This is a genomic window from Pedobacter sp., assembly GCF_039594775.1.
Lineage (GTDB): Bacteria > Bacteroidota > Bacteroidia > Sphingobacteriales > Sphingobacteriaceae > Pedobacter.
In genome coordinates this window covers 288,357-346,027 of record NZ_JBCNMT010000005.1, presented here as the reverse complement: position 1 = coordinate 346,027, position 57,671 = coordinate 288,357, and the positions used below count along the sequence as shown (strand labels likewise).

General features: G+C 39.2%; 56 protein-coding genes, 2 tRNA genes and 1 rRNA gene (1 of these 59 only partly in view). 22 read left to right on the top strand and 37 right to left on the bottom strand.

Features of this window, described 5'->3' with window-relative positions:
• Positions 1-204: 204 nt before the first annotated feature.
• The 6 genes from ABDV71_RS14500 to ABDV71_RS14475 all read right to left on the bottom strand — a co-directional run bounded on the left by ABDV71_RS14500 (position 205) and on the right by ABDV71_RS14475 (position 5,821).
• Positions 205-281: transfer RNA gene (locus ABDV71_RS14500), tRNA-Ala, on the bottom strand.
• Between the two features lie 15 nt (positions 282-296).
• Positions 297-371: transfer RNA gene (locus tag ABDV71_RS14495), tRNA-Ile, on the bottom strand.
• A 138-nt stretch (positions 372-509) separates the two neighbouring features.
• A 16S ribosomal RNA gene (locus ABDV71_RS14490) occupies positions 510-2,029 on the bottom strand.
• An 886-nt stretch (positions 2,030-2,915) separates the two neighbouring features.
• Positions 2,916-3,851 carry an exostosin family protein gene (locus ABDV71_RS14485; RefSeq protein ID WP_343533766.1) on the bottom strand — a complete coding sequence of 312 codons (936 nt, stop codon included), beginning with the start codon at positions 3,849-3,851 and terminating at the stop codon, positions 2,916-2,918.
• A gap of 6 nt (positions 3,852-3,857) precedes the next feature.
• Entirely contained in the window at positions 3,858-4,217 is a 360-nt protein-coding gene (locus ABDV71_RS14480) for a CoA-binding protein (protein ID WP_343533764.1), read from the bottom strand.
• Positions 4,218-4,273: 56 nt separating this feature from the next.
• Complete coding sequence (locus ABDV71_RS14475; RefSeq protein WP_343533762.1) at positions 4,274-5,821, bottom strand: FAD-dependent protein; 1,548 nt, start codon at positions 5,819-5,821, stop codon at positions 4,274-4,276.
• Between the two features lie 182 nt (positions 5,822-6,003).
• Between ABDV71_RS14475 and ABDV71_RS14470 the strand changes: the two genes are divergently transcribed.
• The 5 genes from ABDV71_RS14470 to ABDV71_RS14450 all read left to right on the top strand — a co-directional run bounded on the left by ABDV71_RS14470 (position 6,004) and on the right by ABDV71_RS14450 (position 9,084).
• On the top strand, positions 6,004-6,585 hold the full coding sequence (locus ABDV71_RS14470; protein ID WP_343533760.1) for a LemA family protein: 582 nt from the start codon (positions 6,004-6,006) through the stop codon (positions 6,583-6,585).
• Between the two features lie 80 nt (positions 6,586-6,665).
• Positions 6,666-7,103, top strand: coding sequence for a TPM domain-containing protein (locus ABDV71_RS14465; RefSeq protein ID WP_199131949.1), 438 nt, complete (start codon positions 6,666-6,668; stop codon positions 7,101-7,103).
• A gap of 42 nt (positions 7,104-7,145) precedes the next feature.
• Entirely contained in the window at positions 7,146-7,925 is a 780-nt protein-coding gene (locus ABDV71_RS14460) for a TPM domain-containing protein (RefSeq protein ID WP_343533756.1), read from the top strand.
• Between the two features lie 97 nt (positions 7,926-8,022).
• Complete coding sequence (locus ABDV71_RS14455; protein ID WP_343533754.1) at positions 8,023-8,409, top strand: hypothetical protein; 387 nt, start codon at positions 8,023-8,025, stop codon at positions 8,407-8,409.
• Between the two features lie 120 nt (positions 8,410-8,529).
• Positions 8,530-9,084 (top strand): NUDIX hydrolase, encoded by a 555-nt coding sequence (locus ABDV71_RS14450; protein WP_343533752.1) that lies wholly within the window; start codon positions 8,530-8,532, stop codon positions 9,082-9,084.
• A 22-nt stretch (positions 9,085-9,106) separates the two neighbouring features.
• Here the strand turns inward: ABDV71_RS14450 and ABDV71_RS14445 are convergent, their stop codons facing one another.
• Together ABDV71_RS14445 and ABDV71_RS14440 are read right to left on the bottom strand one after the other, a co-directional pair.
• Positions 9,107-10,174, bottom strand: coding sequence for a S41 family peptidase (locus ABDV71_RS14445; protein ID WP_343533751.1), 1,068 nt, complete (start codon positions 10,172-10,174; stop codon positions 9,107-9,109).
• Positions 10,155-11,924: a S41 family peptidase gene (locus tag ABDV71_RS14440; protein WP_343533749.1), complete on the bottom strand. Its 1,770-nt coding sequence runs from the start codon at positions 11,922-11,924 to the stop codon at positions 10,155-10,157. Before ABDV71_RS14440 ends, ABDV71_RS14445 begins: the two co-directional genes overlap by 20 nt.
• 214 nt (positions 11,925-12,138) lie before the next feature.
• Between ABDV71_RS14440 and ABDV71_RS14435 the strand changes: the two genes are divergently transcribed.
• Both ABDV71_RS14435 and ABDV71_RS14430 read left to right on the top strand, forming a co-directional pair.
• A complete protein-coding gene (locus tag ABDV71_RS14435) occupies positions 12,139-13,182 on the top strand; it encodes a histidine kinase (protein WP_343533747.1) in 1,044 nt (347 codons plus the stop codon).
• A complete protein-coding gene (locus ABDV71_RS14430) occupies positions 13,179-13,898 on the top strand; it encodes a LytTR family DNA-binding domain-containing protein (RefSeq protein ID WP_343533745.1) in 720 nt (239 codons plus the stop codon). The genes ABDV71_RS14435 and ABDV71_RS14430 overlap by 4 nt, the downstream gene beginning before the upstream one ends.
• Positions 13,899-13,957: 59 nt before the next feature.
• On the opposite strand, the gene dnaA is transcribed toward ABDV71_RS14430, so the two are convergent.
• From dnaA to ABDV71_RS14415, 3 genes are all read right to left on the bottom strand, one after another.
• Positions 13,958-15,388 (bottom strand): chromosomal replication initiator protein DnaA, encoded by a 1,431-nt coding sequence (gene dnaA / locus ABDV71_RS14425; protein ID WP_113648507.1) that lies wholly within the window; start codon positions 15,386-15,388, stop codon positions 13,958-13,960.
• Between the two features lie 194 nt (positions 15,389-15,582).
• Positions 15,583-17,127, bottom strand: coding sequence for a methylmalonyl-CoA mutase family protein (locus tag ABDV71_RS14420; RefSeq protein ID WP_343533742.1), 1,545 nt, complete (start codon positions 17,125-17,127; stop codon positions 15,583-15,585).
• Between the two features lie 112 nt (positions 17,128-17,239).
• Positions 17,240-17,773, bottom strand: coding sequence for a hypothetical protein (locus tag ABDV71_RS14415; RefSeq protein WP_343533740.1), 534 nt, complete (start codon positions 17,771-17,773; stop codon positions 17,240-17,242).
• A gap of 93 nt (positions 17,774-17,866) precedes the next feature.
• Between ABDV71_RS14415 and ABDV71_RS14410 the strand changes: the two genes are divergently transcribed.
• Both ABDV71_RS14410 and ABDV71_RS14405 read left to right on the top strand, forming a co-directional pair.
• Entirely contained in the window at positions 17,867-18,220 is a 354-nt protein-coding gene (locus tag ABDV71_RS14410; protein ID WP_343533738.1) for an iron-sulfur cluster assembly accessory protein, read from the top strand.
• A 155-nt stretch (positions 18,221-18,375) separates the two neighbouring features.
• Complete coding sequence (locus tag ABDV71_RS14405) at positions 18,376-19,608, top strand: ABC transporter permease (protein WP_343533736.1); 1,233 nt, start codon at positions 18,376-18,378, stop codon at positions 19,606-19,608.
• Between the two features lie 146 nt (positions 19,609-19,754).
• Here ABDV71_RS14405 and ABDV71_RS14400 read toward each other — a convergent pair whose 3' ends face one another.
• The 5 genes from ABDV71_RS14400 to ABDV71_RS14380 are packed head-to-tail and all read right to left on the bottom strand — an operon-like array spanning position 19,755 to position 24,425.
• Positions 19,755-20,492, bottom strand: coding sequence for a CpsB/CapC family capsule biosynthesis tyrosine phosphatase (locus ABDV71_RS14400; RefSeq protein WP_343533734.1), 738 nt, complete (start codon positions 20,490-20,492; stop codon positions 19,755-19,757).
• A 33-nt stretch (positions 20,493-20,525) separates the two neighbouring features.
• Entirely contained in the window at positions 20,526-21,095 is a 570-nt protein-coding gene (locus ABDV71_RS14395; protein ID WP_343533731.1) for a hypothetical protein, read from the bottom strand.
• A 5-nt stretch (positions 21,096-21,100) separates the two neighbouring features.
• Positions 21,101-22,117 (bottom strand): UDP-glucose 4-epimerase GalE, encoded by a 1,017-nt coding sequence (gene galE / locus ABDV71_RS14390; RefSeq protein WP_343533729.1) that lies wholly within the window; start codon positions 22,115-22,117, stop codon positions 21,101-21,103.
• Between the two features lie 8 nt (positions 22,118-22,125).
• On the bottom strand, positions 22,126-23,115 hold the full coding sequence (locus ABDV71_RS14385; protein WP_343533727.1) for a UDP-glucuronic acid decarboxylase family protein: 990 nt from the start codon (positions 23,113-23,115) through the stop codon (positions 22,126-22,128).
• Positions 23,115-24,425 carry a UDP-glucose/GDP-mannose dehydrogenase family protein gene (locus ABDV71_RS14380; RefSeq protein ID WP_343533725.1) on the bottom strand — a complete coding sequence of 437 codons (1,311 nt, stop codon included), beginning with the start codon at positions 24,423-24,425 and terminating at the stop codon, positions 23,115-23,117. Before ABDV71_RS14380 ends, ABDV71_RS14385 begins: the two co-directional genes overlap by 1 nt.
• Before the next feature lie 65 nt (positions 24,426-24,490).
• Between ABDV71_RS14380 and ABDV71_RS14375 the strand changes: the two genes are divergently transcribed.
• The gene (locus tag ABDV71_RS14375; protein ID WP_343533724.1) at positions 24,491-25,708 is read left to right on the top strand and encodes a glycosyltransferase N-terminal domain-containing protein; all 1,218 of its coding nucleotides are present in this window, start codon (positions 24,491-24,493) and stop codon (positions 25,706-25,708) included.
• Here ABDV71_RS14375 and ABDV71_RS14370 read toward each other — a convergent pair.
• The 3 genes from ABDV71_RS14370 to ABDV71_RS14360 all read right to left on the bottom strand — a co-directional run bounded on the left by ABDV71_RS14370 (position 25,705) and on the right by ABDV71_RS14360 (position 28,332).
• The gene (locus ABDV71_RS14370; RefSeq protein ID WP_343533723.1) at positions 25,705-26,316 is read right to left on the bottom strand and encodes an HAD-IA family hydrolase; all 612 of its coding nucleotides are present in this window, start codon (positions 26,314-26,316) and stop codon (positions 25,705-25,707) included. The genes ABDV71_RS14375 and ABDV71_RS14370 overlap by 4 nt on opposite strands.
• The gene (gene hemH / locus ABDV71_RS14365) at positions 26,316-27,326 is read right to left on the bottom strand and encodes a ferrochelatase (protein WP_343533721.1); all 1,011 of its coding nucleotides are present in this window, start codon (positions 27,324-27,326) and stop codon (positions 26,316-26,318) included. Before hemH ends, ABDV71_RS14370 begins: the two co-directional genes overlap by 1 nt.
• A 157-nt stretch (positions 27,327-27,483) precedes the next feature.
• A complete protein-coding gene (locus tag ABDV71_RS14360) occupies positions 27,484-28,332 on the bottom strand; it encodes a 4-hydroxy-3-methylbut-2-enyl diphosphate reductase (RefSeq protein ID WP_343533772.1) in 849 nt (282 codons plus the stop codon).
• A 93-nt stretch (positions 28,333-28,425) separates the two neighbouring features.
• Here ABDV71_RS14360 and ABDV71_RS14355 point away from each other — a divergent pair, with 93 nt between their 5' ends.
• Entirely contained in the window at positions 28,426-29,382 is a 957-nt protein-coding gene (locus ABDV71_RS14355) for a Fic family protein (RefSeq protein ID WP_343533719.1), read from the top strand.
• Positions 29,383-29,426: 44 nt separating this feature from the next.
• On the opposite strand, the gene ABDV71_RS14350 is transcribed toward ABDV71_RS14355, so the two are convergent.
• Entirely contained in the window at positions 29,427-29,936 is a 510-nt protein-coding gene (locus ABDV71_RS14350) for a phosphoribosyltransferase family protein (RefSeq protein ID WP_343533716.1), read from the bottom strand.
• Between the two features lie 126 nt (positions 29,937-30,062).
• Here ABDV71_RS14350 and ABDV71_RS14345 point away from each other — a divergent pair, with 126 nt between their 5' ends.
• Positions 30,063-30,785: a head GIN domain-containing protein gene (locus ABDV71_RS14345; RefSeq protein ID WP_343533714.1), complete on the top strand. Its 723-nt coding sequence runs from the start codon at positions 30,063-30,065 to the stop codon at positions 30,783-30,785.
• Between the two features lie 119 nt (positions 30,786-30,904).
• Here ABDV71_RS14345 and ABDV71_RS14340 read toward each other — a convergent pair whose 3' ends face one another.
• From ABDV71_RS14340 to ABDV71_RS14325, 4 genes are all read right to left on the bottom strand, one after another.
• On the bottom strand, positions 30,905-31,315 hold the full coding sequence (locus ABDV71_RS14340) for a hypothetical protein (RefSeq protein ID WP_343533712.1): 411 nt from the start codon (positions 31,313-31,315) through the stop codon (positions 30,905-30,907).
• Between the two features lie 3 nt (positions 31,316-31,318).
• Positions 31,319-31,867 carry a hypothetical protein gene (locus ABDV71_RS14335; protein ID WP_343533710.1) on the bottom strand — a complete coding sequence of 183 codons (549 nt, stop codon included), beginning with the start codon at positions 31,865-31,867 and terminating at the stop codon, positions 31,319-31,321.
• A gap of 1 nt (position 31,868) precedes the next feature.
• The gene (gene rlmD / locus ABDV71_RS14330; RefSeq protein ID WP_343533708.1) at positions 31,869-33,299 is read right to left on the bottom strand and encodes a 23S rRNA (uracil(1939)-C(5))-methyltransferase RlmD; all 1,431 of its coding nucleotides are present in this window, start codon (positions 33,297-33,299) and stop codon (positions 31,869-31,871) included.
• A gap of 124 nt (positions 33,300-33,423) precedes the next feature.
• Positions 33,424-33,534, bottom strand: a complete 111-nt coding sequence (locus ABDV71_RS14325) for a phenylalanyl-tRNA synthetase subunit alpha (protein WP_343533706.1) — start codon at positions 33,532-33,534, stop codon at positions 33,424-33,426.
• Positions 33,535-33,709: 175 nt separating this feature from the next.
• On the opposite strand from ABDV71_RS14325, the gene ABDV71_RS14320 reads away from it, so the two are divergent.
• Together ABDV71_RS14320 and ABDV71_RS14315 are read left to right on the top strand one after the other, a co-directional pair.
• Complete coding sequence (locus ABDV71_RS14320; protein ID WP_343533704.1) at positions 33,710-36,133, top strand: heavy metal translocating P-type ATPase; 2,424 nt, start codon at positions 33,710-33,712, stop codon at positions 36,131-36,133.
• Positions 36,134-36,180: 47 nt separating this feature from the next.
• A complete protein-coding gene (locus ABDV71_RS14315) occupies positions 36,181-36,390 on the top strand; it encodes a heavy-metal-associated domain-containing protein (RefSeq protein WP_343533702.1) in 210 nt (69 codons plus the stop codon).
• A gap of 108 nt (positions 36,391-36,498) precedes the next feature.
• Here the strand turns inward: ABDV71_RS14315 and ABDV71_RS14310 are convergent, their stop codons facing one another.
• From ABDV71_RS14310 to mutL, 8 genes are all read right to left on the bottom strand, one after another.
• The gene (locus tag ABDV71_RS14310; RefSeq protein ID WP_343533700.1) at positions 36,499-37,386 is read right to left on the bottom strand and encodes a glycerophosphodiester phosphodiesterase family protein; all 888 of its coding nucleotides are present in this window, start codon (positions 37,384-37,386) and stop codon (positions 36,499-36,501) included.
• Between the two features lie 151 nt (positions 37,387-37,537).
• Entirely contained in the window at positions 37,538-38,398 is an 861-nt protein-coding gene (locus ABDV71_RS14305; RefSeq protein ID WP_343533698.1) for a nuclear transport factor 2 family protein, read from the bottom strand.
• Positions 38,399-38,520: 122 nt separating this feature from the next.
• Positions 38,521-39,510, bottom strand: a complete 990-nt coding sequence (locus tag ABDV71_RS14300; RefSeq protein ID WP_343533697.1) for a M28 family peptidase — start codon at positions 39,508-39,510, stop codon at positions 38,521-38,523.
• Between the two features lie 42 nt (positions 39,511-39,552).
• Entirely contained in the window at positions 39,553-41,013 is a 1,461-nt protein-coding gene (gene cysS, locus ABDV71_RS14295) for a cysteine--tRNA ligase (protein ID WP_343533695.1), read from the bottom strand.
• Between the two features lie 25 nt (positions 41,014-41,038).
• A complete protein-coding gene (locus tag ABDV71_RS14290) occupies positions 41,039-42,172 on the bottom strand; it encodes an endonuclease/exonuclease/phosphatase family protein (protein ID WP_343533694.1) in 1,134 nt (377 codons plus the stop codon).
• Entirely contained in the window at positions 42,172-43,002 is an 831-nt protein-coding gene (locus ABDV71_RS14285) for a rhomboid family intramembrane serine protease (RefSeq protein WP_343533692.1), read from the bottom strand. The genes ABDV71_RS14290 and ABDV71_RS14285 overlap by 1 nt, the downstream gene beginning before the upstream one ends.
• Positions 42,995-43,672: a rhomboid family intramembrane serine protease gene (locus ABDV71_RS14280; RefSeq protein WP_343533690.1), complete on the bottom strand. Its 678-nt coding sequence runs from the start codon at positions 43,670-43,672 to the stop codon at positions 42,995-42,997. Before ABDV71_RS14280 ends, ABDV71_RS14285 begins: the two co-directional genes overlap by 8 nt.
• Before the next feature lie 3 nt (positions 43,673-43,675).
• A complete protein-coding gene (gene mutL, locus ABDV71_RS14275) occupies positions 43,676-45,523 on the bottom strand; it encodes a DNA mismatch repair endonuclease MutL (protein ID WP_343533688.1) in 1,848 nt (615 codons plus the stop codon).
• 593 nt (positions 45,524-46,116) lie between these two features.
• Between mutL and ABDV71_RS14270 the strand changes: the two genes are divergently transcribed.
• A complete protein-coding gene (locus tag ABDV71_RS14270) occupies positions 46,117-46,713 on the top strand; it encodes a YceI family protein (protein ID WP_343533686.1) in 597 nt (198 codons plus the stop codon).
• 139 nt (positions 46,714-46,852) lie between these two features.
• Positions 46,853-47,260, top strand: coding sequence for a response regulator (locus tag ABDV71_RS14265; protein ID WP_343533684.1), 408 nt, complete (start codon positions 46,853-46,855; stop codon positions 47,258-47,260).
• On the opposite strand, the gene ABDV71_RS14260 is transcribed toward ABDV71_RS14265, so the two are convergent.
• Positions 47,257-48,027, bottom strand: a complete 771-nt coding sequence (locus ABDV71_RS14260; RefSeq protein WP_343533682.1) for an MBL fold metallo-hydrolase — start codon at positions 48,025-48,027, stop codon at positions 47,257-47,259. The two genes, ABDV71_RS14265 and ABDV71_RS14260, sit on opposite strands and share 4 nt — an antisense overlap.
• A gap of 110 nt (positions 48,028-48,137) precedes the next feature.
• On the opposite strand from ABDV71_RS14260, the gene recJ reads away from it, so the two are divergent.
• The 6 genes from recJ to ABDV71_RS14230 all read left to right on the top strand — a co-directional run bounded on the left by recJ (position 48,138) and on the right by ABDV71_RS14230 (position 54,291).
• Positions 48,138-49,841 (top strand): single-stranded-DNA-specific exonuclease RecJ, encoded by a 1,704-nt coding sequence (gene recJ, locus ABDV71_RS14255; RefSeq protein WP_343533770.1) that lies wholly within the window; start codon positions 48,138-48,140, stop codon positions 49,839-49,841.
• Positions 49,842-49,916: 75 nt separating this feature from the next.
• Positions 49,917-50,651 carry an LPS export ABC transporter ATP-binding protein gene (gene lptB, locus ABDV71_RS14250; RefSeq protein WP_343533680.1) on the top strand — a complete coding sequence of 245 codons (735 nt, stop codon included), beginning with the start codon at positions 49,917-49,919 and terminating at the stop codon, positions 50,649-50,651.
• Between the two features lie 9 nt (positions 50,652-50,660).
• Entirely contained in the window at positions 50,661-52,169 is a 1,509-nt protein-coding gene (locus ABDV71_RS14245) for a GH3 auxin-responsive promoter family protein (protein WP_343533678.1), read from the top strand.
• Positions 52,170-52,236: 67 nt separating this feature from the next.
• Entirely contained in the window at positions 52,237-52,665 is a 429-nt protein-coding gene (locus ABDV71_RS14240; protein ID WP_343533676.1) for a CBS domain-containing protein, read from the top strand.
• A 103-nt stretch (positions 52,666-52,768) separates the two neighbouring features.
• Positions 52,769-53,413, top strand: coding sequence for a DUF2306 domain-containing protein (locus ABDV71_RS14235; protein ID WP_343533674.1), 645 nt, complete (start codon positions 52,769-52,771; stop codon positions 53,411-53,413).
• Positions 53,414-53,418: 5 nt separating this feature from the next.
• The gene (locus ABDV71_RS14230; protein WP_343533672.1) at positions 53,419-54,291 is read left to right on the top strand and encodes a YARHG domain-containing protein; all 873 of its coding nucleotides are present in this window, start codon (positions 53,419-53,421) and stop codon (positions 54,289-54,291) included.
• An 11-nt stretch (positions 54,292-54,302) separates the two neighbouring features.
• On the opposite strand, the gene ABDV71_RS14225 is transcribed toward ABDV71_RS14230, so the two are convergent.
• From ABDV71_RS14225 to ABDV71_RS14210, 4 genes are all read right to left on the bottom strand, one after another.
• Positions 54,303-55,754: a M28 family peptidase gene (locus ABDV71_RS14225; RefSeq protein ID WP_343533670.1), complete on the bottom strand. Its 1,452-nt coding sequence runs from the start codon at positions 55,752-55,754 to the stop codon at positions 54,303-54,305.
• Positions 55,755-55,966: 212 nt separating this feature from the next.
• Complete coding sequence (locus ABDV71_RS14220) at positions 55,967-56,839, bottom strand: DUF4349 domain-containing protein (protein WP_343533668.1); 873 nt, start codon at positions 56,837-56,839, stop codon at positions 55,967-55,969.
• Between the two features lie 243 nt (positions 56,840-57,082).
• A complete protein-coding gene (locus ABDV71_RS14215) occupies positions 57,083-57,295 on the bottom strand; it encodes a hypothetical protein (protein ID WP_343533666.1) in 213 nt (70 codons plus the stop codon).
• Positions 57,296-57,358: 63 nt separating this feature from the next.
• Positions 57,359-57,671, bottom strand: partial view of a 5'-nucleotidase, lipoprotein e(P4) family gene (locus ABDV71_RS14210; RefSeq protein ID WP_343533664.1) — the end only. The gene runs 464 nt beyond the window's last position; only the last 313 of its 777 coding nucleotides appear in the window; its start codon lies beyond the right edge, outside the window; it ends in the stop codon at positions 57,359-57,361.

Here is a 57,671-nt window from a genome sequence, read left to right as displayed (position 1 = left end):
GCTCTTGTCATGATGTCTCATACCACGCTTCCCATTGCTGGTGGCGCGGTGAGCACAAACACAACAGTCGCCTATTGTTGTTTGCTCTTCTTTTTAACTTCTTCCAATATGTCAAAGAACTTTCTCTCGGTGGAGCAAGGATAAAGGAGCAAGGGATAAAGACTTGGTCTTTGATCTTTGTTCTTTCATCTTTGTTCACCAAAGTGGTGGAGAATAACGGAGTCGAACCGTTGACCTCCTGCGTGCAAGGCAGGCGCTCTAGCCAGCTGAGCTAATCCCCCAAAAAAACTTATCCGTAGTCCCGTCCAGATTTGAACTGGAGACCCCTACATTATCAGTGTAGTGCTCTAACCAGGCTGAGCTACGGGACTATATCGATGTGCCATCCATATCCCCTGCCCTGTGGCCGGTTTAGACCTGCGGCTTCATCTTCTTGGTGTTTTTTCTTTTTATTGCGAGATATCCATCATTTATCATTTGGGCGCAGCGAGTGGTTGGTCCCACTCCAGAAAGGAGGTATTCCAGCCGCACCTTCCGGTACGGCTACCTTGTTACGACTTAGCCCCAGTTATCGGTTTTACCCTAGGACGCTCCTTGCGGTTACGTACTTTAGGTACCCCCAACTTCCATGGCTTGACGGGCGGTGTGTACAAGGCCCGGGAACGTATTCACCGCGTCATTGCTGATACGCGATTACTAGCGAATCCAACTTCACGGGGTCGAGTTGCAGACCCCGATCCGAACTGTGAACGGCTTTTTGAGATTGGCATGATATTGCTATCTAGCTGCCCTCTGTACCGTCCATTGTAGCACGTGTGTAGCCCCGGACGTAAGGGCCATGATGACTTGACGTCGTCCCCTCCTTCCTCTCTGTTTGCACAGGCAGTCTGTCTAGAGTCCCCACCATTACATGCTGGCAACTAGACATAGGGGTTGCGCTCGTTGCGGGACTTAACCCAACACCTCACGGCACGAGCTGACGACAGCCATGCAGCACCTAGTTTCGTGTCCCGAAGGACGCATCCATCTCTGGATGCTTCACTAACTTTCAAGCCCGGGTAAGGTTCCTCGCGTATCATCGAATTAAACCACATGCTCCTCCGCTTGTGCGGGCCCCCGTCAATTCCTTTGAGTTTCACCCTTGCGGGCGTACTCCCCAGGTGGAACACTTAACGCTTTCGCTTAGCCGCTGACCGTGTATCGCCAACAGCGAGTGTTCATCGTTTAGGGCGTGGACTACCAGGGTATCTAATCCTGTTCGATCCCCACGCTTTCGTGCCTCAGCGTCAATCAGACCATAGTAAGCTGCCTTCGCAATCGGTGTTCTGTGACATATCTATGCATTTCACCGCTACTTGTCACATTCCGCCTACCTCTAGTCCATTCAAGCCCATCAGTATCAAGGGCACTGCGATGGTTGAGCCACCGTCTTTCACCCCTGACTTAACAGGCCGCCTACGCACCCTTTAAACCCAATAAATCCGGATAACGCTTGGATCCTCCGTATTACCGCGGCTGCTGGCACGGAGTTAGCCGATCCTTATTCTTACGGTACATTCAGCTTTCTTCACGAAGAAAGGTTTATTCCCGTACAAAAGCAGTTTACAACCCGGAGGGCCGTCTTCCTGCACGCGGCATGGCTGGTTCAGGCTTGCGCCCATTGACCAATATTCCTTACTGCTGCCTCCCGTAGGAGTCTGGTCCGTGTCTCAGTACCAGTGTGGGGGGCCATCCTCTCAGATCCCCTAGCCATCGTAGCCTTGGTGGGCCGTTACCCCGCCAACTAGCTAATGGCACGCATGCCCATCCTTCTCCCATAAATGTTTGACCCCTCGACGATGCCGCCGTGTGGTCTTATGCGGTATTAATCCGGATTTCTCCGGGCTATCCCCCAGAAAAGGGTAGGTTGCATACGCGTTACGCACCCGTGCGCCGGTCTCAAGCAAGCAAGCCTGCTCTACCCCTCGACTTGCATGTATTAGGCCTGCCGCTAGCGTTCATCCTGAGCCAGGATCAAACTCTCCATTGTAAAATGTTGTAGTTCGAACACTGACTATCTATTAACTAAAATTGATTGTCTGTTCTTAATTGTATTGTCTGTAAGAACCGACCCAAAGAAAACAGTTTGACTATATGTACTTTACAGTAAACATTTTCGCCTCGCTGCGCTTGTATAAATGATATCTCTTTAATGAACTTTCCGACCTGGCCTCGCGGCGGTCTTCTATATCTTCGACTCGTTCGTCGGCCAGTCTTAATGTTCTGGCATCCGTCCCATCGTTTCAATCTTTTTTCTATTCGCCATCAAGCTCCGCTCGATAGCTCCCATTCCGTTTGGGACTGCAAAGGTAGGAAACTTTTTCTTTTCCGCAAATAAAAAATGAAATATTTTTTATTTGCCTTCTCTTCACCTTCTCTCCCCCGTCATTCCCCCTTTTCAACCTTCCCCTCTTCCTCCGAAGCGGAGTGCAAAGGTAGGAAAACTTTTCCCTTCCGCAAGAAAAAAATAAAACTTTTTTTCTTTCCGTTTGTCCTAGCTTTTCATCGTCCCATCTTCCTCCGAAGCGGAGTGCAAAGGTAGCAAAATATATCCCCCGCGCAATACATAAGCCGTTTTTTATTGAAGGAACCTACATAAGACACTGGGGAACAGAAAGAAAAAATAACAACCTATCTGAAAACTGATTTAAAACTCTTAGGAATGGTATCTATATTGCATCTCCTATTGTAAGTTTTATATTTAATCAACCTAAAAACAAGGAATGAATACTCGCCATATTAGCACTATATATATATAATAAAGGCAAGCGCTCTTCTCATCAGCATCTGGGTTTAGAACATCCCCAATAGATACTATATATAAATGTATAAAGAAGAAATTTTGAAATGATGAAGCCGCTAAGAAATAAAACCAGTTAGGCTTTAAATAGCTTCTTGTATAAATGATTGGCCAGGCCACTAAAAGAGGTCTTGTTTTTTTGCCCTTGATGTATCTGCAGCAGTGATTTCTGCTTGATTTCTGCAATCAATTGTGAAAAATATACGGTTGGCGACAGAAAGTCGTCATAAACTTGCCTACACTTTAATTGTAGTTCTTGCGTTAGGCCTTGTTCATGTATTTGTACTGTGCGCCGCAAACATGTTTCCGTATCATCTTCAAAAACCAGAATTTCATTCCAAGCAATCTTATCTGAAAAAGGCAATAACATATTTGTATTTACCAGCACGGGTATCCTTCCACAGGAAAGTACTTGATAAAATCGCATCGAAAAATTACCTGCACCTCTATTAGATAAAGTAAATTGGGTATTTTCTATATTATTGAAAAACTCGTTGATCAAAGATTTATCATGCGGCTTTCCTCCCCAAAACTTCTCCCTAACTAAAAAATCACTAGTAACCTGTTTGCTTTTCAGGAATGCATTGACCAGTTTTTTACGATGTTTTGAAAGCAATCCACAAAAACCAATGATAGGCAACTCACTTTTTGGAGATAAGGGATAGGGTGCTTCCCTCCCTTCCCATAGATAAGGCAGAATGATTTCGTGATTCCTCAATTTGCTTGCTCTTGCACTTACCCGCAGCAAAATCAAATTATCGAAATGTCCGTAATCACTCTCATCATCGAGCATGATAAAGATGAGTACCTTTTTTCCTAGCGGCTTGTATTTTTCTGAGATCTGTTTAAGAAACTTCCCAATCTGCTTGGCATCTTTATAGAGGTCATGATATAACACCAATTCACAATCTTCTAAGGATGCGGGCTGATAGGCGCTACTTTGAGCAACAAAAAAGAGTGTACCGTCTAATGGTTCGGCGTGGTATATTTTAAGAGGTGCGATGATTTCCACTTTGCGTTAGTATTGCCCCGTACTTAACAGTACCAAGGTACAAGCTTCTGTATATGCTATTTGATGCTTATCGAGCAATTCTTCCAACGCCTCATTTTCAGTGCCTGGATTAAAAATTACTCTTTTCGGTTTTGTGGCAACAATATAATCAACATATAGTGGTTGGGTTGCTGGCCCTATATATAAGGTAATGGTATCTATATCATGATAGATGGTATCTGGTTTTTCTATCGCTACCCCAGCTACTTCGCCCTTCTTTATTCCAATATTAACAATTTGATGGCCTCTGCTGGTTAACATATGAGCTGCTTTGTAGGCATATCTATCTGGGTCAGTGCTTGCTCCTATAATTAATGTCTTTTTCATTTCTTTAATTGCTTACGCAGATTTTAATATTGCAAAGATAAAACGGTTTTGTGGAGTTAATGTTTATGCTGATTTAAAATGGCGTTGGCACAATTTACCCCATCAATGGCTGCAGAAACAATCCCTCCAGCATAGCCAGCACCTTCAGCACAAGGATAAAGTCCTTTGATTTGTGGATGCTGAAATGTCTCCTTATCTCGTGGTATACGAACTGGAGAGGATGTTCGACTTTCGACACCCACCAAAATTGCTTCGTTGGTATAATAACCTTTCATCTTTCTGCCGAATAATGGCAGCGCTGAACGCAAGCTCGATGAAACAAATTCAGGCAAGATATTATCAAGCATTACGCTCTTTGTTCCTGGCAGGTACGAGTTTTTCGGCAGATCGATAGACAATTTATTTTCCACGAAATCTATCATCCGTTGTGCAGGTGCTACCAAGTTTCCTCCACCGGCTTCAAATGCCAGTTGCTCAATCTCCGACTGAAAGTTAAGCATCCTCAAAGGGTCATAACCTTGAACGTCTTCTAAGGTAACCTGAACCACTGTTCCTGAATTGGCATATGGATTATTTCGCTTTGAGGGCGACCAACCATTGACCACAATTTCATCCAAACCAGTAGCGCAAGGTGCTATAATACCTCCGGGGCACATACAAAATGAAAATACACCACGGTTTTTCACTTGCTCTACCAAACTATAATAGGCTGGGGGCAAGTACTCACTCCTCACGTCGCAGTGATATTGCGCTTGATCGATCACATTCTGTGGATGCTCTATCCTAACTCCCAAAGCAAAGGGTTTGGCTTCGATCAAGATATTCTTGCTATTTAACAGTTCATAAATATCTCTTGCCGAGTGTCCAGTGGCCAAGATAACGGAATTAGCAGCTATTTCTTGTTCGTGGTTAACGATGATTCCCTGCACTGTGCCATCTTTAATGATCAGGTCGGTAAGTTTCGAATCGAAGAGCACTTCTCCGCCTGCCTCCAAAATGGTTTCCCTAATGGCAGTAATAATATGGGGTAATTTATTCGTGCCAATATGCGGTCGTGCATCAATCATAATGTCTTCATCGGCACCATGCTGTACAAAAATTTGCAGTACCTTATTAATATCACCACGTTTATTAGATCTGGTATATAACTTCCCATCTGAGTAGGTTCCCGCTCCACCTTCGCCATAGCAATAATTAGATTCGGTATTTACAACACCCTGCTTATTGATTGCTGCCAAATCCCTACGGCGTTGCTTTACATCCTTCCCCCTTTCTACCACAATTGGCTTCAAGCCATTCTCTATGCATTGCAAAGCAGCAAACAAACCGGCTGGCCCCGCCCCAACAATGATGACCTTTTTATCATCGGCTATTTTAGGGTATTTAAAAGAAATTTCTTCTGGGATGTAATCTTCATTGATGAAGACTCTTACCTGCATGCGATAAACCACTTTTCTAGAACGGGCATCAATAGATCTTTTAAGGATTTTAAAGTCTTTGATTTGATCGCGACCCACTTTCAAGTTTTTTGAAAGCGTTTCTAAAATTGCTTTTTCATCGGCAACTTCATGGGGAGGAAGGGTTATTTCAATATCTTTTTGCATAATGGTGAGTCGAGTTTTTATCTCGAACCCTGCAAAATTAGCAAATTAGCTTGATGGTAAGATTGTTTTTATGCTTATCTTGTTGTTAAATATGGCAAGTTGTCAGTTTTTTGTTTGTTTTGGTAACAAGGAATGAATATTGATATCTAAGCTTTAAATAAAAACCTAAAAAGAAAAATAACATGAAAAAAGTTATCATTGGAATTGTTGCGATTGTGGCAATAGTGGCTTTGTTTAGCGGTTGTGGATATAACAGCCTAGTAAAACTAGATGAGGATGTTAAAACAAAATGGGGGGCTGTGGAAGCTCAATATCAACGCAGGGCAGACTTGATTCCTAATTTGGTAAATACCGTTAAAGGCGCTGCAAAATTTGAGGAGTCTACATTAACTGCGGTAATTGAAGCGCGTAGCAAAGCCAGCCAAATTACAGTAGATCCTGATAAACTTACAGAAGAGAATATGCAGAAATACCAACAGGCTCAAGGTCAGATTACACAGGCTTTAGGCCGTTTGATGGTATTGACAGAAAACTATCCTCAATTGAAAGCAACTGATCAATTTAGAGATTTGTCTGCTCAACTGGAAGGAACTGAAAACAGAATTACCGTAGCTCGTACTGATTATAATAACTCTGTACAAACTTATAACACTAAAGTAAGATCTTTCCCAAACAATCTTACTGCTGGATTATTTGGCTTCTCACAAAAAGCAGCTTTCAAAGCTGATGCTGGTGCACAGAATGCTCCAAAAGTAGAATTTTAGTTATAAAATAACCTTTTTATGGGGTAATGTATATCTTACACTGTTTAAGCATGCATTACCCTTAATTTTTATTTAATCAGATGTCTATTTTCACTACCAAAGAACAAGAGCTAATTGCCAATGCCATTACCGAAGCTGAAAAAGCTACTTCTGGCGAGATCAGAATTGCCGTTGAGAAACATTGCAAGGGTGATGCTTATGAAAGAGCCACTGTTTATTTCCACGAATTGGGGATGGATCAAACTTCGCAGCATAACGGTGTGCTGATTTACCTTGCAACCGAAGATCATAAATTTGCCATTATTGGCGATAAGGGAATTAATAACTTAGTTCCTCCCGATTTTTGGGAAACCACCAAAACAGCAATGAAAGCTCATTTTATGTCAAACAATCTTTGTGATGGCATTATTGCTGGAATTGCACTTGCTGGCGAAAAACTATCTACATTTTTCCCCCATAAAAATGATGATGTGAACGAACTACCTAACGAGATTGTCTTCATTGATCAAAAACCTTAGGACATTTCGAACTGATTTAATCATCACCTATATGTAACTAAGATGAAAAGAATATTTCTTTTAATAACCCTGCTATTATCGTCTGTATTTGGTTTTTCTCAGGAATTTCCGAAAAAGCCTAGTACCCTGGTTAACGATTATACCAACACCCTATCTCCTGGCGATATTGCCAGTTTGGAAAGAAAGCTTGTGGCATTTGACGATTCGACGTCCAACCAAATCGCCGTGGTTATCCTCAAATCTGTTGGAGATTATGACATTAATGAATATGCTTACCGACTTGGTAGGGCGTGGGGCGTGGGCGGAAAAGAAAAAAATAATGGCGTGGTGTTATTGATCGCTCTTGGCGATCGCAAAATATCCATCCAAACTGGTTATGGTTTAGAGGGCGCATTACCTGATATCTATACCAAAAGGATTATAGAAAACGATATCAAGCCTTTTTTTAAAGAAGGAAATTATGCCCAAGGGATTGAAGCCGGAACAAATTCAATCATTTCACTGATTAAAGGGGAATATAAAAACGACAAACCGAGAGGCAAGAAGGGTGTTGGCGGCGCAGGTTCTGGTTTAATTGTGCTGATCATTATTGTTGTCATTATCCTTCTCCTCAAACGAGGCGGAGGCGGCGGAGGCGGTCAAGTGATTGGTGGCCGTGGTGTTTCTGAAGCACTTTTCTGGGGCTTGTTGTTTGGCAGTGGCCGTGGTAATTCTGGTGGTGGTTTTGGTGGTGGTTTTGGCGGCGGAAGCGGGGGCGGTGGTGGCTTCGGAGGATTTGGTGGTGGAAGCTTCGGCGGTGGTGGAAGTAGCGGAAGTTGGTAGTGGTTAGTGGTTAGTGGTTAGTGGTTAGTGGTTAGTGGTTAGTATTGGAATTTCTACAACTTTAAAACATTACAACTTTCAAACATTTAAACTAAAAATGTACAGAAAAGATTTAATTACCGCAGAGATAGAAAGGCTTGCTCAAGTTTTGGCCAGAATTATGGGATTGAAATTAGAGGGAGATTTGGCAAAGGCGAATGAACTTTTTAACGAAACGATAGAAAATTCATTTAAGCTATCTCCTGCTATTTTAGAAGATAGCGATACTACTGCATTTGAAAATTGGCTGAACGAAACGGATCTTCCTGCCGAAAAACTGGATTCCCTTAGTGAATTTCTTTACTATGAGCTGGGCATTAGCCCCCAACGTAATGCTTTAATCGCTCCTAGATTGAACCTTATTTATAAAGTTTTGGCCGAAAAGCATAAGATTGTTCATTTGGTTAATTTTCACAGACAAGAAATCATACAGCAGTACCTATAAAAGGTAAAATTCAAAAATAAAAATTCAAAACACCCAACCTATTTATCAAGTCCGATACGTTAAACTTAAAGCTTACTCAAGCTATTTTTAATTTTTACTTTTAACTTTTGAATTATATTCATGGAAATAAAAAAATGGCAAAAACTTGCCTCTAGATATTTAGTAAGGGAAAAATGGGCTACACTTAGGGTGGATACCTGCGAACTTCAGAATGGGACCATTAAAGACGACTACTACGTTTTGGAGTATCCAAATTGGGTAAACGCGGTAGCACTTACACAAGATAACCAAATGATTTTGGTACGTCAGTACCGTTTTGCTGCAGACATCATTTCATTAGAAATACCCGGGGGCGTAATTGATGATGGCGAAGCACCAGAAGTAGCCATTAAAAGGGAATTGCTAGAGGAAACAGGTTATAGTTTTGACAGTTGCGAATTGATTGCAACCTTATACCCTAACCCAGCAACCTCAACCAACAAGACCTTTACCTATTTGCTAAAAGGCGGCATAAAAACCCACGACCAGCATTTAGATGAACATGAAATTTTAAATGTAGAACTCTACAGTATTGATGAGGTGAAACAATTACTAAAAGATAACAAGATTGATCAATCTTTACATACTGCCGCCTTATTTTATGGATTGGCAGCTTTACAAGAACAATATCTTTAACGATCAAGCACTCCCTATCTCATTAAGGAGTGCTTAATTTTTTGTTGATGACTTCAATTGCCTTTTTTAAATAGGCATCATCACTACTTTTAAGCAATCCCATATTATCAATTGGATAATCAGGTTGTAATCCTTTTCCTACTTCAGCATATTCTTTCTTATTTCTATCAACGGTATTCCCTTCGGTAAGCACTAAAAATGCACCGTCTGCTAATTTATGTTCCTGATTAGCAGAAGTCAATCCAGTAGTTTTTGTTCCAACAAAAGAAATATTTTTCTGTCCAACGAAGGATATCGCTGCAAATTCCCCACTACTTCCTGTTCCTTGGTTAATGAGTATCACTATTGGCATTCTTCCTATTTTGACTTTTTGACCACCTAATTTAAATTGATACCTGGCCAAGTTGTTTTCGTAGAATTTCCCATTTTTAAAATTCATAAAAATATACTTTCCAAATCCGTCTTTACATCCTATCACGTTGCTTTGGTTTAAGAATGGCGAAATAGAAGCGTACATCGGCGCAAACATCCCGCCTTCATTGTCGCGAAGATCAATCATCCATCCTTTTGGATGTTTTGATTCCAACTCTGCAATTTTATGCCAAAAGGTTTTTACATATTCGTCCCACTCTGTAAAGTTAAAGCTAGCAAAGGAAGGCAGTTGGACATAAGCATACCCACCTTCTAAAATTGCCGACTTCATTACAGGGAATTGTTGTCCTGTTTTTCTATAGCCCAACAAGTAAGCTTCAACCTGTTTAGGTGAAAAGAATTTAGAATGACTATCTCCCAATTTAAGCAAGGTATTTTTGATGATTGGATAGGTATCTGCTATTGTCTTCGCATTTTCGGCAGCTTCGTTAGCGTTTTTATAAATTTCTTCCCACTTTAACTTGCTACTGTTCACCGACCTCTTTCTCATCAAATCCAATGCTTCTTTTAGATAAAGCTTAATGCTATCTGTTTTGCTTTTTTGCAGCTTAACCAAGTTCTCTTGTGCATTAGCCCCTGCAAATACGAGCAAGAAAAGCACGACTAAAATATTTTTATTCATCTTCTGCATCTCCTGCTTACGGTTTTCCCACTTCATCAATAGCATATGCTAGAAAGGTGTCTTTTCCTTCAAGAATATCGGCTTTGGTGAATTTTATCTTCCTATCAATTTTCACACCTATCCCTTGGGCTGAAGTCCCGTCATTGTAATAGATTGCATTGCCTGTAAAGTGTATATTATAATTACCTGGAATATTGAAGTGCTTTTCGTCGCCATCGCCCCCTGAAGTTTGTTCGCCAATGGTGATGGCTTGAGGAAACATCGATTGCAGGCTCATGGTATTCCATTCCGACATACTACGTGTCCTGGCATTTACAATGATGGCTACTTTACCTTTATAAACTACATGCTCTGGCACAACATTAACATTGTTATAAACTTCAGGGGAATTGAGCCAATTGTAAGTACCTATGTTGTTTAAATTAGCTTTAACATATTTAGCAAAGCGATGGTCTAATGAGCCGAATTTCTTGTATAAATAGGTATACATAAATCCAGGCCATTGTGGATAGCCTCTCATATCAAAAATGATAGCCCTTTGTTGAGCTGCCAAATTTAAGATCGAATCTATGTGACAATCTATTTTATCCTCTGAAACATTCTCTATCAATTGAATAATTTTATCAATGTTGAAATAAGCAATGTCATTATTCAATAGCATAAACCCTTTCATATTGTCTGATGTTTTCGCTTTATTTTGGAAAAAAAAATTGATATTTTCAAGTGAGGGCTTATCGCTTAGGCCTACAAATTTTACCGCTACAGTACTAGGTCCTTTATCGCCTGTGATTTTTAAACTCACATCAATGGTGTCTGAACGCCAAATAAAATTGGTGCTATAGTTATTCAAATTTGAAATTAAGGTACTCCTGTTTGACGTAGATAGCAATCCACTCAATGTATCAATCCTTGCAGCAATAGTTTGTCCATTAATTTCTGTAATCCAATCTCCAATATTGATTCCCGCCTCCTTGCAAACTTCAGGCAAAATGATTCCTGTTACCAGAATATGTTTGTCCATAATTCGATAATCAAAAGGCGGATAAAACGTATTCTTAAAAATTTGGCTCTTAAATTTTAAGTCTGCATAAAACCGATTATAGGAATGCGAATCGTTTAAGTTTGCTACAATTTTCAAGATCAAAACTTCGTATTCCATTCTGGAACTACAATTTTTAAATAGCGGAATATTTCTTTTCATTACTACGCCCCAGTTTTCTTTCATCAAATTATGATGTGGATCTAAATAATCAATTACTCCCTGCAATTTTGCTAATGCCAAAAACCGCATGGGTTCTGGCAAATTCACAGATGCCTCAAAAGCATACTTTTTTTCATTTGGAATTTCTGTGTTGTAATTAAGCTTGGGCACGTAGTAGTTGCTGCTAATATCTCTACGATTATAAACCTCAAGCAATAGATTTTTGAGAGAATCACTCAAGTCTTTGCTTCGCACATACCAGCGATGTAGTGGATTAACTTTTACGACGTTTTTCATCGAAACTTGCAGCATTTCGGGATTAGGATTCACACTACCAAGCGACTGGATGGTCTGAATAAGCATATGGTTAAGTTCTTTACGTGTTGTGACGTCTCGCAATTGCCCATACTTGGCTAAGAAAAAGGAATCGGCATCCATTTTTCCTGAAGTAATTTTCTGATGATTGTATTTCAGAAAATTCCAAGTTTTGATAAAAAGCAAAAGCTTATCGGTTTCATTAATGTTTTGGGAGCGTACTGTTAAACAAACGAAGCATAGTAATAAGGTATAGGTAATCTTTTTCATAAATCTATTTCTCTATTTTCTTCAAAACTGTAGCATCAAAATAAATTTGCACTAAAGAAATTGACCAACCTGTATTTTCCATTGACGAAAGCTCCAACCCGAATAAAATCCAACTCAACCTTATTTCAACCTTTTTGATGTACAAATATTGACTGTTGGTACATTAGTTAATCTACTTGAGCATTGATTATGCTATTTTTAGCAAAACTTGTTCATGAAGAAATCACATTTTGCTTATTTCCACATTGGCTATTGGCTAATTCTTTGGCTTAAAGAATTACTCTTCGGTTTCCAAACGTATAATATCGACGAGCTTACTTTTACGAATGTGGTCAGTGTTTTAACCGTAAAGCTAATTACCTTAATTTTTCCGCTCTGTATATTTTACACCAATTTTCTGTTACTGGTCCCGAAACTGGTTAAAGCCAAAAGAATATTTTTATATATTGTTTCCGTTTTTTTGCTCTTCTTAATTCTTGCTCCCATACATCATTATGTATATGCCATTATCTTACCTCAAAAATTTGGCTGGTACTCCTATGCATATCTTGATAAACTCAATTTTTGGCTCTCTTTTCAGACCTTAATTTTCGAGAATTATGTGTACGTATTTTTTAGCTTGGCCATTAGCTATGCCAACGCATTTTTTGAAACGCAACAGAAACAAGAAGCATTAGAAAAAGAACAAGCCATTACAGAATTGGCTTATTTAAAATCACAGATCAATCCACATTTTCTGTTCAACACCTTGAACGATATTTATGCACTCACCTATCAACAAGCTGAGGAAGCCCCTGAAGCGGTTCTTAAACTTTCAGCTTTGCTAAGATACATGTTAAAGGAGAGCAATGATAAATTTGCCTGGGTTGGAAAAGAAATCGAGTATCTTAAAAATGTTATCGAATTGTTTGAAATTGGACAAAAGGGAAATGCCTTTATCCATTTGGAAATTAAAGGCACGGTAGATCAACAACAAATTGCACCTTTAATATTGATCAACTTTGTTGAAAATGCCTTTAAACATGGCGTGATTAATGACCCTGAAAATCCAATACAAATTATGATGTTTATTACTACAGATCATTTGGATTTTCGGGTATCGAACAAGAAAAACCATGACCAAAAAGACCAAACTGGCGGCATTGGCTTAACAAATGTTCAAAGAAGACTTACTTTAATTTATCCAGAAAAATATCAGCTTCAAATTATAGATGAGAATGATACTTTTACAGTAACCTTAAAATTAAACTGGACATGATTCGTTGCATAGTTGTAGATGACAAACCCCTTGCTATTGATATCTTAAATGATTACATCAGTAAAGTGCCCGATCTGAATTTAGTTTTCTCTAGTACCAATCCTTTGGAAGCATTAGAATATATTATGAAAAATGAGGTCGACCTTGTTTTTCTGGATATACAAATGCCACAACTGAATGGTGTACAGTTCATGAAGATTGTACAGGGCAAATGTAAAATTGTTTTAACCACTGCTTATACCGAATATGCATTAGATGGTTTTGAGAATGACGCTATCGACTATTTACTAAAGCCCATCTCTTTCGAACGATTTTACAAAGCAGTACAAAAATCACAGCATTACTTTAATGCCAAAAATGAACCTCAAGTTGTAACTCAAGTTATCGAGACCACTCCTACTGTTGACTACATTTTCGTAAAAACGGAATACAAACTGGTTAAGGTCAATACTGATGATATTTTATACATAGAGGGCATGCAGAACTATGTGGCCATTTATACCAAAACAGAGAAAATCATTTCCTTACAGAACATTAAAAAAATGGAGGAGCAACTTCCCAAAAAGCAATTTGCCAGGGTTCACAAATCTTATATGGTTGCCCTCAATAAAATAAACAGCATTGAAAGAAGTAGGATTTATATTGCCGATGCGGTTATTCCACTTGGCGATGTTTATAGAGATGGCTTTTACCAATTGATAGCGGCTAATCATTAAAATAAAAAATCCCCGTCCTGCAATTGCGAAACGGGGATTTTCCATGTATATCTTAAGGCTTAGCTCATTTTCAGTTTCTTCTGAATATCGTTCACATAAGCTTTAAATTTCTTGTCTGTTTCAATCAAATCTTCAACGGTTTGGCAAGCGTAAATTACGGTCGAGTGATCTCTTCCGCCAAAGAAAGCGCCAATGGTTTTTAAAGAGGATTTAGTATGGCTTTTAGACAGGTACATGGATATTTGACGGGCCTGTACAATTTCACGTTTACGTGTTTGCGATTTCACCATTTCCACTGGCACTTCAAAATACTCACAAACCAATTTCTGTATATACTCCATCGAAATTTCTTTCGAGGTATTTTTGATAAAGTTCTTCAACATCTGTTTAGCTAACGCTAAATCGATGTCTTTCTTATTCAAAGTAGATTGTGCCAATAACGAAACCATCGCTCCTTCTAGCTCACGTACGTTATTGTCGATGTTGTGTGCCACGTATTCAATGACCTCTCCTGGAAGTTCGATACCGTCTGCATACATTTTCTTTTTAAGGATGGCCACACGGGTTTCCAAATCTGGCACTTGCAAATCTGCAGATAGTCCCCATTTAAAACGGCTCAACAATCTTTCCTCTAAACCAGCTAAATCTTTAGGAGCTTTATCAGAAGTTAAAATGATCTGTTTTCCTGATTGATGTAAGTGGTTGAAGATATGAAAGAAAATATCTTGCGTTTTTTCTTTACCTGCAAAGTTGTGTACGTCATCCATGATAATCACATCCATGGCTTGGTAAAAGTTCACAAAGTCATTGATGGTATTATTTTTTAGAGAGTCAACAAATTGCTGGCAGAATTTCTCACAAGAAACATAAATTACCAGTTTATCTGGCACACTACGTTTAATTTCATTACCAATAGCTTGGGCCAAGTGGGTTTTGCCTAAACCTACGCCGCCATAAATCATCAAAGGATTAAAGGAAGTACCTCCTGGTTTTGCAGCCACCGCATAACCTGCCGAGCGGGCAAGACGGTTGCAATCTCCTTCAATGTAATTATCAAAAGTATAATTAGGATTTAGCTGAGGGTCTACGTTCAGCTTTTTTAATCCAGGGATAATGAACGGATTTTTAATGTCCTTATTGATAGATACAGGAATAGGCATTGACTGTGTTTTTGCCTCTGCGCCATTACCATTTGACGGCATGTTAGTCGTGTACGGAGATCCTGTGTTCGACGATTTGTCAACCACGATGTTATACTCCAATCTACCCTCATCTCCCAACTGCTTTTTTACCGTTTTTCTGAGCAAACCAACATAATGTTCCTCAAGCCATTCGTAGAAAAATAAACTAGGTACTTGTATGGTTAATACCTTGCCTTCTAATTTAAGGGCTGATATCGGTTCGAACCAAGTTTTGAAACTTTGATTCGGGATATTATCCTTTATAATTTGGAGACAGCTATTCCACACTTCTGTACAAGTTTTTTCCATATCGTTTCTATAATTTATTGGTTTTCAGTCCTAATAAGTGCGTTTTGAATGCGCACTTTCGAGACTTCGAATATTGAAAAAATTATCAACATTCCGAACATTTTTTTGAATTATTTCGTAACTACTTAAACTGCAATAGCATATACAGGTCCAGCTCAATCATTAATGTTAATAACTATTTTTACACACCTTTTTTAGTATTCTCCAAACACTTCCCTAAGGCAATTCGCTATTTCTCCTAAGGTAGCATATTCTTCTACAGCAAGCAAAATAAAAGGCATCAAATTTTCATTCCCATCAGCAGCATTTTTCAGATTCAAAAGCGCATTTGCCACAGCCTCATTATTTCTTTCGGCTTTTAGTTTTTTCAATTTCTCTATCTGTATCGTTCTGATGGATTCGTCGATATTAAACACCTCGTCAAAACTCTCCTCCTTTTGAGTAAATTTGTTTACCCCAACAATGATCCGCTCTCCATTTTCCACTTCTTTTTGATATTCATAAGAAGCATTGGCAATTTCCTGTTGGATATAGCCATTCTCAATAGCATTTACCGAACCGCCCATTACATCGATCTTATCTATATATATGGTAGCCGCCGCTTCTATCTCATCAGTTAACGTTTCTATAAAATAGGAACCCGCCAAAGGATCCACCGTATCGGTTACACCACTTTCAAAGGCTATAACCTGTTGTGTACGTAAAGCAATTTTAGCCGCAGCCTCTGTAGGCAACGACAAAGCTTCATCGTAACCATTGGTATGTAACGACTGTGTACCACCTAATACTGCCGCCAAAGCCTGGTTTGAAACCCTGATTACATTATTCAATGGTTGCTGTGCAGTGAGCGTTGAACCTCCGGTCTGCGTATGAAAACGGAGCATCATAGCCTTTTCGTCTGTAGCCCCCAAGTTTTTGGTGATATTTGCCCACATGCGCCTCGCAGCTCGGAACTTCGCAATCTCTTCAAAGAAATTATTATGGCAATTGAAGAAGAACGACAATCGCTTAGCAAAAACATTAATGTCTAATCCTTTCTGCAATGCTGCATTTAAATAAGCCTTACCATTAGCCAAAGTAAAGGCCAATTCCTGCACCGCAGTAGAACCAGCTTCACGAATATGGTATCCCGAAATGGAAATGGTATTCCACTTTGGCAATTCTTTACTACAATATTCAAAAATATCGGTAATGATACGCATGGATGGCTTAGGCGGATAAATATAGGTCCCTCGAGCCGCGTACTCCTTTAATATATCATTCTGTATCGTTCCAGATATTTGTTTCAAATCAGCACCTTGTTTTTTTGCCAGGGCAATGTACATCGCCAATAATATAGATGCCGTGGCATTTATGGTCATAGAAGTAGTGATCTGCTGTAACGTTATGCCATCAAACAGAATTTCTATGTCTTTCAATGAGTCAATGGCTACCCCAACCTTTCCTACTTCACCCTCTGCCATCTCATCATCAGAATCGTAACCAATTTGGGTAGGCAAATCAAAAGCTACCGATAGCCCCATGGTTCCCTGTGCCAATAAATAATGGTAACGTTTATTAGATTCCTCGGCGGTTGAAAAACCAGCATATTGGCGCATGGTCCATAACCTACCACGATACATGTCTTTCTGTATACCTCTAGTAAAAGGGAATTGCCCAGGCAGTTCCTCATTTTTTGGCGCAGTGGTATATACATTCTTTATTTCTATTCCGGATGTGGTAGTATATTTTTTGTCCATGGTTTAAATGGTATTTGGTTAGTGGGCATTTGGTCAATTATTTATTTGTCCAATCGGCTAATCGTTCGAGCATACTGTCAATCATCCAGTTAACCAATTCAAACAGTTAACCTCAAAATAATTTATGTATATCCTGTTTAATTAAGCCAATAGCCAATTCGTAAGGATTCTCTTCTATCTCGCTCATGTAATTAAGCACCTTTTTGCTCAATTCTCTTCCCGATGCTTCAGCAGGCAAATTTTTCACGGCATTATTTACCATGGCAATCGTATCATCTTTCAATTTGCGAACGACATTCCAAGTAGCCGCTTCAATATAAAGTTGCTGTGTAATGTTATGCTGAAACTCAGTCTTGATCTCATTGATGGCCATCACCTGTAAAGCACCAACCTCAATGCCCTGCTGATACAATCTCAAAAGCAGGTTAGATGGATTAATACGATCCACAAAAATGATCATCCGCTCATGTGCTTGCAAACGTAAATTCAGCAAATTACTTTTATCATCCGCGGGCACAACACTACTATTTCTTGAACTCAAATACCTCATCACATCGTTTCTCACCATATAATAGACCACTACCACTATAAATGTACCTCCTACCGCTAGGCTTGTTGAGTTTAAAAGAAATTTACCTAAATCCATTTTCAGTTTTGTTTATGCATCGTAATATTAGCCAAAACGACAGGCAAAAATGTACATAAATATTTATATTTGTTTGTCATAATTTTAAATAAGATGAGTAACACTGTTGAAACTAGCTTTGCACCTGTAACCTTTACCGAAGGCGCTGTTAAAGAACTGATAAAACTAAAAGACCAACAAGAAATTGCTGATGATTTTGGGCTTAGAGTTGGCGTTGAGGGCGGAGGCTGCTCAGGCATGAACTATATTTTAGGTTTTGACCAAAAGAAAGAAGGCGACCAGGAGTTCTTCATTGAAGGCATTAAAGTATTTATGCACAAAGCCCACCAAATGTATCTTTTAGGAATGCAAATAGATTGGCAAGATGGCCTAAATGCTAGAGGCTTCACTTTTAACAATCCAAATGCGGCCAGCACTTGTGGTTGTGGAACAAGCTTCTCTGTATAAGCAAAAAATATTGTAACATTTTAAAAGGTCTCGTTGTCTTAACAACGGGACTTTTTATTTTTACTACTAAAGGTTAATGATATAAGCCAAAGGTTGTAATATTGTAGACCAGAGTCTTCATATTAATTGATATCTTAACTATCCAATATACCAAAATGAATTATAAAGAAAACGTACGACTAGCGATGCAATCCATTAAGAGTAACCGTTTGCGTACTTTTCTTACCGCACTTATTATTGCCATTGGCATATCGGCGTTAGTGGGCATATTAACTACCATTGATGCCATTGAGAAGAAAATGACCGATGCTTTTTCCAGCATGGGTGCCAATGCATTCACCATTAGAAACCGCGGCACCAATATTCGTATTGGAGGCCCAGGACAAAGGCCTAAGAGCTATAAGCCTATCAGGTATGAAGACGCCCTAAAATTCAAGGAAAGATTAAATGCTCCTGCTAGCGTATCTATTAGCGTGTTTGCCAGTAATGGGGCTACCGTAAAATATGGACAAGAAAAAACCAACCCCAACATTAACATTAGGGGTATAGATGAAAATGGACTAGCAGCACAGGGTTTGGAACTTGGGCAAGGCAGAAACTTCAATAGTGCCGAATCGCTGAGCGGCCCTAATATTTGCGTTATTGGTTCAGAAATTGCCAAGACCTTATTTAAAAATAGCGACCCTTTGGATAAAGTAATCAATGCGGGCAATAACCGTTTGCGGGTAATTGGCGTGTTGGCCAGCAAAGGTTCGGGCATGGGCGCTAATGTAGACAGGGCTGTATATGTACCGCTATTTAAAGCCAAAGTTATTAATGCCAATGCCAATCCATCTTACACCATTACAGTACTGGTTCCGAATGCCGATCTGATAGATAATGTTATTGGCGAGTCTACTTCTACCTTTAGAAGTATCAGAAAAATAAAAATCGGCGAAGGCAACAATTTTGAAATTACGAAAAGTGATGCGGTTGCCCAAACTCTAATAGAAAACTTACAAGTAGTAGTCTATGGCGGTGTAAGCATTGGTATCATTACCCTGCTAGGTGCATCCATCGCATTAATGAATATTATGCTGGTATCTGTTACAGAACGTACACGAGAAATAGGAATCAGAAAAGCCATTGGTGCAAATCCAGCTGTGATCAGAAGGCAGTTTCTTATCGAAGCCATAGTAATTTGCTTACTCGGCGGCGTACTGGGCATATTGCTGGGCATTGCCATAGGTAATATTATTTCGCTGGTAATGGGCGGTGGTTTCATTATTCCTTGGCTTTTCATAGGGCTTGGCCTAGCTTTATGTGTATTGGTTGGTGTTGTTTCCGGCTATTATCCTGCCAAAAAAGCATCGAAACTTGATCCAGTAGAAGCTTTACGTTACGAGTAATCTTTTTAGAAAAGCGAATTTAAAGGTGCTTCCGCAACGATAGCCCTTCTTTCCGCTACAATCTTTTGCCTTTATCATTTCATGATAGGCAAAAGTATTTCCACTTTAATAAGGTTTACCTTTTAAAGCAAGTGCTTTTGGCAAAATCATAACAGCAGATTGTTCAACTGGCCTTGCTTTAGCAACTCTTCCACTCTTGACAAGTTTAGACTTTCTTCTAAGGCTTTCGCATGTCTTAAGTGATGCATATCGCTACCCAAAAATGAGATACAACGCTGATCAACCAAGCTATCCGCCGCCTTTTTTACACCTTTACCATAGTAACCTGTTAGCGAAATGGTATTTAATTGCAAAAAGCAACCACTATCTTTTATTTGCTGATAGTTTTCAATACTTCCATGATAGTAGGGGTAACGTTCTGGATGTGCCAAAACAGGATAAAACCCCGCATCTTGAATTTTAAACAGCACATCGATTATATTGGGCGGCTGATTGATGTATGAAAGTTCGAATAGCAGGTAATTATTCCCAAAGCCTAAAACTTCCTTTCGTGCCAATTTATTGAAAAAGGTTTCATCCAAATAGTATTCCGCTGCCGCTTCTACCTCCAAATCAATCTGGTTTTGTAATAATCCTTGCTTCAAAATATCTAGTCCCTTATGAATGCTATCGGGAGTATTCCTGTAAAAATCGGCCATGACATGCGGTGTAGCAATGACTTTTTTAAAGCCCATTGCCACATATTTTCTGGCCATCGCTAATGAAGCCTCCAAATTAGGTGCGCCATCATCAATACCAGGAATGATATGCGAATGCATATCGGCCCCTATCGCAGAAAAGTCGACTTCGGGTAATTTAATTCGCTTTTTAAACAGACCAAACACTTTGTGAAATTAAAAAATAAGTGGCTAAAGTCATTAATCAACCTGCTTAGGCAGGCCTAAATCAAGTGCCGTTTTCGAGATATAACTACCATAGACCTTTGCAAGCAAAGCGTTTAGTTCTTCTTTTAGATCAAATTGCAGATCCTCATGTAGTTTTTCGAACTTACGCAATAACATCAAGATGGCTTTCACCACGTAATTGGCCAATAACTGCTCATGATTTTTAGACAAGGAGTAAACCTTATATCTAAAGCTCATAGGAGCCAGGTTAAACATCAACAGTTTCAATTCCACCTCTTCGAAATCTGCTTTGGTGACCTTATAAAAATGATTGATTTGCTTAGCGAGCTTACGAAGTAACAGCAAGGTATCTTTTGCACTAGTTTTTGGAGTGGTGTTTAGTTCTTCCAATACCTCAGTGACTTCATTTTTAATAAAAGCAACCCTATCATTAAGGTTGCTTTCATCTTCTAACAATAAAAAATGTAAATGTTCAGTAAGCACTTTGTCCTTAGCCACCAAGCGTAAAAGCAGTTTGTCTTTCTCTTTTACGGGCAGGGCCAATATTTCTTTCTTCAAATCTTTGTGCTCACTAAGTTTCATTTTATCTAAAATGGATTATCGCGAAGGTATTTTTCCCATTCCCAAGCAGAGCGCATCATCTCGTTCAAATCTAGCTCAGTTTGCCAGCCTAAAATTGCTTTAGATTTGCTTACATCACCATAAATCTGTTCGATATCACCTTCTCTCCTAGGCGCAATCTGGTAGTTTAACTTTTCGCCAGTAGATTGCTCGAATGCATTAATGATTTCCAATACCGATGAACCTTTTCCTGTACCCAAGTTAAATACATCGTAACCGTCAATCTTTCCATCGGTCAGCAATTTTATGGCAGCAACATGTGCTTTTGCTAAATCTACCACGTGGATATAGTCACGAATAGCAGAACCATCTGGCGTATTATAATCATCACCAAAAACCTGAATAGGGCCTCTTTTACCAATGGCCGACTGGGTGATGAAAGGCACTAGGTTTTGAGGCACTCCATTTGGCAACTCACCAATTAAAGCGGTAGCATGTGCACCAACTGGATTAAAATAACGTAACGAAACTACATTAAGACCTGGTGTTGCCTTAACGGTTTCCCTTAAAATTTCCTCCGCTACCTGCTTAGTGTTGCCATAAGGCGATTCTGCCTTTTTCACTTCGCTATCTTCGGTTACAGGCAGCCTATCTGGCTGGCCATATACGGTACATGAAGATGAAAAAACAAAGTTGGCAGTAGGGTATGCAGTTAACAAATTGATTAAACTGTAGAAATTGTTTTTGTAGTATTTCAAAGGTTCTTGTACCGATTCGCCAACTGCTTTATATGCTGCAAAATGGATGATTCCTGCTACATCTGGGTGCTGTTCCGCAAAACCGTTCACCGCAGCGGCATCTTGTAAATCTAGTTCGATAAACTCGTGATACTTTCCTGTGATCTGATGTAATTGATCAAGTATTTTGATACTCGAATTGGCTAAGTTATCCACAATCACCACTTCGTAGCCTGCATTATGCAATTCTACTACCGTATGTGAACCAATGTAACCTATGCCTCCAGTAACCAATATTTTCGCCATGCGTTTGCTTATTTATTGTAAGTAGTAAAGTCTTTATGTTCTATTTTGGCCAGCGCTTCTGCTGATAGTGATTTGAAATACTCGTAAGTAATCTTTAAACCTTCTGCCCTATTCACTTTTGGCTCCCAATTCAGCAATTGCTTTGCCTTGGTAATATCAGGTCTACGCTGTTTCGGGTCGTCCTGAGGCAATGGCTTATAAACAATTTTCTGATCGGTACCTGTCAACTTGATGATCTCTTCGCAAAACTGCTTGATGGTAATTTCATCGGGGTTACCAATGTTTACCGGACTGGCATAGTCAGATTGCAATAAACGGTATATCCCTTCGATCAAATCATCTACATAGCAAAAAGAACGTGTTTGACTACCATCCCCAAAAACGGTCAAGTCTTCTCCTCTTAATGCCTGACCAATAAATGCAGGCAAAACCCTTCCGTCATTCAGTCGCATACGAGGCCCGTAAGTATTAAAAATACGTACAATGCGGGTTTCTACGCCATGAAAAGTATGGTAGGCCATAGTTATAGCCTCCTGAAAACGCTTGGCTTCATCATATACGCCACGTGGACCAACTGGGTTTACATTACCCCAGTATTCTTCGGGCTGAGGGTTTACGTTTGGGTCGCCATATACTTCAGAGGTTGAAGCAATCAGCATTCTTGCACCTTTTGCTCTAGCCAAGCCTAATAAATTATGCGTTCCCAATGAGCCAACTTTTAAAGTTTGGATAGGAATCTTCAAATAATCAATAGGACTTGCCGGCGAAGCGAAGTGCAGGATATAATCTAATTTCCCCGGAACGTGAACAAACTTGGAAACATCGTGGTTGTAAAACTCAAAATTCTCCAACTTGAACAAGTGCTCAATATTTTGCAGATCTCCAGTAATAAGGTTATCCATCCCAATCACATGGCAATTTTCTTTGATAAATCTATCACAAAGGTGTGACCCTAAAAATCCGGCAGCACCAGTAATCAATACTCTTTTACGTTCCATTAGCTAACAATTTTACGACCAATACTGTTGTAATAATAACCTAGGTCTATCATTTTTTGCAAATCAAACAGGTTACGCCCGTCAAAAACAACTTTGCTTTTTAGGATTTCATCCATTTTTTCAAAATCTGGATTACGGAATACCGACCACTCTGTAGCGATCAATAAGGCATTCGCACCTTCTAAAGCCTCATATTGATCTTTAGCATAACTGATCTTATCGCCCACCAATGCTTTAACATTTTCTATAGCTTCTGGGTCAAATACGGTAACTTCTGCTCCTGCGGCCAATAAATCGTCGATGATGTACAAAGCTGGTGCTTCACGAATATCATCCGTCTCTGGTTTAAAAGCTAGGCCCCAAAGCGCAAACTTTTTGCCTTTGATATCGCCTTTGAAATATTTCAGCACCTTTTCGGTTAAAACGGTCTTTTGCTTTTCGTTCACATCCATCACGGCTTTTAAAATCTTAAAATCGTATTGATGCTCAACTGCCGCTTTCTCTAAAGCTTGTACATCTTTAGGGAAGCAACTACCTCCATAGCCAATTCCTGGGAATAAAAATCTTTTACCGATCCTGTCGTCAGAACCAATACCCTTACGAACCATATCTACATCAGCTCCTACAATTTCACATAAATTGGCAATCTCATTCATGAAAGTGATTTTTGTTGCCAAAAACGAGTTTGCCGCATATTTTGTCAATTCAGAAGAACGTTCATCCATATAATAAATTGGGTTCCCCTGACGTACGTAAGGCGCATATAGTTCGCCCATTAGCTTTTTCGCTTTTTCACTGGTTGTTCCAATGACTACACGATCAGGTTTCATAAAATCATCCACCGCTACACCTTCACGTAAAAACTCTGGGTTAGAAACCACATCTACTTCCACCTTAGTATTTGCTGTAAAAACAGCCGCTACTTTATCTGCAGTACCAACAGGCACGGTAGATTTGTTTACGATTACCTTATATTCTGTGATTAACTTGGCAATATCCTTCGCTGCTCCCAAAATATAAGAAAGGTCGGCGGCACCATCACCTCCTGGAGGAGTAGGTAAAGCCATAAAAATAATTTGAGCCTCTTTAACGGCTTCTGCAAGATTGGTTGTAAAAGACAATCTGTTTTGCGCTATGTTACGATGGAAAAGTACATCTAAACCTGGTTCGTAAATAGGTAGTTGTCCTGCCTTCATCTTATTCACCTTCTCTTCAACAATATCTACACAAATGACATTATTGCCCGTTTCGGCCAAACATGTACCTGTTACCAAACCTACGTAACCCGTACCGATTACAGCTATCTTCATATATTTTGGATTGTTTTTAACATTAATATCTATCTTCGAGCGAAGATAACAAATTATGCAGCAATATGTATTGGCTTTACAACATTAGTATGTTAATTTATGGCCTTCTGGTAAGATTGGCATCACTTTTTAATGCTAAAGCAAAGCTTTTTGTAGATGGTCGAAAAGGTATTTTTGAACATATTGCAGCTAAAGTTAATGCTAACGAAAGACCTATTTGGTTTCATTTTGCCTCATTAGGTGAATTTGAGCAGGGCCGACCGGTATTGGAGCGCATTAAATCTTCAAAACCCAACGAAAAAATAATCGTTACCTTCTTTTCACCTTCGGGATATGAAATCAGAAAGAATTATGCTTTGGCCGACGGCATCTTTTATCTTCCTTTGGATACCATTGCAAAAGCTAATCGATTTGTAAAATTGGTAAATCCCAAAATGGCCATATTTACCAAATATGAGTTTTGGCCAAACTACTTTAAGGCTTTAGCAAGACAAAACATTCCTCTTTACATTATATCAGGTATTTTCCGTCCAAACCAAATCTTTTTTAAGACATATGGTGGCTTTTACAGAAATGTATTGAAATGCGTGAAACACTTTTTTGTACAAAATGAAGAAAGTGCTATGCTACTGAAAAGCATTGGCATTAACAACGTTGATATTAGTGGCGATACCAGGTTTGATCGCGTTTACGAAAATTCACAAACACCAAAACATCTTCCGCTGATTGAAAAGTTTTGCGGTGAGGCCCCGGTCTTGATAGCGGGCAGCACTTGGCCAGAGGATGAAAAACTATTGGTCCATTTAGCTGCAAAAAACCCGAATTGGAAATTGATTATTGCACCGCACGAAATTCATGAAGCCCATATCAATGCCATTGCCGATTTATTTCCAAATAGCTTAAGGTTTTCCAAATTAAATATAGAGGCAACCGCTGAAATCGGATCACAAGTTTTAATCATCGACAACATCGGTATGCTATCCTCTTTATATCAATATGGCAAAATTGCTTATATAGGTGGGGGATTTGGTGTAGGAATACACAATACTTTAGAAGCCGCGGCATTTAGCCTTCCGGTAATATTTGGGCCTAACTATCAGAAATTCCAAGAAGCAAAGGACTTAATAGAAATTGGTGCTGCAAAAAGCATCAACAACGCTGAAGAACTTATTGCTGCTTTTGAATATTACCTAACACATGAAAGCGGAATACTAGCAAAGAACTACGTAGCGCATCAAAAAGGTGCTACTGAAATGATCATCAAGAAAATTTTCGAAAGTTAGATCTGATCCACGCGCACCCAATCCATACCCGCAGCAATAGCTCCTTGTACCCCTAGTTCTGCATCTTCAAAAACGATACACTTTTTGGGGTCTACACCAAGCGCTTCGGCAGCTGCCAAAAACGGATCCGGAGCGGGCTTACCTTTTGGCGTTTCGCCAGCACAAACCATTACATCAATCAGATCTATTAAGCCCAGCACAGTGAGGGTTTTGGTCACGGTTTTTCTACTTCCACCAGAAACCACGGCTATTTTAACTTTACCCACATGGTTTTTCAAATGCTCGGCAACGTACGAAATAGGTTGTGTTTGTTCAATATATTTATCGATAAAAATCTGCGATTTCTCACTTGCAAAAGTATCTGGCAAAGGCACTCCGTATCTCTTGGTAATTTCCTGAGCAAAAAGAGCGGTTGGCATCCCCGCAAATTCATCTACCATATTTAAATCCAGCCCAACACCATAATTTGCGGCAACTTCTTCGTAGGCCATTTTATGGGCCAGCATATTATCGGCCAATGTACCATCACAATCGTATAGGAAAGCTTGGTATTCGCCTTCAGTTCTTCGGGTTAAAAATTCGAGTTTTTCTAAGTGTTTGTTATCCATTATATCGACATTTTAGCCAAGACCTCAATAAATCTTTCGTCGGTATTTAAGCTTTCTACCAGTTGTACCTTTTCACCACCAAGCTCCTTAAATTCTTCGTTATATTCTACGGTAATTTCATAAATGGTTTCTAGACAATCAGCTACAAATGCTGGGCTAAATACCAAAAGACGCTTTTTGCCTTCAGCAGCCAGCTTCTTCAATACATCTGTAGTATAGGGCTGTATCCAAGGTTCCTTTCCTAGACGCGATTGATAGCAAACTGAATAATTTTCACGGGAAAGCTCTAATTTTTCTGCTAAAAGTTTCGCGGTATTATGGCATTGAGCCGAATAACAGAACTTATTCGCATTGTTATAATTTTCACAGCAGTTATTCACTTTCAAACAATACTTCCCAGTATGGTCTGATTTGGTCATTTGTCTTTGTGGTAGGCCGTGAAAGCTAAACAATACGTGATCATAATTTTCAACACCATGTTTACGTGCATTATCTGCAAATATTTCCAGCATTAAATCATTGTCATGAAATGAATTCACAAAAGACACTGGCGGTATGGTTGGCCATTTGCTCAACAGTTCCATCACTAGCTGTAAAACTGAACCTGTACTAGCTGAAGCATATTGAGGAAATAGAGGGATTACTTTTATACTGCTTACCAATCCCTTTTTTAAATTCTCCAAAGCACCTTCTATTGATGGGCTTTGATAGCGCATCGCTAACTCCACCTGATATTCGCTACCCAGCTTATCTTGCAGCATTTTAGCTTGCTGTTCACTATAGTAAAGCAAAGGTGAACCTTTTTCATCCCAGATTTTTTTATAGAGCTTTGCAGTTTTAGGGCTACGGAAAGGTACAATTATCCCTTTAACCAATAGTGTCCTATTAAGTTTTGGGATATCAATCACCCGTTCATCCATTAAAAATTGATCAAGATACTTTCTTACATCTTTTACTTCTGGACTATCTGGAGTACCCAGATTAACTAGCAATATACCTTTCTTGGCCATTAATTTTCTTATTTGCCGCAAATATAACTTGATTTGCGATTTTAGGGACACGATTTTAGATTTTAAGACACAGAAGAGACATAAAAGTTTTCAGTTGGCATTAGCCGTTTACTTGTAAACTGTCAAGTGTTTAACCTAGCTAAATTTTCGGCAGCAATTAAAACTGTTCTAGCTGTGCTTTTACATTTTCCATGAGCCACATGGGTGTTGATGTTGCCCCACAGATACCTACACGATCGTTAGGCTGGAACCAGTCTTTATTTAATTCTTCTACATTTGAAATGAAATAAGACTCGTCGTTATATTTTTTGCATACGTCGTACAGCACTTTTCCGTTGGAAGATTTTTTACCGGAAACGAATATGATCTTATCAAAGTCTTTCACAAATTCCTCCAGTTCTTCGTAACGGTTAGAAACCTGTCTACAAATGGTGTCGTTTGCTTTTACCTCGTAACCTCTTTTGATCAGCTCGTCTTTGATCTGATAGAATTTATCGACGCTTTTAGTGGTTTGGCTATACAGCGTAAACTTACTTGGGAGCTCAACATTGTCAAGTTCGGCAATATCCATAAAAACCAGAGCCTTCCCATCCGTTTGACCTTGCAGACCAATCACTTCGGCATGACCATGCTTTCCAAAAATTAGAATCTGTTCATCATCGTCGTGGGAGTTTTTGATACGGTTTTGTAGCTTGAGCACTACTGGGCAGGAAGCATCAATCAGCGTAAGATTATTTGCCAAGGCCAGCTCATAGGTAGAAGGTGCTTCCCCATGTGCTCTGATCAATACTTTTTCGTTGCGAAGTTCCTTCAGCCTTTCATGATCAATGATCCTAAGTCCTTTCGCTCTTAGGCGTTCTACTTCTTCATCATTATGAACAATATCACCCAGACAATACAAATATTCTTCTCTGTCTAGAATATCTTCGGCCATATCAATGGCATACACTACTCCAAAACAGAAACCCGAAGATTTATCTATTGTTACTTTTAAATTATAGCCCATAATGAATATACAAAGGTACACAGAAGAAGTTTAAATTAAACAAAATTTTTAATATCGGATAAAATAATTAAATTTGATAACGATATTAATGAGATGTGGGATTTTGATTTAAAAGATTTAGAAGAATTAAAGCCACAAATAGAACGGCTATACAAAAAAAAAGCAAAGATTGACCAATCTAGGCCTTTGCCAAATACCGTATTGCAAAAAATAAAAGCTCAACTTAACCTTGAATGGACATACAATTCCAACAGTATTGAAGGTAACACGCTCAACCTTCTTGAAACCCAGCTTATTTTAGAAGAAGGAATTACTGTTGGAGGAAAATCTCTAAGAGAGCATTTTGAGGTAATCAACCACGAAAAAGCAATAGATTATTTATACAGCTTGGTCAACCCTGATTATACCTTGAGAAGTATTGACATCTTAAACTTACATGGCTATATCTTAAAAAATATTGAAGATGAATTTGCGGGACGATTGAGAAACGGGGGTATTCGTATTGTTGGTGCAAATTTCACGCCTCCAAATGCGAAAATAATTCCTGATCTTTTTGATGAGCTGGTCGCTTTTGCAAATACCAACCCCATTAATGCTAATGATTTAGTTCTAGCTACATTATTTCACCACAAACTGGTTTGGATACATCCCTTTTTTGATGGAAATGGTCGTACTGTTCGTTTAGCGATGAACCTTTTATTAATGAGAAAAGGGTTTCCGCCTGCGATTATCCTTAAAAATGACAGGAAAAAATACTACGAAGCGCTTAATCAAGCCAACAAGGGAAGCTATCATAAGCTTTGTTTATTGATGCTACAAGCAACCGAGCGATCTTTAAATATGTATATTAATTCGTTACCAGGCAAAAGCTATGATGATTACGAACCAATCTCAAGTATTGTTTCCGAGCCAAGCTTTCCTTACGGACAAGAATACATTAGCTTATTGGCAAGGCAAGGCAAAATAGATGCTTACAAAGAGGGCAAAAACTGGCTTACTACTAAAGAAGCAATAGAAGAATATGTAATTAACAGGAAAAGAAAAAGGTAGGTTTTTTGAACCCGCCTTTCTTATACTGAATGCTATTTTTTTGATTAACTTAAATAAACCCTATCCTCTTCGCCTTCTACATCCATAATTACATCTACATGTTCTTTTAAGATCGTAGCTAGCTCTAGGCCTACAAAATCAGTGGCAATAGGAAATATCTTATGGCTTCTATCTACCAAAACCACGGTTCTAATTTTCTTATGGGGCGTATTTAAGAAAACACCTAAACCGTAGGCCAAAGTTTTGCCGCTGTTTAATACATCATCTACTAGGATAATGACCTTATTTTTCCAATTGCTTTCGGGCAGGTCGGTTTTTGCCACCAGTTTGCTGCTCTGCTTTTCCAGGTCTATACGCAATAAAGTGGTCTTAAATTCAGAAATTTCATTTAGGGTTTTCTGCAACCTCACTGCCAATTTATAGCCCCTATCCCAAATGCCTGCAAGTATGATTTCTTTTTCATCTAGGTTGTCTTCCAGGATTTGATAAGCAATTCTATTGATTTTTTGCTGAATCTGTTTCTTGTCTAAAATAAGGACTTGATTTTGGGGCATATGATTGTGCTTTAGCATTTACAAAAGAACGATTTTAAGCCTCAATATCAAATATTGATTTTTTTTTAGTTATAGGCGCAACGTTTAGTAAGTTACAAGCGTCTTATCAACAAAACCACTTGAACAATGAAAAATTCACGAACACTTAAAACAAATCTAACATTTATCCTTTTCTTCCTCTGCGGCTTTACCTGCATTAATGTATTTGCCCAAAGTAGCAGACAGGTTTCTGTAAGCGACTTTAGCGGCATTGGTGTAAGCAGCGGGATTAATCTTCATTTGAAACAGGGCAACACAGAGAGTCTGGTGATCAAAGGGGAAGAAGAAGTAATTAAGGATGTAGTTGTTGAGAAAAATGACCGCAGCATTTCCATCAAATATAAAGAGGGTGTTAACTGGTCGCGTTTATTTAAAGGTAGAACCATTGATGTATATGTTACCTTTAAAAACCTGAACAGCCTAGCCGCTAGCGGTGGCGCCGATGTTTATATTGATGGCCAATTAAGAACAGATCATCTATCACTGGCAGCAAGTGGTGGCGCCGACATTAAACTAAGCCTTACTTGTAAGGATATTAAAATTGCGGTTAGTGGTGGTGCAGACATTGAGCTTAAAGGTTCTGCCGAAAACATGACCATTAGTGCCAGTGGTGGAAGCGACATCAACGCTTTTGATTTTAAAGTAGACTACGCCCAGGTAAACAGTAGCGGTGGTGCCGACGTAGACATTTATGTAAACAAAGGACTTACTGCGGCTGCAAGTGGAGGAAGCGATATTACCTACAAAGGCAATGCTTCTTTGAAAAAAACTTCGAATTCGAAAAGTGGCGACATTACCCACGCCAACTAATCTTATCAAATTAAAAAGCAGGCAGCTATCCCTCAAAAAGTGATAGCTGCCTGCTTGAAAAACAAACTGCGTAATTGGTTAATTGCAGAGCCAATGTTGTGGATACAGCATTGGCTATTTTATTTCTTGGTGTATGGATAATAGATAAAGTTAGCACCTTCTGGCACCACTACAAACACGCACATAAAATCTTCTGGCTTTTTATAGTTCTTCAGAAAATGTTCTTTTTTATTTGGCAGAATAATCCCTTTTTCAATAAACTCTTCAAGGGTCGAAGCTTGAATAGTCCAATTGGTATTTAGTTCCTCCCTATTTAAAATCATTTCTCCAATTTTCACCTCGTGTTGGTGTGCAATAAAAATTGGTGCTTGCGAAATTCCTTCCACCATAATCTCTACCGCCACTTCTTTGATAGATTCGGCGTAAAACTCCAAGTCTTTCTCTAAACTTACCAATGGGCTTTGCTTTTTCTCTTGCTTAGGCTCATTACCATTGGGATTTAAGTTTCCTAACAACTCTTCTGATTCCATATTTTAAAACTTAATTTCTTGTTTTTGTATCACAAACTGGTCATCTGCCAAACTATCGGTCAGCAGATAATATTTGTCGTGATGCTTTTCTATTCTCTTAGACAAGGGATACTCGTCTGCGCAAAAATACATACTACCTTTTTTCACGATTTTCCAAGCACCCTCTTTTAAGCTGAAAAGATTAATACTTGACCAACAGCTGCTAAACCATTCTGGCCTCAGCAATAGCTCGGGCTTATGGTCACCATCAATATCGTCAACCACATACAGGTCGGCTCCAATAGCTTCACTGAATTTCAAGGTTGGCCATTTCTTATTTGCAAACATGATATTGATTTCGTAGCGGTCTTTTTTACCTCCAGTATCGTCCGTATCTAATTTGTCTTTTACAATAATCGCGGTATCTTTCTCTCCTAAAATGACGGTATCCAATTCCTGCTTTTCGGAGTCCATGATAAAGGTTTTACTGGTTACCTCTACCTTGTTGGTTCTCTTATTTTGACAGGCGAACAATATCATGACCGTGAGGAACAATAACCCGCAATTTTTCATCTTATTTGAGTTTGAGTAAAACCACGTTTTCCACGTGCTGTGTATGAGGGAACATATCTACAGGCTTAATTCGGGCCACTTCATATTTTTCGGTAAGCAGTGCCAAATCACGAGCTTGCGTAGCTGCATTACAACTTACGTAAACAATTTTCTCTGCCTCCATTTCCAGCAATCGCTCAACCACATCTGCATGCATCCCAGCTCTAGGAGGGTCGGTAATGACTACATTGGGCTTACCGTGCTGATCAATAAATTCTCTGGTGAGGATATCTTTCATATCTCCCGCGTAGAATATCGTATTGTTAATGCCATTTAGCTCCGAGTTAAACTTCGCATCTTCAATGGCCGAAGGCACGTACTCCACACCAACCACTTGTTTTGCGCTATGTGCTACAAAATTGGCAATGGTTCCTGCACCAGTATATAGATCGTAAACCAACTCATCCCCTTTTAAATCGGCAAATTCTTTGGTGATACGATATAGCTCATAAGCTTGTGCAGAGTTGGTTTGATAGAATGATTTGATGCCAATCTTGTATTTTACGCTCTCGCCATTTCCCAGGGCCATTTCCTCAAAAATATGGTCGCGGCCTGCATAGGTAACAACCTCTTGATCAAAAATGGTGTCGTTCTTTTTATGATTAACGATGTATTGCAATGAGGTGATTTCCGGGAAAGTAGCTTTAAGGTAAGCCATCAAACCATCGATTTGTTCCTGTGTAGCATAAGCAAAAACCACCCCTACCATCACTTCGCCAGTACTCGCCGTACGGATGATCAGGTTACGCATGGCCCCTTCGTGATTACGCAAATCGTAAAAGCTTAGGTTGTGCTTTAGGGCATAGTCCCTCACTTTCAAACGAATATCGTTACTTGGATTTGCTTGCAAATAGCAATGATCTACGCCCAAAATCTTATCAAATCTGCCTGGAACATGAAAGCCAAGCGCATTCATCTCTCTGCCTTCAGCTTCTTCGGCCATGTCCTTGCTATCCAACCAACGTTTGTTAGAGAAGGTAAATTCTAGCTTATTACGGTAATATTGGTTTTCGGCAGAACCTAGAATGGGTTCAATACCGCTCACATCTATTTTCCCTAAACGTTGTAAAGCAGATTCAACGCTTTTTTGTTTATAGGTTAGCTGCGCATCATACTGCATGTGTTGCCATTTACAGCCGCCACAGGTACCAAAGTGGCTACAAAATGATTCTTGGCGCAAAGCGGATGGCGTGTGTAGGGTTTCGATCACTGCCTCGGCAAAGTTTTTCTTTTTCTTTACCAAACGTACATCTACCACATCGCCAGGAACGGCTTTATCTACGAAAATCACTAATTCTTCGGCTTTGCCCACTCCTTTGCCTTCTTCGGCAATATCAATAATACTCAAACCCGAAATTCTGATGGGTTCAGTATTTTTTCTTTTTCTGCTCATTGCTGCAAATATACGGAAAGTCTTTAGTGAGTTAAGTCAAAAGAATAGCTGCCGATAAATTAGGCATAGGAATAGTTAACAGGCAGGGCTGCCCGCTTGGCAAAATCGAAATCAATGACGTGTCTTAACCTTCAAAAATACCCAGAATTACCCCTAAAATACCGCTCGTAAGATTAAAATTCACGTCAAACTGTTCGTCTACCATCACTGAAATCTCTAACACTTCTTGACTCATAAATTCATTCTATATTCACAAATATAAAGAAAATGAACCAAAAACTAAATTGGTACAATATTAATTCTATATTAAGTTTTTATCCCTAAAAAGAAAATGATGTAATAGTTTGTTAAAATCCTGTAACGTTTAGCCTAGTAGTTCGAGCTAATTTTGTATTAGAAATTTTTGAAAGATGAAAACGACAGATGCCATCTATATTCCACTAGAAAATGTGGAGAGCGAACATTGTGCTTTGATTGTTGACAAAGGGCTTGAAAATGTTAAGGAAGTTAACACCCATCAGGTTGAGCTTAACAACCAAAGAGCTGTAATTACAGCCAAAAAATACCCAGAGGAAGCTGTTCAGGGAGCGGTAAAACAAATTAGGGACTTAGGTTATGACGTCACTACAATCAAACAGACTTTTCCGGTTACGGATATGTCCTGCGCCTCTTGCGCCGCCAATACCGAAGCCATCTTAAATGGTCAGGTTGGTGTGGTAAAAGCTGAAGTGAACTATGCCAATACTTCTGCCAAAGTAGAATACATTCCTAGTTTGGTTACAGCACAGGAGCTGAAAAAAGCGGTACAAGCTGGTGGTTACGACCTATTGATAGAGGATGGCAACGAAGCTAAGGAATCGTTAAATGAAATCAAGGCCAATCAGTTTCAAAAATTGAGAAAAAAAGCCATTAGCGCCCTAATATTAGCTGTTCCTCTCTTTATTATCGGAATGTTTTTTATGGACATGCCCTACGCCAACTATATCATGTGGGCATTATCAACGCCGATGCTACTTGTTTTTGGCAGACAGTTTTTTGTAGGCGCTTGGAAGCAGGCCAAACATCGCTCGGCCAACATGGATACTTTGGTGGCCGTGAGTACTGGAACAGCCTACGTTTATAGTGTTTTAATCACGCTGTTTCCCGACCTGATGCACAGTTTTGGCATTCACTCTCATGTATATTTTGAAGCTGCGGGTATTGTGATTGCTTTTATCCTATTGGGTAAACTTTTGGAAGAAAAAGCAAAGGGCAATACTTCATCCGCCATTAAAAAACTCATGGGCCTACAACCAAAACATGTCACCATTGTGCACGAAGGTGGACATCAGATGCAGATTGCCATTGGCGAGGTTAAGGTTGGGGATGTATTGCTAGTGAAACCTGGTGAGCGTGTGGCTGTAGATGGAACGGTAGTGAATGGCAGCTCTTACGTGGACGAAAGTATGATCAGTGGCGAACCTATTCCTGTGGCCAAGACTGCCGAAAGCACTGTATTTGCAGGCACCATTAACCAAAAAGGAAGTTTCCAGTTTAAAGCTGATAAAGTAGGTAGCGACACTGTTTTGGCGCACATCATTAAAATGGTAGAAGATGCACAGGGCAGCAAAGCCCCAGTACAAAAACTAGTTGATAAAATTGCTTCCATTTTTGTGCCCGTTGTGATTGCGATTGCCGTGCTAAGCTTGTTACTTTGGGTAGTTTTTGGTGGCGAAAATGGATTGGCACAAGGTATTGTTGCTTTTGTAACCGTACTGGTAATCGCTTGCCCATGTGCTTTGGGTCTTGCTACGCCTACCGCCATTATGGTTGGTGTAGGAAAAGGAGCCGAACAGGGGATTTTAATTAAGGATGCCGAGAGTTTAGAACTGGCCAAAAAGGTAAATGCCATTATTTTGGATAAAACAGGAACCATTACCGAAGGGAAACCAAAAGTAACTGCTGTGGAATGGTTTGGAGAGTTTAATCAGCTTCATCAGGATGTTTTATATAGCATCGAGAAATCATCTGAACACCCCTTGGCAGATGCTATTACGGAGCATTTTTCAAGCAAAGCGAATTTTTTAAACCAACTCAGTATAGAGAATATTAGCGGACAGGGCATTGAAGGTAACTACGAAAATCACACTTACTTCATTGGCAATGAACTATTGGTCAAAGAAAGAAACATTATCATTCCTGAAGATGCTAAGCAATGGACAGCAGCTCAATTGGAAAATGCCCAAACAGTGGTCTTCTTTTGTAATGAAACGAGTTTGTTAGCCATCGTTGCCATTGCCGATCAAATTAAGGCGACCTCGCAGCAAGCCATCAAAGAATTACAAAAAGATGGCATTAGGGTTTACATGCTTACGGGTGATAATGAACAAACTGCGAAAGCCGTGGCTACCACTCTTGGCATTGATGAATACCATGCCAATGTGCTACCTGCCGACAAAGGAAAATTCACGAAAAAACTACAACAGGAGGGTAAAGTGGTAGCCATGGTTGGCGACGGCATTAACGACAGCAATGCCCTTGCTCAAGCCGACGTGAGCATTGCCATGGGAAAAGGGAGTGATATTGCCATGGATGTGGCCAAAATGACCATCATTTCTTCCGATCTTTCTAAAATTCCTGATGCGATACATCTATCAAAATATACGGTAAATGCCATTAAACAAAACCTATTTTGGGCCTTTATCTACAATGTAATTGGTATTCCAATAGCAGCAGGAGCTTTATTTCCTATTAACGGTTTCTTGCTCGACCCTATGTGGGCGGGTGCGGCCATGGCCTTTAGCTCGGTAAGTGTAGTGGCTAATAGCCTTCGCTTAAAATGGAAAAAGATTTAAGACTAAATTCGACGCTCTAATATTTAAAAACAATTAATTCGTATCAAATGAACACTTTAAAATTTAAAACTAGCATCAATTGTAGCTCTTGTGTAGCCAAAGTTACTCCAGTACTTAATGCACAAGAAGATATTCAGAACTGGGAAGTAAACACTGATAATCCAGATAAGATATTAACTGTAGAAGGTAATGATATTGACGAAGAGGATTTAGTAAAATCTCTTCAGAAAATTGGGTTTAAAGCAGAGAAAATCTAAAGGTGTATGTCATTGTGAGGCTCGAAGCAATCCCAAATTACTAATTGTGTCGAGAATCACTGTAGGATTGCTTGGTTCCTTGCAATGACTATCTTAAACCATTAGCCTCTATTTAACTCCAGTCATTAAATCTGGATAATCTGTAACAATACCATCTACACCCAAGTTCTTAAGGTATTGCATCTCTTTAACGGTATTCACGGTCCAAGGAATAATCTTCACTCCTGCAGCGTGACATTTATCTACCAAACCTTTACCAACCAAAGGCAAGTACGGGCTATAAATAGTCGGCGTAAAACCAAGTGCTTTGATATTATTTTCAAAGTCCTCTTTCTCGTCTATACCCAGCGAAGTTGGAATGTCTGGATATTTTTCGTGAACATATTGTAAACTTCTTAAATCGAAAGAATGGATGGTTACCCTTTTTTCCAATTTCTTGGCTTTTACAATAGTCATGATCAGTTCTACAAACTCCTCTGGGCTTGGCTGAAACTCTCCATCGCCCTTTCTAATCAATTTGGTTTCGATGTTATAGTGTGGCTTGGCCATTTTCCTTTTGGCCACAAAAAACTCAACCTTATCAATCAGATCTGACAAAAGAGGTTTTTCCACCCTAAATTTTTCTTGATGCGGAAAGCGTGGATGTGGTTTAGAACCTACATCGAACTGTTTCACATCTTCATAATCCATTTGATAGATATTGAACTTCTTTTCGTTTTTGAGCGTAATTTCTTCACCAGTTGGCGCAGTACTGATTACATGGTTAAAATAAGGCTCTTGCGAAACCACCACTTGTTTATCTTTCGAAATCACCACTTCCATTTTTAGTGTTGTAGCGCCACTCTCCAATGCCTTGATCATTGACGGAATCGTATTTTCAGGCATTAGCCCTCTTGCCCCGCGATTGCCCTGTATTTCAAAAGCTATTTTCTTTTGTGCTTGTACAACGATACTGGCAAATAGAAAAAATAAAATAGGAAAAGTAATTTTCTTCATATGATATTTAGTTAACGGCTAAACCTTTCGAGAATTGCAAGTATAGCGGTTTTCGATTTAAATCTTTTAAAAACAAAAGCACATTAAATAAAAAAGGATTTCAACTTATCGTTAAAATCCTTGGTTTATATTTGATATTTGGTTTTAATAGTTATCTCTCGGCGACCGTAAAAATTTGAGCTATGATATTCCAGTTTGCATCAGCCTGGCGTTCCCAAATAAATACATAGTTAAAGCTCTCGCGAAGATTTGCTTTATAGTCAATAGTAGCTAAACCATAAGTATAGGCGAAATCGCCCCCCAACGCTTTATCAGCTTGCGTGGTTTTTAAATTGATTTTGTCTATTACCCTATTATTAAATGCTAAAATATCGTCTTTACCAATAATCAAATCGGTACCAGGGAACATCAGGCGTGCATCGGGATTAATGAACCCAGAAAAAGCTTGAACACCGTGAGTTTTTAACATAGTATTCAATGTTTTTTCCGTATTATTGATGATTTCCGCAGCAGCTTTCAAATCTTTTTGAGTGGCAAATTTCGGACTATGCGTACCTGTTGGCTCTATAAAAGTATTTTTAGGTTCTTTACCTTTAATTGGCTTCATGGCTTCGGCACCTAGGTCGATTACAAATTGCCATTCGCCATCTTTTCCCCTCCAGATTGAAAGGTAATGTCCATAAGTTTTTTTATCAGTACCTGCCACATACGTACCAGAAGTAAAACCCCAATCTCTGCTTTTAGATAAGCGAGCATAGTTAGGTTCCCATGTTAGATCTTTAGTATCTGGCGCAGTAGCATAAAACTTTTTAGCGTTTACTGGATTTGGGCGAAAAACGATGGCATCAGGAGCTGAAAACTCCAAAAAAGCAGCATTGACACCATTTTTAGCTGCTTTTTGAGCAAAAGCTTTTTCTGCGTTAACTAAAGATTTTACGGTGCCATCCGATTTTTGTGCATATACATTGGCACCTATGGCTAGGGCTAAAACTGACAGATATATTTTTCTCATAACAATTTATTATTGTAGTGTACGAATTTAAATGTTGATTGAATTAGTTGGCAAAAAAGTAATTAACAATTGCACATTTTAATAAGGGCAAAAGTTAAAATTAAAAAGTTTGGCAAGATCAATTAGGCAGATGGCTTTTCTCTATAAATGGTTTCCAGCATGGTTTGCCCAACAGCTTTCAAGGTATTCCTATCAATGTTGTTCAGGTTATCTAACTGGGTATGCCAATTGCTGTAAAAGCCTGCGGCATCTGAATAATGGATTACATCAATAGCCGGGATTCCGGCCTGATTGATCCAAAAATGGTCGTCAACCAAACTGCCAGAACTTACGTTGATGAAATAATTACCATAACCAATTTCGCCAGCAATACCCCATACTTTGTTAACTATATTTGGCGCATATTTTCTTGAAAGTTCATCTTGAGTAAACTGTGCATTACTACCGCCAACCATGTCTAAATTAATTGCATATAATGGCTTGTAGCCTTTTACATGTGGGTTTTTAGCCCAATATTGCGAACCAATGCACCATGTAGTTTCATTAGGGGTTTGGTCGTTGGCACTGCCATAGTCTTCAATGTCCCATAAAATAAAGTCCACACCTACTTCAGGTTGCTTTTCTTTGATTTGACGAGCCATTTCTAAAATCACAGCCACCCCACTTGCGCCATCATTAGCCGCCTCAAATGCCTTGTCTTTCATTGCGGCATCAGGATCTTGATCTGAAAAAGGACGAGCATCCCAGTGAGCAGTAATTAAAACCCTTTGCGTTTTTTCTGGATAAAATGCGGCAATGATATTTTTTAATTGATGTGTTTTACCGTCGTAGGTTTTAGCAGGAGCTTGTTGAACCATTACCTCTCCACCAAAAGATTTTAGCTTGGCCACCAAATATTCCGCACACTTTGCATGGGCAGGTGTAGATGGGATACGAGGACCAAAGTCCACCTGCACTTTGGTATAAGCATAGGCGCTATCGGCATTAAATTCCGGCGAGGTCAGCTTAACCTGCTCCACCGTTGTTTCGGTATCTGTAGGTTTATTTTGCTGGCAAGATTGAAAGCCAACCAATGCCAAAAGTGATGCTGCTAATATTTGATTTACTTTCATCCTATTTTTTGATTTGCAGTTTAATACCGGTAATGGATTTAACTATATCTTGCTCCAAGTAGTACCTTCTTTGCTATCTTTTAATTGTATTCCTATGTTTTGTAGTCCAATACGGATAGAATCAGAAGTTGCATAGTCCTTATTCTCCTTGGCTTCTTTGCGCAAGGCGATAATCATTTCCAGTACTTCATTCATATCTGTATTGCTGCTTTCCTCATCTTTCAAACCAAAAATATCAAACACAAAATCATTCATTAGCGCTTTCAGTTCTTCCAGTTCAGCAGCATTGATTTTTGCCGTACCATCGTAAACAGTATTGATGATACGAGCGGCCTCAAACAATTCGGCTATCGCTACCGGACTGTTAAAATCATCGTTCATTGCGTTAACACACTTTTCTCTAATTGGCGCGATGGAAATATTTCCTTCTACAGAGGCTGTTAATTTTGGCAATAGAGCGACGGTATTCATCAATCTTCTGAAACCTTTCTCGGAAGCATCCAAAGCATCGTTACTAAAATCTAATGTACTACGATAATGCGCTTGCAGCATAAAGAATTTCACCGTCATTGGGCTGTAGCCCTTGCGCAATAGCGGATGGTCGCCTGTAAAAAGCTCGTGCGGCAAAAAGCCATTACCAGCTGATTTAGACATCCGTGTGCCGTTAACGGTTAACATATTGGTATGCATCCAGTATTTAGCTGGCTGGTGGTTAGAGCATGCTTCTGATTGCGCTATTTCGTTGGTGTGGTGCGTAGCCGCCAAGTCCATACCTCCTCCATGAATATCAAACTCACTGCCCAAATATTTAGCGCTCATTGCAGAACACTCAATGTGCCAGCCCGGGAAACCCATACCCCAGGGCGATTGCCACTGCATCAATGTTTCTGGCTTGGCTTTTATCCAAAGGGCAAAATCTAAACGACCTTTTTTATCATTTTGACCACTTAGTTCTCGGGTATTTTCCAACAATTCTTCCAACTTACGATTAGTTAAAATCGTATAGTTGTATGTCTTGCTATATTTCTCCACGTCAAAATAAATGGTACCATCTACCTCGTAGGCATATCCATTTGCCATGATGACCTTTACCATTTCTATTTGTTCAATGATATGTCCTGTGGCTGTAGGTTCAATACTTGGTGGCAGGGTGTTGAACATCCTCATCACGTCATGAAAACCCAAGGTATACTTTTGAACGATCTCCATGGGTTCCAATTGCTCTAACTTTGCACGTTTTGCAAATTTATCGTCCCCTTCATCCCTATCGCCTTCCAAGTGACCGGCGTCGGTAATGTTACGCACATAGCGTACTTTATAGCCACTGTGGCTTAGGTAACGAAAAATCAGATCGAACGAGATAAAAGTACGACAGTTACCCAAATGCACATCGCTGTAAACGGTTGGTCCGCAAACGTACATTCCTACGTGCGGAGGATTTATGGGTTCAAAAACTTCCTTTTTACGGGTAAGCGTATTGTATAACTGTAATGCTTGTGTCATGGTTGCAAATGTAAATTTTTAGAGATTAATATTCATCATCGCTTTCTAAGGAAAAATTTAATCTCAAATCGCTCCTTACCGGAAAATGATCTGATAGTTTTTCTTTGGAAACATGGTGATTGATGATATCAAAGTCTTTGGTAGTTGCGATATAATCGATTTGAAAATTGGGGAATGCTCCATTATAAGTTTTACCAAAACCACTACCTTTTTCTATAAAGGCATTCTTTAAGGATTTAGTGATTTGGGTAACGCAATAAGATGCAGGCGTATCATTAAAATCGCCAGCAATCACGAAAGGCAGTTTACATTTCTGCATTTCGGCCTTCATGATTTTCACCTGCTCGCTCCTTCTTTCAAAGGCAGCTTTGAGCATGCTCGCAATCCTTCGAGACGACTTATATTCGGTGTTCATCTTCGTGGTGACTTTGTCAATGTAATCGTAATCTTCCTTTTGGAAAGAAATGGATTGGAAGTGTACATTGTAAATCCTGAAAAGTTGGCCTCCCACCTTAATATCGGCATAAATACTTCCATTGCCTGGTACTTGGCTAAACGGCACTTCCCCTTTATTATCAATCGGATAACGCGAAAAGATGGCCAAACCTGCGGCTTCGTAGTTGTTGTCGATAGTGGGCACAAAATAATAATGCTTCAGTTTAAGTCTCTTTTTAACACTGTCAATCAAATCAAATTCACCTTTCCGTCGTGTAAAAAACTCTTGAAAACAAATCACATCAGGATTTTGGTCTTCTAAAAGTTTAAAAATTTGATCTCTGGTAGAAACATCATTATTTTCCCCATATTTTTTGAACTGGTGTACGTTGTAAGTCATTAGTCGTACATAATGCTCACTTTCTTTTACGGTAGAACCTTCCTCGCCAAAAAACTGATAAGTAGCGTTTAAAGGTTTCCATCCAAGTGCCATAATGGCCAAGGTAACCAAGGCAAAGATGAACCTGCGGCGGAATGCCCAAAAGATAACAAAAATTAAATTGGCCAATAAAAAGAACGGGTAGGCCAATCCAGCAAAAGCGATCCAGATATCATTTTTCGGATCGGTTTGTCCGGCAACCATTCCCAATGCAAGCCCCATCACAGCCAACACTGCCAAAAAGAGCATGAATTTGTCGAATATGGAAAGTTGTAGTTTAGGCATTAGTTTTTACTTGCATCAAAAAGGGTTTGTTTTTCTTTAGCGGTCAGGTTTTCGTAACCACTTTTGGAAATCTTGTCCAATATGGCATCTATCTCCGCTTGATTTACCGAACTTGTTTTCTTTTTTGGAACTTCGTTTTTCACCACTTTTAATTTGGGCTTTTTCACCAAAAAATTACTCAAATCAGTTCCGTTTTGTAAGAGCTTGATGTAGACAAACCCAAACAATGCGCCACCTAAATGCGCCAAATTCCCACCAATATTACTGGAACTTGGAGTGGTCCCAATCACATCGATGATGATATACACCAATAGCAAGTACTTCAATTTTACATCCCCAAACAGAATCAATCGAATGCTATAATTGGGAATAAGGGTAGTTATGGCACTAAAAATGGCCATCACCGCAGCGGAAGCACCAATCAAAGGGCCTTTAGCGTTCAGCTGTGGGCTTAGGTTAAAAACTAAAGCAAAGGTTAAGGCTCCTAAAATAGCACCTCCCCAATACACCACCTGAAACTGCCTTGGTTTGAGGAAATCAAGAAATAAGTTCCCCATCCAATACAACCACAACATATTAAAAAGGATATGAAAAATATTCTGATGCAAAAAGGCGTAGGTAACCACCGTATAGAAACGAGTAGGCCATTGGGCTATATCAAATGGGAAAGCCAAATACTGTGTGACCAAGCTGTCGACCGCCCCTTCGGTAAAAAGATTGGCAATACCCAAAACCAAAAACACTATCGCATTTACGCCAATGTAAAACATTGTGGGATTACCCGACTTAAATAAACGATAAGATAAATCCTTGAAGCTATTGTTATTCATAGTAATCGTAAAACCTGTCTTTATCTTTCCATAGTTTAACCAAAATAAATCCAATCAGCGCACCACCCAAATGAGCAAAATGGGCTATCGAATCGCCTGGTATACGTGCCACGCCCAAGAATAATTCTATAACGATATAAATCGGGATAAAATATTTCGCTTTTACAGGGAATGGAATAAACATGAGCATCAGCTCTACGTTAGGATACAGCACTGCAAAAGCTGTCAATACTCCAAAAATTGCTCCAGAAGCACCTACCATTGGACTAATATATATTGCCCTTAAATCAGGGTTTGCTCCTACAACATTTAGATCATTAAAAACACTTCCAGTTATTTGATATACCTCAAAAGCCTGTACTCCCCATTGTAATGCCAATGCTCCTAAACCAGTTATCAGATAAAAATTAATGAATTTCTTTTGTCCCCAGCGTTGTTCCAACACACCCCCAAACATGAATAGACCGAACATGTTAAAAAACAAATGCGCAATCCCTCCATGCATAAACATATAGGTGATAGGTTGCCATACCTCAAAAAAGGGAGAATCAAAATAAAAGACTGCTAAATGTTTTGTTACAACGTCTCCTAAAATCCATGAAGCAAAAAGCATTATCCCGTTAATGATTAACAGGTTTTTGACTACTGGTGGGATATTGATATTATTCATTGTTTATTTTTCAAATTTTTGTGCCAACTCAGCCAAGGTAATGGTCTGAATTGCGGGTTTACCACTGATGCTAAAGTTAGGGCTTTTACAAGCAAAAAGTTCATCAATTAAGGTGTTCATTTCCTGCTGACTTAGCGCCGTACCTGCTTTAATGGCGCTATTTCTGGCCAAGCTTCTTGCCAAAGCATCTCTCTTGGTTAATTTTAGTTCTTGTTGAGAGTTTTTAAACCCTTCTATCAAATGTTCAAAAAGTTGGGTTTCGTTAATATTTGTGCTGCCCAAATCAACGGGGATGCCTTCAATTACCAGTGTATTCTTTCCAAATTCCCGTACATCAAAGCCTAAGCTCTTAATGTCGTCCAACAAACTTTTTGCCAATTCAAAGTCTCCTGGACTTAGCGTAACCGTTTGTGGAAACAAACTTTGTTGCGACGCTCCCTTACGGTCTTCTAGGTGCAATAAAAAACGTTCATATAAAATGCGCTCATGGGCAGCCTGTTGATCAATAAGCATGACACCCGATTTAATTTGCGAAACAATGTAACGATTATGCACCTGCATGTACTGCTTGCTTGGTGAGGCAACCAAAGTTTCCTCCTCATCCACCTCTCCCAAATCAATACTGGTTTGCTCGGCTTGCTGAAAATTGGTGATTTCATACAAAGAGCCCCAATTCTGAGTTTTTTCTTTTGGTTGATACTGCTCCCTGAAATAGGTTTCCTTAGCGGCAGGCTTAGTCGCACCAAAAGGGTTAAAGTTTGGATTAAAAGAGATACTCGGAGGTACAATATCTTCCGGGGCCTTTGGCGTAATCATATTGCTAAAAGCCGTTTCTTGGTTAAAATCCAACGTTGGGCTGATATTAAATCGACCCAATGACCTCTTCACCGCCGAGTGGATAATGGCATAAATGGATTTTTCATCCAAGTATTTGATTTCCGTTTTGGTAGGGTGAACGTTTACGTCAATTTTAGCAGGATCTATATCAATGAAAAGCACATAAAGCGGAAAATTATCATCAGGCAATAATTCTTGATAAGCCTTATTGATAGCATGGTTCAAGTAATTATCCTTAATAAACCGATCATTCACAAAAAAGAACTGTTCTCCACGGGTTTTCTTGGCAAATTCAGGTTTTCCAATATACCCTTTAAGATTAATGATGGTAGTTTCTTCCTCTACCGGAATTAAACGCTCATTATAATTGTTCCCAAATAGGTGTACAATACGTTGTTTGATGGTAGCTGCAGGTAGTCGGTAAATTTCATTTCCGTCATGATGCAGGCTAAAGGAGATGTGCGGTTTGGCCAAGGCTACACGTTGAAACTCATCAATAATGTAGCGCATCTCCGTTGGGTTGCTCTTCAAGAAATTACGCCTTGCAGGTGTATTGTAAAACAGGTTTTTAACACTAATACTTGTTCCATTAGGTGTCCCTATGGGTTCTTGCTTCGCCACCGTTGAACCTTCTATTTCGATTAAGGTCCCCACTTCGTCTTCATAACGCTTGGTTTTCATTTCCACCTGCGCAATAGCGGCTATTGATGCCATCGCCTCTCCCCTAAAACCCATGGTTCTAATGGCAAAAAGATCTTCGGCTTTACGCACTTTTGAAGTAGCATGACGTTCAAAGCACATGCGTGCATCGGTAACGCTCATTCCACAGCCATTGTCTATCACCTGAATCAGGGCTTTTCCGGCGTCCTTAACAATTAGCTGTATCTTATCGGCGCCTGCATCCAAAGCATTTTCCAATAATTCTTTTACTGCCGAGGCTGGCCTCTGCACTACCTCTCCTGCCGCTATCTGGTTGGCTACACTATCGGGTAAAAGTTGAATAATATCAGACATCTATATTGTTAAGTAAAGCCGCTAATTTAATGAAAATAAGCCTTACAAAAGGAGCCCGTTTCCACTTACCTGATACTAAATGACTTAATATTTACGATTACCTCAGAATGTTTTGCAGCTATTCACTGTTCTATCGCTTCGCGGACAAACTTTTATTCATTAGCGGTGACATCTTCATGGTATTCATGCTTGCTTCGCAGGTTTCCTATAGCTGAAAAAAAGTATGCAAAACCGAAACGATTGAGCTCATTTATACAGATGAAAGTATAAAAATAAATAAAAATCCATGTCTGCCTGCGGTAGGCAGACGTCCTGTTCCATTAAAAGAGCAATGAGGGCTATTTTGCACCTACCTAACAAGCCAAGGCTATTTTTTAGTAGAGAGAAGAGGAGCTTGCCAGGCCAGAGATAATGAAAAATTACAAAACGCTTATCTCGTACTCATGTTAAATAAAACTCTCATCCTCACTAAACCATCTGCACCCTTAACCATCTAACCAACCATCTACATAAAATTGTAAAATCTTAACATAAGTCAATACAAACTAGATTTAAAATTAAATATCTTTACGCTAACTATAAATTATTCAACAATGAAATTAAAAATCACTTCTATTTTAGCGTTAGCTCTTGTGGCTAGCTTTTCTTTTTTCGCATTTAAGCCAAAGGCTGATGTTTACACCGTAGATGTTACCAAATCTACCATCAACTGGGAAGGTAAAAAATTCTCTGGCTCACACACTGGTAGTGTTGCATTAACTTCTGGAACATTGGGCTTCAATGGTAAAAAACTAGCAGAAGGTGGCTTTGTGGCTAACATGACTACTATTCAAACCTTAGATGGTGGTAAACCAAACGCAGGCTTAGACAAACACTTGAAAAATGATGATTTTTTTGGCGTAGAAAAATTTCCTGCAGCTAATTTTGTTATTAAAAAAGTAGAAGGTAATGGTGCCGATGTAAAAATTACTGGCGACTTAACCATTAAAGGAAAAACAAACCCAGTAACTTTCCCTGCAAAGATCACTTGGAATGCCGACAAAAGTGTTACCGCAGTAGCAGAGAAGGTTGTAATTGATAGAACCAAATATGGTATTGAGTATAAATCAAAGTCGATCTTTAGCAGCATCGGTGATAACTTCATCTACGATGAGTTTACGATTGACGTAAAATTGGTAGCAAAAAAATAACCTCCTATTAAATAGATATTTAGAAAATCCGAGTAATACTCGGATTTTTTTTGTTAAATAAATTAATGTAACTTTATGTAAATCCACTTATGAAATATATACCTTCGCGGCGGTTAACAACGTATTTCATAAAAGCCCGATGCAACAAACACCCTCTTCTAAGATTAACCTCCTTGTCATTGATGATGATGACATCAATATCTTTATCATCAGTAAAATTGTTGAAAAAACCGGGTATGACGTGGAGATTTGTGCCAAACATAATGGCCAATTGGCGATTGACTATATCAAGGATTTAGTTGATAGCCAACAAGCACTACCCCAACTGGTTTTAATCGACATCAATATGCCTATCCTGAATGGTTGGGAATTTATTGAGGCTTTTGAAGCGTTAGACCTCAAAGCTACCAATGACATGTACATGCTCTCTTCATCAGTTTATGAAAACGATATAGAGAAAGCCAAAAGTTATAAATCAGTAAAAGGTTTTATTTCGAAGCCACTGTCTATTGACCGCTTAAAAGAGCTGCTTGCCGCGATAAATTAAACGATTATAAACTTATCGTCCTGTAGTTCAACAAAAGCTTGCGTCTTAGATTTGGAATGATAGAAAAGGCATTTCCAATGCTCGGCTGCTGCCTTATGCCCAAACTCGTCCCTTAATTCCATTGCTTTACGGCCATCGTAATCGTATTTGGCTATAAACTTCCTAATGAGCTCTTCTGGTTCAGGTAATACATCGCCCCCAAAAAATACTTTATCTTCCCCATCATCAATTAAAAAAACCTGATGATATGGGCAATGCGCTCCGGTAAGCTCATAACTGATTTCGTTGGTAAGCTGACCGTTATCTTCTACCAAATGGATTTGCGCATTACGCTGTACAAAATCAAAAATATCTGTGTGGTAAGAAGAAGATTTACTGCTAAAAGCCGTTTCCCACTCTCCCCTTTGCATTACATAAGTGGCATTGGGAAAGCTGAGTTCCATTTTGCCATTGTGATGATGTACCATACCGCCAGAGTGATCAAAATGTAGGTGCGACATTAATACCAGCTCTATATCGTCTGGATCAAATCCTACTTTTTTAATGTTTTCATGCAAATGCAACTTACCTTCTTCATTACTATAGCCCAATCCTGTGTCTAGCAACAGCAGACTGTTTTCGAGCTTCACCAGAAAAGGCTGTACGTGAATAAACAACGATGCTGGTCTATCCTTTGGATTATCCTTTGCAGGATCAAAAGGGATAAATTTTTTACTGGCATCTACCGAATATGAGCCCTCTGATAACGTGAAAACTTGAATAGCCATCTTTTTACGAAAGAAATTTAATGATATATTTACGGGTTACAAATATAGAGAACAAGGCGAGGCTTTTTGTAATATTAATGCAAACAAGCTCGTTAATGGAGCAGATACCAATGAAAAAAAGATGGGTTATTAATGAAAACATTGAGCAGGAAAAGGTTGAGGAGCTTTCCCATCAGTTAACTATTGATAAAAGCTTAGCAGAAATTTTAGTGCAAAGGGGCATTAGAACCTTTGAAGAAGCCAAATATTTCTTTAGGCCACAATTGGCACATTTGCATGATCCTTTTTTAATGAAGGATATGGAAATCGCCATAGAAAGAATTGAAAAGGCCATCCTGCTTGGACAAAACATTTTAATTTACGGTGATTATGATGTAGATGGAACTACAGCGGTAACTCTTACTTATCAGTTTTTCAGCAATTTCACTAGCCATATCGATTTTTATATTCCCGACAGGCACCTAGAAGGCTATGGCATTTCAACACAGGGGATTGATTATGCTCACGATAATGGTGTTGATTTAATTATAGCGTTAGACTGTGGCATCCGTTCTAATGATAAAATTGACTATGCTAACAGCTTGGGCATTGATTTTATCATTTGCGACCACCATTTGCCCAGCGACGAAATTCCGAAAGCCGTTGCGGTGTTAGACCCTAAGCGCAGCGATTGCGAATATCCTTTCAAGGAGCTGTCTGGTTGTGGAATCGGTTTTAAACTTGCCCAAGCTTACTGCACAATCAAGAATCTTCCAGATGAGTTATATGAGCAATATTTTGACCTGTGCATGGTGAGTATTGCCGCGGATATTGTCCCAATTGTCGACGAGAATAGGGTTTTGGCCCACTACGGTCTTAAAAAGCTGAACGAAAACCCCTCTACCGGACTAAAAGCCTTGATGCAAATTGCAGGTAAAACAGACAACTATTCTATTACGGATGTAGTATTTATGTTAGCCCCACGTATTAATGCTGCGGGAAGGATGGGCCATGCCAATGAAGCAGTAAAAATGCTTTTGAGTGAGGAAGACTTCATTGCAGATGAACATAGCTCGCTCATCAATCTGCAAAACACCGAACGCAAAAGCTTCGACCAAAATATTACTCTCGAAGCACTGGCTATCATTGAGCAGGACGATGTATTGATCAACCGAAACACCACAGTGGTATTTCAGGAAAGCTGGAACAAAGGGGTTATCGGCATTGTAGCATCTAGATTAACGGAAAAATATTACCGCCCAACTATTGTGCTTACCCAATCCAATGGTAACTATACAGGTTCAGCGCGTTCCGTGGTGGGTTACGATTTATATGAAGCCTTAGTAGAATGTAGCGATTTATTGATTCAATTTGGGGGGCATAAATATGCCGCTGGGCTTACCATCAGTCCAGAAAATCTATCCTTATTTTCAGAACGATTTGAGGAAGTGGTGACCAGAAGTATCGATCCGGCACTCCTCATTCCTGAAATTAATATCGACACTACGGTCGATTTTGCGCAAATCAATGCCAAGTTCTTTAGAATATTAAATCAAATGGCCCCTTTTGGTCCGCAAAATATGGCGCCAATATTTACCACCCATAAGGTAATTTTGGTGGGCGCTCCGCAAATTGTAGGCACAAATCACCTAAAAATAAATGTAAAACAACAAAATTCGATTATTTTTGAAGCTATTGGTTTTAACCTCGGAGAATTCGAAAAACTGTTAAAACCAAACCAACCGTTTTCTATTTGTTATACCATAGAAGAAAATAATTGGAGAGACAAAAAACGTTTGCAACTAAATATAAAAGGAATTAAGATTGAAGAGTAAAGATTAAAGAACAAGGAGCAAAGACTGACCTCCTACCTTAAATCGTCATTCGTAAATCTAAAATCGTAAATATACATGATTTTAAAAGCCGAGCATCTCATTAAAAAGTATAAACAGCGTACAGTTGTTAACGACGTTTCATTTGAAGTAAGCCAAGGAGAGATTGTGGGTTTGCTGGGGCCAAACGGTGCTGGAAAAACCACCTCATTTTACATGATTGTGGGCCTGATCAAGCCAAATGAAGGCCATATATTTTTGGATGGTGAAGACATTACCAAAGATGCGATGTACCGCAGGGCACAAAAAGGGATCGGCTATTTGGCACAAGAAGCAAGTGTTTTCCGTAAATTATCAGTAGAAGACAACATTATGGCTATTTTGGAGATGACCAAGCTCAACAAAGAAGAACGTAAGGAAAAACTGGAAGAGCTACTTACCGAATTTAGTTTACATAAAGTACGTAAAAACCGTGGTGATTTGCTTTCTGGAGGTGAACGACGAAGAACTGAAATTGCAAGGGCCTTGGCCGCGAGTCCTAATTTTATCTTATTGGATGAGCCATTTGCAGGGGTTGACCCTATTGCCGTGGAAGAAATCCAAAGCATTGTAGCCAAGCTTAAGAAAAAGAATATCGGTATTTTAATTACCGACCACAATGTACAGGAAACACTCTCTATTACAGACCGAGCTTATCTGCTTTTCGAAGGAAAAATCTTGGAGTCAGGTACTCCAGAAGTATTAGCTGCCAACGAAATGGTGAGAAAGGTTTATTTGGGCTCTAACTTTGTTCTACGCAAGAAAAATCTATAGGTAAAACTGATGGCGATAGTAAATTCTATTTTTACGTGGTACATGAAAAAGCGCATCCATCAGATTGAGCTTTTTATGAAATATCCCTTAGATGTACAGGATGAATGGTTGCACACCTTAATTTCAAGTGCCGAAAATACAGAATGGGGCAAGCTGTACGATTACAAGTCGGTATTGAATGTACAGCAGTTCAAGGAACGTGTACCTATTCAGAACTACGATACGCTAAAACCCTATATTGAACGTATGCTCCAAGGGGAACAGAACATTCTTTGGCCATCAGAAATTAAATGGTTTGCTAAATCATCGGGAACTACCAGCGATAGAAGTAAATTCATCCCAGTATCGGAAGAGGCCTTGGAAGAATGCCATTTCAAAGGTGGGAAAGACATGCTTTCGATTTATTGCAACAATCGACCAAACACACAAATGTTCACCGGAAAAGGTTTGGTTTTGGGCGGGAGCCATCAAATCAACCAACTTTGCGAGGACATTCACTATGGCGATTTATCAGCCGTGCTGATCAAAAACCTACCTATTTGGGCCGAATATTATCGAACACCTGAGATGTCCATTGCCCTTATGGATAATTATGAGGAAAAAATGGATCGCATGGCAGAGGCCACTATCAAGGAAAACGTAACCAATATTTCGGGCGTACCTACATGGACCATCGTGCTAGCCAAAAAGGTCATGGAAATCACTGGAGCAAAAAACTTATTGGAAGTTTGGCCCAACTTAGAAGCTTATTTCCATGGTGCCGTAAATTTTGGCCCGTACCGCCAGCAATTTAAAGAGTTAATCCCATCGGCAGAAATGTATTACCTCGAAACCTATAACGCATCCGAAGGTTTCTTTGGCATACAAGACCAATCCTACTCGGAAGAGCTACTTTTGATGCTTGATTATGGCGTTTATTATGAGTTTCTTCCTCTGGAAAATTTGGAAGACGAAAACCCTAAAACACTTTCATTAGACCAAGTTGAACTACATAAAAACTATGCGGTAATCATTAGTACCAATGCAGGTTTATGGCGTTACATGATTGGCGACACCATTCATTTTACATCTTTATATCCGTTTAGAATTAAGATTAGCGGACGTACCAAACACTTTATTAATGCCTTTGGAGAAGAAGTAATTATTGATAATGCCGAAAATGCATTAACCAAAGCCTGTGCGGCCACTAATGCTAAAATTAAAGACTACACCGCCTGCCCCATTTATTTTAGTGGCGATGAGGCTGGAGGTCATGAATGGATCATTGAATTTGAACAACAACCATCAGATTTCGAGCAGTTTGTAGACGTTTTGGACCAAACACTACGTGAGGTAAATTCCGACTACGATGCCAAACGATTTAAAGATATGGCTTTGAAACGCCCAAAGGTGCACAATGCACCACAAAATACCTTCTACAACTGGATGAAAACCCGCGGTAAGCTTGGTGGACAACATAAAGTGCCTCGTTTAGCAAATAACAGGGAGTATGTAGACGATATTTTGAAGATGATATAGTTGAAAACGAGCTATTTGGAATTACTGTTATTTTAGGTAAATTTAAGTAAACAACCAAAAGCAGACCATGAAAACAGTTCAACAAATTTTTGACACTAAACCGCTGCAAATTTTTAGTGTTAGCCCAAACACTTCGGTTTTAGATGCCCTAAAATTAATGACAGAGAAAAACATTAGTGCTCTGTTAATTATGCAAGGGGGCCAATTGCTCGGGATTTTCACGGAACGAGATTACGCTCGAAAAATCGTTTTACAGGGCAAAGCTTCTAAAGATACGCCCATCAGTGAAGCCATGACTGCCAACCCGGTTACGGTAAGCTTAGCCGACAGCATTGATTTGTGCATGCAAATGATGACCGACAAGCACATTAGACATTTGCCTGTGGTTACTGAAAATCAAGCCGTTGGAATGGTATCCATTGGTGATGTAGTGAAATTCATTATTGCAGATCAAAAACAGACCATTTCGCAACTAGAAAGCTATATCAATAGTTAAAATAAATGAACCGCTTTCCAATATTCAACAGCTTTTAGACGTCCATCCCTTATGTTAATGATATCACCATTTCTTTAGATATGGCTTTAAATAACCTCTGCAAATGCTGTTGAACATCAGGATTAATTATTTTCGTTTAGCTTGGCTATTGCTATTTTTCTTTTTCTTTCTGCTCATGTTGCAAATTACACTACGCTATTTACCATTGAGTAGCGATGTGGCCTTTTTGCAGATTAAACAAACAGAAGTAGAGGGCATTAAGTTATATCTCCCTGTTTTTTATATCCATGTATACAGTGCAATTTTTGTATTGCTGGCCGGCTTTACCCAGTTTAACAAAACACTCTTAAGCAAGCATTCTAAATTACATCGAAAGCTAGGCTATCTCTATGTCGTAGTCGTTTTATTATTCGCCGCACCCTCTGGCTTGTTTATTGGCTTTTTCGCCAACGGCGGATTAATTGCCCAAACTGCTTTTAGCATTTTAGCGATATTGTGGTTTTTGTTTACCTTAAAAGCACTATTGCTAGCAAAAAAGCAACAATTTAAGGCACATTACCAGTTTATGCTACGTAGTTTCGCTTTAGCCTGTTCTGCCATTACCTTGCGCCTATGGAAGGTAATTTTGGTATATTTATTTCATCCCGCGCCTATGGATGTGTATCAAATTATTGCTTGGCTGGGCTGGATACCGAATTTGCTTTTGGTAGAATGGATCATCAGAAAGAAATACTTAAACATCAAATGAATAAAATGAAAAATCTTGTTATCGCCTTTTTATCAATTTTAACGCTTGCTTCATGTAACAGTAACGACAAGAAGGCCGAAAAGAGCTACGTTGATTCGGCAGCAACCGTAAACACCACTTATGATCATGCATTAGGTATGTGGGTAGGCGATTTTATCTCTGAAAAATATCGAGAGGATTCCTACAGTGAAAATAAAATCACTTTGGTTATTAAAAGCATTGATAAGGACAAAGTAATTGGCCGTAGTGTAGTAGCAGGAAATGACAGACCTGTACAAGGAACGCTTACGGACACAGGCAATAAGATTAGTTTTGTGTTGGATGAACCTGGTGACCAAAAGTACGATGGCCGTTTTGAATTTGAGCTACGCAATGACACTTTAGTTGGCACTTGGAAATCATATAATCAAGAAATTAATGTCACCGAGAGATCTTTTAAATTGCTGAAAAAAATTTTCACCTATAACCCTAATTTAATGCTAGATAAAGATGGTGAATATATTGATTGGCAATCTAGTAAGATAAAAAATGTAACTGATACAATTGATGGCGAGGCTCAGACTTACTCAAATGAATACTATAGATCTGCTTCGGAAGCCGTTTTCACTATCAATTCCTCTACTCAAGAGTTAAAAGAAAGTGATTTAAAAAACCTACGTAAACTTGACCTACAAATATTAAGAAACACCATTTTTGCTCGTCATGGATATTCATTTAAAAAGAAAACTTATAGACAGTTTTTTGATTATGCAGATTGGTATATTCCAGTAAGCAACAACGTAGATGGCACACTCACTGCATTAGAAAAGAAGAACATCAAATTGCTAGAACGATTTGAAAAATATGCCGAAGATAATTATGATAGGTTCGGAAGATAAAAAAAGGGGAGTTAATCTCCCCATTTCCATTCGCCGGCAATTTTTAGCGGCTCTTTAAGTTTTTGACTTTCCAAAAATGCTTTCAAATCCGCATCAGAGAACCTGGTTACAGGAATAGTAGGTGTATTGGCCAAAGCATACGTTAACATTGCCGAATAGCGCACTGTATTTTTCATGCCTTGTTCATCCACCAAGTGAAAACCGTCACCATCTGAGTGGTAGAAAGGCCCTGAATTATTAGGCAGTTTACCTCCAGCACCACCACCAGTTGGAATCCCTTCTAGCATAAATGGTTGGTGATCACTATGCAAACCGGCTCCTGCATAGAAAAGATTTTTAAAGCCCGTATCAATCTTTACAACCTCAGCGCCCCAACTTTTAAACAAAGGCTCCATCTCTTTCCTTGTGGTAGAAAAGCCTTTAGGGTCATTGGTCATGTCGTAGTTTAGCATAAAACGTACTTGGCCCAAAGTTTTATCTTTTAACCCTTGGGCAACGTAGGCTTTTGAACCTAATAAGCCTTGCTCCTCGCCCATAAACATCACAAATTCAACGGTACGTTTGGTCTGCAGGTTCAACATTTTAAAGGTTCTTGCCATATCAATAATCGAGAAAGAACCAATACCATTATCAATAGCTCCGGTAGCTAGATCCCAGCTATCTAAATGCCCGCCAACTACAATTTTTTCATTGGGCAAAGTAGTGCCTTTCAAAGTAGCTATTACATTTCTGGCCTTAATCATTCCAGAGAAGTTAGTCATTGCAATTTGTGCAAATTGAGGACCTGATTTCAGTTTCGCCTTTAAAGCCATTCCGCTCTCTAGACCAATACAGATTGCTGGAATAGGAATTAATTTTCCAGTAACAGAAGCCGTTCCGGTAAGCAATACGCCACCTTCTACTTTGTTAATGATAATGACACCGGCCGCACCATATTTGGTAGCGATAGCCGTTTTTTCGGAACGGTGCAATGAAGCTGTACCTGCGGGAGAGCCTGGCAATACCCCAATATAAATCAATGCAATTTTACCTCTTACGTTATCTTTTACGGGTTCGTAATCTGCTTCTAAACCATTGCCTACATCTATAATTTCCCCCGTAACGTTTGCTCTTACTGGCGAGTGTGCCAAAGTAACTGCTTTAACGGGCGACAAATTCGTTCTATCTCCGCCAATTTTAACCGATAAGGTCTTTCTGTCCCAACTTTCTACTTCAAATGGCTGATAACGCACATCAAATCCGTATGATTTCAAAAGATTATAGGCAAATTCTTCGGCTTTTGCACCATTGGCAGATCCCGTTAAGCGATGACCAATTTTATCGGTAGCGCTCTTCAAGTTTTTGTAGGCCTGCGAATTCGTCTGTACCTCGGTATTGATTTGTTTGAAAACGGTAGAAAAGTCCTGAGCCCTTGCACTTAGAACAGCACAGGCTAGACCTGCAATAAGGGTTAATTTCTTCATCGAATGATTATAGTTTAGCTAAATGAAATTAACACTTTATTATCATAACTATGGTCTATAGTTTAAATTTTACAATTACTCATGGCTTCCTCAGGTAGTTTTGGCTTCTTACTAATTAGAAATCCAACTCGTCATTTCGACGAAGAATAAGGAAAAATCTAGCTCATAACTAATTGTTAGATTTCTCCCTGCGATAGAAATGACGGCATATATTAATTACTTGGTGGAGGCAAGAAAGTTTTATTGCTTTGTTTTCTCGTATAGTATCTAACCACAAAGAAAGCTCCCAAACCAACTGCAAAAAATAACCAAAATCTAGATAGGAACAGGATAAACTCTTTGAAATACATCCACCCATCAACAAAGTTTAATGCCAATCTATTGAAAAAGCCAGGTTGATAGTCATACAAATTATCGTTGGCAACGGTCATTGTTTTAACGGTATTGTCTTGATAAAAGCTAAGCGTAATGGTGCTAAATTTAACTTGTTTGTCGATACTGAGGTTTTCGATTTTCTTGTCCACATAATCATCTTTGATGTTAAGCGAACTTTCTACGTTACTTCCTTTTTTAGTAGCTACCTTTTTAATTTGCTCAACTGCTTCTTGTCTATTTGTCGATTTCATTGCATTCTCCAAATAGGCTAAACTTTTGTCCTCCATTTTTAAGGACTGATTATCTACAAATACAGCCATTCCAGCAATTTGATCTGTAAATTCATCCAGCTCCGCAGATGGAATTCTGGCTACTAAATAGCCCTCTTTTCGATAAGCGGTAATCTCTTTTAGGGAGTCGGCACTTAACTTAACTTTTTTGGTATTTTGGATGTTACTATTTAAGGAAAATTCCATCACCAGCCCACCTTGCTTTTTAATGGTATTGCTCAGCTCGGCTTTGGTACGCTGTACATCTTTTACCCTAAAACGCATATCAGCGGTTTTGGTCATTTTCTCAACCAACTGGTTGTTGGATACGGTATCTAAAGCTTCAGTAGAAGCATAATCAGTACTTTCAGCTTTATGCTCGGCATTACAGCCTGCAAATACAATTGCAGCCAATGCCACGATGGCAAAATGTCTTTTCATTTTGTTAATAGGTTTTAAGTGGTGAACTTATTCCTTTCACAAAATTGTCTTAAGCATGCTATTTCCTTAAGGCAGACAATTTGTTTCGAGGTGGAGTTTAATCTCTTTTTAGCTTAATGCTAAAAACGGCTGAAGGTAACCCATTTCAATTTGCAGTTTTCAGTTCCCCGGATGGGGGTGAGCAAAAAAAATCCCTTCATAGCGTGGCTATGAGGGGATTTCCTATCTATAAATTTTACTAATTTATTTTGCGTTTAAAATTTTGAAGGCCGTAACGCAGCACATTACAAAGCCAAAAGCTAAAATAGCCCAAGAAAGTAATGAAAGCCAAAGTGCGTCAAAAGCGAAACGTAAAAATACACCAACTACAGTCACAATTGCCCACCCCGCAAGTGAAGAATAAATAGCCGAATCGTTGGCTGTTTTCATGCTGTTTTCTCTTTCTTTAGCATCCATGTTTTATCGTTTTAATTTTGTACTGCGCAAAAATAATATTTCTTCTATAAAAACTACTATGGTTTAGTAACTTTTAAGTTTTTCTAGGCGTTGTTTTGCTTTTTCTTGCTCGTTAAATTTTCCTTCTTTATAGAGTAACTTTTCCCAGTCACCATACATAGGATTTGGAAGCACAATGAACTTGGTTCCAAACAAGTGCTGATTTGCATCTACCTGCTCCTTGGTATCTTTCCCTTCCCTATAAAAAACGTTCGAAAAATCGCTTAAATTATCGCCGCAAAGCAACAGTACATTATATTTTTCCAAAACTTTATTTCTTCTCTCCTGCTTGTCTGACGTAGTACTTTTAGTCATTACGTGGGCATCATCTACATAA

What these genes read in the sequence shown, in the direction of transcription:
- ABDV71_RS14480 (WP_343533764.1), bottom strand. Translation starts at nt 4,217, where the DNA reads ATGAAAAAGACATTAATTATAGGAGCAAGCACTGACCCAGATAGATAT.
- ABDV71_RS14475 (WP_343533762.1), bottom strand. Translation starts at nt 5,821, where the DNA reads ATGCAAAAAGATATTGAAATAACCCTTCCTCCCCATGAAGTTGCCGAT.
- ABDV71_RS14470 (WP_343533760.1), top strand. Translation starts at nt 6,004, where the DNA reads ATGAAAAAAGTTATCATTGGAATTGTTGCGATTGTGGCAATAGTGGCT.
- ABDV71_RS14465 (WP_199131949.1), top strand. Translation starts at nt 6,666, where the DNA reads ATGTCTATTTTCACTACCAAAGAACAAGAGCTAATTGCCAATGCCATT.
- ABDV71_RS14460 (WP_343533756.1), top strand. Translation starts at nt 7,146, where the DNA reads ATGAAAAGAATATTTCTTTTAATAACCCTGCTATTATCGTCTGTATTT.
- ABDV71_RS14455 (WP_343533754.1), top strand. Translation starts at nt 8,023, where the DNA reads ATGTACAGAAAAGATTTAATTACCGCAGAGATAGAAAGGCTTGCTCAA.
- ABDV71_RS14450 (WP_343533752.1), top strand. Translation starts at nt 8,530, where the DNA reads ATGGAAATAAAAAAATGGCAAAAACTTGCCTCTAGATATTTAGTAAGG.
- ABDV71_RS14445 (WP_343533751.1), bottom strand. Translation starts at nt 10,174, where the DNA reads ATGAAGTGGGAAAACCGTAAGCAGGAGATGCAGAAGATGAATAAAAAT.
- ABDV71_RS14440 (WP_343533749.1), bottom strand. Translation starts at nt 11,924, where the DNA reads ATGAAAAAGATTACCTATACCTTATTACTATGCTTCGTTTGTTTAACA.
- ABDV71_RS14435 (WP_343533747.1), top strand. Translation starts at nt 12,139, where the DNA reads ATGAAGAAATCACATTTTGCTTATTTCCACATTGGCTATTGGCTAATT.
- ABDV71_RS14430 (WP_343533745.1), top strand. Translation starts at nt 13,179, where the DNA reads ATGATTCGTTGCATAGTTGTAGATGACAAACCCCTTGCTATTGATATC.
- dnaA (WP_113648507.1), bottom strand. Translation starts at nt 15,388, where the DNA reads ATGGAAAAAACTTGTACAGAAGTGTGGAATAGCTGTCTCCAAATTATA.
- ABDV71_RS14420 (WP_343533742.1), bottom strand. Translation starts at nt 17,127, where the DNA reads ATGGACAAAAAATATACTACCACATCCGGAATAGAAATAAAGAATGTA.
- ABDV71_RS14415 (WP_343533740.1), bottom strand. Translation starts at nt 17,773, where the DNA reads ATGGATTTAGGTAAATTTCTTTTAAACTCAACAAGCCTAGCGGTAGGA.
- ABDV71_RS14410 (WP_343533738.1), top strand. Translation starts at nt 17,867, where the DNA reads ATGAGTAACACTGTTGAAACTAGCTTTGCACCTGTAACCTTTACCGAA.
- ABDV71_RS14405 (WP_343533736.1), top strand. Translation starts at nt 18,376, where the DNA reads ATGAATTATAAAGAAAACGTACGACTAGCGATGCAATCCATTAAGAGT.
- ABDV71_RS14395 (WP_343533731.1), bottom strand. Translation starts at nt 21,095, where the DNA reads ATGAAACTTAGTGAGCACAAAGATTTGAAGAAAGAAATATTGGCCCTG.
- galE (WP_343533729.1), bottom strand. Translation starts at nt 22,117, where the DNA reads ATGGCGAAAATATTGGTTACTGGAGGCATAGGTTACATTGGTTCACAT.
- ABDV71_RS14385 (WP_343533727.1), bottom strand. Translation starts at nt 23,115, where the DNA reads ATGGAACGTAAAAGAGTATTGATTACTGGTGCTGCCGGATTTTTAGGG.
- ABDV71_RS14380 (WP_343533725.1), bottom strand. Translation starts at nt 24,425, where the DNA reads ATGAAGATAGCTGTAATCGGTACGGGTTACGTAGGTTTGGTAACAGGT.
- ABDV71_RS14375 (WP_343533724.1), top strand. Translation starts at nt 24,491, where the DNA reads ATGTATTGGCTTTACAACATTAGTATGTTAATTTATGGCCTTCTGGTA.
- ABDV71_RS14370 (WP_343533723.1), bottom strand. Translation starts at nt 26,316, where the DNA reads ATGGATAACAAACACTTAGAAAAACTCGAATTTTTAACCCGAAGAACT.
- hemH (WP_343533721.1), bottom strand. Translation starts at nt 27,326, where the DNA reads ATGGCCAAGAAAGGTATATTGCTAGTTAATCTGGGTACTCCAGATAGT.
- ABDV71_RS14360 (WP_343533772.1), bottom strand. Translation starts at nt 28,332, where the DNA reads ATGGGCTATAATTTAAAAGTAACAATAGATAAATCTTCGGGTTTCTGT.
- ABDV71_RS14355 (WP_343533719.1), top strand. Translation starts at nt 28,426, where the DNA reads ATGTGGGATTTTGATTTAAAAGATTTAGAAGAATTAAAGCCACAAATA.
- ABDV71_RS14350 (WP_343533716.1), bottom strand. Translation starts at nt 29,936, where the DNA reads ATGCCCCAAAATCAAGTCCTTATTTTAGACAAGAAACAGATTCAGCAA.
- ABDV71_RS14345 (WP_343533714.1), top strand. Translation starts at nt 30,063, where the DNA reads ATGAAAAATTCACGAACACTTAAAACAAATCTAACATTTATCCTTTTC.
- ABDV71_RS14340 (WP_343533712.1), bottom strand. Translation starts at nt 31,315, where the DNA reads ATGGAATCAGAAGAGTTGTTAGGAAACTTAAATCCCAATGGTAATGAG.
- ABDV71_RS14335 (WP_343533710.1), bottom strand. Translation starts at nt 31,867, where the DNA reads ATGAAAAATTGCGGGTTATTGTTCCTCACGGTCATGATATTGTTCGCC.
- rlmD (WP_343533708.1), bottom strand. Translation starts at nt 33,299, where the DNA reads ATGAGCAGAAAAAGAAAAAATACTGAACCCATCAGAATTTCGGGTTTG.
- ABDV71_RS14325 (WP_343533706.1), bottom strand. Translation starts at nt 33,534, where the DNA reads ATGAGTCAAGAAGTGTTAGAGATTTCAGTGATGGTAGACGAACAGTTT.
- ABDV71_RS14320 (WP_343533704.1), top strand. Translation starts at nt 33,710, where the DNA reads ATGAAAACGACAGATGCCATCTATATTCCACTAGAAAATGTGGAGAGC.
- ABDV71_RS14315 (WP_343533702.1), top strand. Translation starts at nt 36,181, where the DNA reads ATGAACACTTTAAAATTTAAAACTAGCATCAATTGTAGCTCTTGTGTA.
- ABDV71_RS14310 (WP_343533700.1), bottom strand. Translation starts at nt 37,386, where the DNA reads ATGAAGAAAATTACTTTTCCTATTTTATTTTTTCTATTTGCCAGTATC.
- ABDV71_RS14305 (WP_343533698.1), bottom strand. Translation starts at nt 38,398, where the DNA reads ATGAGAAAAATATATCTGTCAGTTTTAGCCCTAGCCATAGGTGCCAAT.
- ABDV71_RS14300 (WP_343533697.1), bottom strand. Translation starts at nt 39,510, where the DNA reads ATGAAAGTAAATCAAATATTAGCAGCATCACTTTTGGCATTGGTTGGC.
- cysS (WP_343533695.1), bottom strand. Translation starts at nt 41,013, where the DNA reads ATGACACAAGCATTACAGTTATACAATACGCTTACCCGTAAAAAGGAA.
- ABDV71_RS14290 (WP_343533694.1), bottom strand. Translation starts at nt 42,172, where the DNA reads ATGCCTAAACTACAACTTTCCATATTCGACAAATTCATGCTCTTTTTG.
- ABDV71_RS14285 (WP_343533692.1), bottom strand. Translation starts at nt 43,002, where the DNA reads ATGAATAACAATAGCTTCAAGGATTTATCTTATCGTTTATTTAAGTCG.
- ABDV71_RS14280 (WP_343533690.1), bottom strand. Translation starts at nt 43,672, where the DNA reads ATGAATAATATCAATATCCCACCAGTAGTCAAAAACCTGTTAATCATT.
- mutL (WP_343533688.1), bottom strand. Translation starts at nt 45,523, where the DNA reads ATGTCTGATATTATTCAACTTTTACCCGATAGTGTAGCCAACCAGATA.
- ABDV71_RS14270 (WP_343533686.1), top strand. Translation starts at nt 46,117, where the DNA reads ATGAAATTAAAAATCACTTCTATTTTAGCGTTAGCTCTTGTGGCTAGC.
- ABDV71_RS14265 (WP_343533684.1), top strand. Translation starts at nt 46,853, where the DNA reads ATGCAACAAACACCCTCTTCTAAGATTAACCTCCTTGTCATTGATGAT.
- ABDV71_RS14260 (WP_343533682.1), bottom strand. Translation starts at nt 48,027, where the DNA reads ATGGCTATTCAAGTTTTCACGTTATCAGAGGGCTCATATTCGGTAGAT.
- recJ (WP_343533770.1), top strand. Translation starts at nt 48,138, where the DNA reads ATGAAAAAAAGATGGGTTATTAATGAAAACATTGAGCAGGAAAAGGTT.
- lptB (WP_343533680.1), top strand. Translation starts at nt 49,917, where the DNA reads ATGATTTTAAAAGCCGAGCATCTCATTAAAAAGTATAAACAGCGTACA.
- ABDV71_RS14245 (WP_343533678.1), top strand. Translation starts at nt 50,661, where the DNA reads ATGGCGATAGTAAATTCTATTTTTACGTGGTACATGAAAAAGCGCATC.
- ABDV71_RS14240 (WP_343533676.1), top strand. Translation starts at nt 52,237, where the DNA reads ATGAAAACAGTTCAACAAATTTTTGACACTAAACCGCTGCAAATTTTT.
- ABDV71_RS14235 (WP_343533674.1), top strand. Translation starts at nt 52,769, where the DNA reads ATGCTGTTGAACATCAGGATTAATTATTTTCGTTTAGCTTGGCTATTG.
- ABDV71_RS14230 (WP_343533672.1), top strand. Translation starts at nt 53,419, where the DNA reads ATGAAAAATCTTGTTATCGCCTTTTTATCAATTTTAACGCTTGCTTCA.
- ABDV71_RS14225 (WP_343533670.1), bottom strand. Translation starts at nt 55,754, where the DNA reads ATGAAGAAATTAACCCTTATTGCAGGTCTAGCCTGTGCTGTTCTAAGT.
- ABDV71_RS14220 (WP_343533668.1), bottom strand. Translation starts at nt 56,839, where the DNA reads ATGAAAAGACATTTTGCCATCGTGGCATTGGCTGCAATTGTATTTGCA.
- ABDV71_RS14215 (WP_343533666.1), bottom strand. Translation starts at nt 57,295, where the DNA reads ATGGATGCTAAAGAAAGAGAAAACAGCATGAAAACAGCCAACGATTCG.